The following is a 57671-nucleotide window of genomic DNA, read 5'->3' as shown; positions in this document are numbered from 1 at the left end:
TGCACTAAACGCTGTCGCAACGTCTCCAACCCCAGCTTCTGCGCAGCTGAAATAAACAATGCCTGGGGATACTCATCCTTAGCAACCGCAAGAGTATCACTATCCACTGCATCCAATTTGTTAAATACCAATAAAATTGGCCCTGGTGTTGTTGGCATTTGTCCCAAAATCCCCATCACCGAGCGAATATGATCTTGCCAAGCCGGATGAGACAAATCCACCACATGCATCAGCGCATCTGCTTCGGTAACTTCTTCTAATGTGGCTCGAAATGCATCCATAAGAGACGGTGGCAAATCTTGAATAAACCCCACGGTATCGGTCAGGACCATAGACCGTTTCTCATGGGTGTCACTATCCACCACGGATAATTTTTTTGTTGTTGGATCTAACGTTGCAAACAACTGATCTGCAGCATAAATATCCGCATTGGTCAGCGTATTCAACAACGTAGACTTACCTGCATTCGTATAGCCCACCACGGCAACAGAAGGCACCCGATGATGCTGTCGATTCTGTCGCAGCCGCGAACGATGAGCCTGTAACTGATTTACCTCTCGCTGTAGCCGCGTAATTCGTTTTTGAATGGCCCGTCGTTCAGTTTCTAATTTGGTTTCACCGGGACCACGGGTACCAATACCACCCCCCAGTCGAGACATGGCCTGACCGCGCCCCGTCAGCTTCGGCAACTGATACTCTAATTGAGCCAGCTCCACCTGCAACTTGCCCGCACCTGTCCGCGCCCGCTGGGCAAAGATATCTAAAATCAGCTCGGTACGATCCACTACTCGCACCCCAATTCGTTGCTCCAGGCTGCGTACCTGAGCTGGAGATAGATCCCGATCAAAGACCACTAAACTTGCACCAAAGGTTTGAGCCTTTAGGGCCACCTCATCGACCTTACCCGCCCCCAGCACAGTTTGAGGGTGAGGCTTAGCTCGCTTTTGTTTGAGGGTTTCTAAAACTTCGCCACCGGCAGTTTCCACGAGTCGAATGATTTCTTCCAGACCGCTTTGAAAGCGTCGGGTAGAGATCCGATCAGTTTGTAAACCCACTAACAGTACACGGTCGTGGCTCGCATCTACTTGCTGCGCCACAAACAGACGCCGAAATTCCTCCTCCAAACCTTCAGTCAAGTCAGTAAAATCTTCCAGACTGATGCTTTCCAAATCCATTGGCGCTGATACTGACCAGCGCTGGGTCTCATCGGGAACTAAATGGGCCAAGTAAGCCTCACGAATGTAACCTGTGGCACCACCGCCCTTACGCTGAAAACCACTGCCGGTTAGCGTCAGCAGCACTAGCGCATCCAACCGCTGTAGGGCCATGGCCGTCAACGCAGCATTTCCCGGTGGTTCCTGTTTCAGTTGAGTGGCAATGCAGCGAATACCACTCAGTCGCTCGGCACCATATCGTGGTAATTCCATGGCTGGAATTTGAGTTTGCCGTGGGGAGCCAACACCGACGCGGATGACATGCCCCCGCCGGTCAATATAACTACAAACTGGCTGATTGATATCAGTACTGATGGCAGCCAGACGCTGGGCAAATTCACGGTTAGTGATTTGACTACCCGGAATGCGCTGATGATATAGACGACGTAGTTGCTTGAGCTGACTAGGTTTAAGACCTTTCAGCTCGCCGTAGATGGTTTCGATAAGCCCTTGCAGAATTCGGTAGCTCTCATTTTAGTCATGACATCCACCTCAACGACAAAGCAGTCTCAAATTGAAATGTTTTGATAATGCATTGGGGCCAATGATTGAAATTGACTATATGTCGATGAACGATAATATTTTTCTATGAAGTCAGAATAAACTATTTTAAAGTGCATTGATTTGCACACAGCTATGCAAGATCTGGCATGTGCCTAATGCGCGGTTGGCAGCTTGCATTTGGACTAACTCTAGTTTAGTTTCAGAAGCTGATAACTAAGCTGGTTCATTAGCCGCATGGCAAATGAACGAGGGAAATCCGCTCCTAGGTTGTTAATACTCCATATAAAGATGAGCACCGATATCAATCCCCCTGAAGAGAACGTAACAACTCAAAGTACGACCGATACCACTGAACAGGCCAAAGAAATTTTGGCTAAGGTTGCAAGTGTACTTGGGGATTCACCGACTTACGTAGTTGAGACGTTTAATGAGTACAAACGGCCACTCACAGTTATTGGTCTAGTCTTCGGTGCCCTCATTGCCATCAAACTAACCTTTGCTGTCTTGGCGTCGATTAACGATATCCCAGTACTAGCTCCTACGATGGAGCTTATTGGTCTGATTTATACGGGCTGGTTTATCTATCGATTTTTGCTAAAAGCCAGCAATCGCAGCGAGTTACTGAGCAGTTTGGGGGATGTAAAGGATCAGATTACTGGCAATAAATAGTTGCTACTGATTGACTATAATTCCAAATATTTTGATGCACATTGCAAAATCTGGAAAGGCTGGATGCTAAGTCATTCAGCCTTTTTGGTGTTTGAGATCTGGCAGAGCGCTCCGCCTACATGACCTTCTAAGGTGGTGGATCATATGGATATGGAAACCCACACCTTTACCGTCATGGCAGATGATCGATAAGGCTTTCTATACTAAGAATCATCGCTACAATAAGGCCCCTAAAGGAACCTATGGAGCTAAATAAGGACATCATGAAAGCGGTCGAAACCCTGAAATATCGGGTAACCGTAGGTGATGTGGCTGCTAAAACTGGTCTCAATATTAGCCAGGCGGAAGCTGGGGTTTTGGCCTTAGCATCTGAAACCCAGGCCCACATGCAAGTGTCTGAGACGGGGGACATTGCCTATGAGTTTTCCCCTCAGTTTCGAGCAATTCTGCGTAATCAATATTGGCAACTGCGCTGGCAGGAAACCTGGGAAAAAATTTGGGCGGTTCTGTTTTACCTGATTCGCATTTCCTTTGGCCTCATGCTGATTCTGGCGGTGGTGCTGGTATTTGCGGCCATCATTGCGATTCAAATTAGTATGCAGTCCCAGCGGGAAGATGATAATCGCGGTGGCAGCTATAGTGGCGGTATAGGGTTTAATCCTTGGCTGTGGATTGGTCGGGATTGGTTTTACTGGTTTAGCTATGGCCCCCGTCGGCAGTATGGTCGGCAGTATGACTATTCGTCACGAGATCGCAATCGCCAGGGTAGTGAGCTGAATTTTTTGGAAGGTGTGTATTCGTTCTTGTTTGGCGATGGTGACCCGAATAAGGATTTGGATGAACGGCGGTGGGGTGCGATCGCAACCGTCATTCGCAACAATCGCGGTGCCGTCTCTGCTGAACAGCTAGCTCCCTATCTCGAAAACGCCAACCTCGACGACGACCTTGAAGACTACGTAATTCCTGCCCTCAGTCGTTTTAACGGTCGGCCTAACGTCAGTCCCCAAGGTGACCTCGTCTATTACTTCCCCGAGCTCCAGGTAACGGCTAAAAATCAGAAACCCCAGTCAGTACCTGCATTTCTTAAAGAAGCCAAACGTCGCTTTACCAGTGCCAGCTCCAATCAAGTCGCCATTGCCATCGGTCTTGGCACATTGCTAGTCGTTGGCTCCATCTATCTCAGTTTTATTGCGGCTGACTTTACCGACGGAGGCTTTGTTGATCTGGTCTATTCCCTCTGCGATCTCTTCCTAGCCTATGGCGTTGCTTTTCTTGGCATCCCTGCCATTCGCTACTTCAGAATGCAGCGGCAAAACCAGAAAATTGAAGACCGTAATACTCAGCGTAAGAACCTTGTGGGCAGAACGGTGCAACGCAAACTTGACTATGCCAAGCAGTTTGCGATGGAAACCATTGTTAGTAAAGACAACCTGGCTTACACCACTGAGACTGATCTGATTGACCAAGAGATCGAGAACCGAGACAAAATTGATGACGAATGGCGCAGACGCCTTGAATCCTCCTGACACTAAATTTAATGCCTTGGTTCAGTTCACAAATATCTCGTAAGGGTGGTGCCTTGTGCCCACCCTGCCTTATGTCTAGTCCGTTTGCTCCTGTCCTGACAATGTACAAAAAAGCCCCGCATCGGTAGGTAGATACGGGGCTTTTTCTATGTAGGGTTATATGACCCATTGTCTTGAAGCGTTAATAACTGTGCAAAAACTTAATCTGAAATCGCCTTGACCCTAGTCAAGAACATTAATCAGTGCGCCTGCAGCGCCCCCTTGAATGGCATTTTCAATGAAGGAATCGTCATTGGTGATAATGCCAACGACACCGCTAGCGGCAGCGCCCACAGCAGCATCCTGAACCAAACTGGAATCGTCATTGTTACCGCGTACGGCCTCAACAGCCGCTCCAGCCGCCGCCCCGTTAACAATGTCGTCGACACCTGCGTTGTCACCGACAACGGTACCGGTCACAATACCTGTACCAGCGCCAATGCCAATGCTTTCCAGAAGGTCAGCTGAACTGGGTGCTGCCAGAACTGAACCCAAGGTAACAGTAGTCAATCCAGTAACAAACAATGCAGTCAGTGCTTTTTTCATGGTAGTAACCCCCAAAGGGTCATGAACGATTGTTCTAACTATCTCAATTTTAGCTAACCGATATCTGATACGACCCTGAACTCTGCATAAGAGTGACTTAAGTCATACTGAATCTTGCATGTGATCGTGATCACTGCGATCGCAGACTCACGCCGTTCAGTTTTCTTTGCGCACTAGGGGATTAACCAAATCATTTAAGCCCTCACCGATGAGGGATAACCCGGTCACCATGCCCGTAATGGCTAGTCCTGGAAAGAGTGCGGTCCACCAAATACCCGTGGGGAGGGCGTCCAATGCCTGACGTAAGGAACTGCCCCATTCAGGTACTTCGTCTGGAAGTCCCAAGCCTAGGAACCCCAGCCCCCCCAAAATGAGTACCGCATCTGCTGTATTGAGGGTAAAGAGTACGGGCACACTCTGCACCACATTCAAAAATAGGTATCGAGACAGCACGGCCCAGGTCGAAGCTCCCATGGCCTGAGCCGCCTCGACAAACAACTCCGTTTTCAGGCTAACGGTGTGGTTACGCACTACCCGGTAGTACTGAGGCACATAGGCAATACTTAAGGCCGCAGCTGCATTCACCACACCCTTACCCAAAATAAAGGCCAGAGTGACGGCCAAAAGTAGCACTGGCAGCGTGTAGATCGTGTCCATGAAAAACAGCAGACCCCGGTCCAGCTTGCCACCGAGATAACCGCTGACCATGCCTAAGGGAACGCCCACCACCACACTCATGGCCGTTGCCAACAGCACCACCTGCCAGGCTGCCCGTGCTCCAAAGAGGGTACGAGCAAAGACATCATAGCCCTGGCGGCTGGTGCCAAACCAATGCTCACCAGACGGTGGTACATGAATGGGGTTTTCCAACGTCACCAATGGATCCTGGATCCATCCCCAGTTCTGCATCAGCGGTGCAAACAGGGCAACGATGACAAACAACAGGGTGATGGCGATGCCCATCCACATAAGTATTCGTGAAATTGTCCAGCGCTTTGCCCGCAGAATGTCTGCCATAGCTATGAGAATTGAGTCGAATCATATTGTCTAACGCTGCGGGGCAATGGAAAAGGAGAAATATGGAACCTATGTAGAGGCGTTCCATGGAACGCCTCTACATTCATCTCTAGATTCATCGATTGATTGCGTCGAATAGTTCTTCCACCAACTCACCAAATCCTGCGCCCTCTTCTGCCTGGGTGACAAACGAAGGGTGATGGGTCAGCGTATCTAAATAGTGACGAACATTGGCCACACCAACGGAATGGGGAAATTGTGCAGGATCAAACATACTTTCATCGTTGGGGCTATCACCAATGGTGAGTACTTGGTGATGGGCTAGATCTGGAAATTGCTGGGCGACGACCTGGGCTAGACCGCTAGCTTTGTCTTGGGGCAAGGGTTTGATGTGGCATTGCACGGTGCTGTAGGTGAATCCCCAACCGTTTTCATGACAGTTGCTAGTCATCCACTGCAGGTCTTCCAAGCTTAAACCGGTGACGTCAAAGGTCCAGTCCGTTAGACGAAAAGGGTTATCGCTGGATTCTTTGAGTTGAGGGTATTGTTGGCGTAACCGGTTAAATTGTTGTAATAGCAACTGTCTATGGTCGTTGGCGAGCGGTTGTAGGAATGTGGGATGTCTATTGGTTTTGGTGAAATAGAGTCCGCCGTTTTCTGCGATCGCAAGCTCCACAGGCAAATAATGCAGTAACCCATTGACCCAACCTGCTGAACGTCCAGTGGTGATTAATACAGGCATGCCTGATGCTTTGAGCTTTTCTAAGGTGATTAGCAAAGATGGAGCAAATTCACCTTGGTGGGTGAGGGTGCCATCCATATCTGTTGCCAATAGCCGAATTTGAGCCAGTGCTTGGCGACATGCCTGGGTTGTGAGTGCCTGTAACCGATTTGATGCCATCGTTGCTATACTGCTTCTGCCTATTTCTAAGGGCTATGGTGCCAGACAAGCACTAGATTTTGATTAAGTAATTCCCTTGTTATCAAGAAACTGATATACGTTAGAAGCGTTAGCAGCCAACTCTTAATTGCTCTACCGTAATTTGTGCAGATGGCAGACACCCAATAGTCACTTATCCTTGTCAAGGTAAAACGTTTGAGCCCATTAATCTATGGCAACACTCGTACCCGATCAGCGCAACTACTACTATCTCTTAGAGGCGGAACGAGCCGGTATTCATAAACCCATTCTGGCGGGTCTCTATACGGTACATCAGGCTCCCCGGCTGATGGATGGTGAAACGGGTCTGGGTATAGCACCTGCCAATAAGATTGCAGTGGCTCAGGTCAACACCTTTCCTGAGCAGGTACAGTATGCTGCCAATACATTACGAGGGCTAACCAATACCCTGACTGCCAATGGTTGGAGTGGCAGCGATTTATGGGATGCCCCCAAGGGGCGCTACAGCGATCGCTTCATCGAGCGGATTGCTGAAGGCTATATGCCATCAGGGGCTGAAGAAAACTCCGCGCGCCTAGAAAGCTGTAATGCTGAAAAGCTTTTAGCGGCCTATCTTGAAGACATTAGCTATGACTATGGTGCACAGGAGTTGCCCCATAATTTGGCCGAATTAGATGATGAGCTACTGGCATTAGCCGATCGCATCGCCCCCAACTACAGTCGTCTAGATTTTCAGCGAGAAGCACTACTGGAGGTTGCCCGCATCTGGCGCAAGCTGGACTCTCACCGGAGTACCATTGAAGCCATGAAAGTCCCCATCAACAATGATGTAGTGGATGAGGCAGCCCTGGATAAAGAGCTAACCAATTTTATCCGCCAGGTATCTCGCTTTTATTCTGGCTATCCCCATCAGCGAGAAGCACTGTTGCGCTTAACCCAACTATGGCGGCAGGTAGATTCCCGGGAAGAGGCGATCGAATGGCTGCGCTCCCATGATCCACGGGCCAATGAAACCAACCTGCAAATTGTAGATCCGGCCTTGATTGCTTTTGTGCAACGGCTTCCTGACCACTACAAAGGGGATGGCTATCATCGATTTGCACTGACGGAAACCTATCGGATGTGGAAGGAACTGGATTCACGCCCTACCGCTTTGAGCGAGCTAGGGGTAACGCCACAGTTTCTCAGTGCCAATAAGAATAATCCCCCTGCCCTAGCAAAAGCGGCTAAGCAAGTCGATCAGGCTTTACTGGCCTTTATCGACAATGTGCCCAATGTCTATAAAGAGACCGAAGAACAACGAGAGGCTTTGATCCGCCTGGTGCAAATCTGGCGAAAGCTAGACCGGCGTGTAGATTCGATTCAGTCGCTGTTCGATGATGTGCGGCGTATGACCCGTGCTAATCGTGATTCGGTCGAAGCACCGCCAGCTCCGAAACCTGCACCCCTGCCACCACGCCCCAGCCGTTGGACACCCCATAATCTTCAGTTAGGGGCTTCAATTATTCCCAATGGCAACTTTACCTGGGCTGAGGCTACCCGTGGCGGTACACGCATGCCTCCCAATCAGTCTACTGTAGATGCTATGGTGCGCCTTGCTAAGCTGGCTCAGCAAGCTCGCGATCGCATCGGTCGTCCCTTTCATATCACCAGCTGGTATCGTCCACCCGATATCAATCGGCAGGTGGGTGGAGCTTCCAACAGTCGTCACATTGTGGGTGATGCCATCGACTTCTATGTCGATGGTCTTTCTGGAGATCAGATCTACTGGGCATTGGATCCTTGGTGGCCCGGTGGATTAGGGCGCTATCGCCGTTTCCCTAGGCTGAGCCATTTGGATGCTCGGGGATATCGCGCACGATGGCGTCACTAATTGCACCTATGGCCATCGAAAATTCACAGAGGCTTTACATGTGTTTAGATATATCCTCTTAGTCCGGAAACCCTTGCCCAGGGCATGCTAAATGTAACCGGATAGCACTATTCCTTAGCTATGTCTCATTCTGTTAGTGAGCTCAATCCTTTGATAGCTCAGACTCCTGTAGCTGTCGCTCAACCAAAGAATCCATGGCTGTATACTTCGATCGGTTTAGCGGTGCTATTACTGATTCTGGGAATTGTTTCTCAGATACAGTTTTCGCGGGTACGCAAAAAGCTCAAATTTGAGGCTTACAAGAATAAAGAGCTTCAGAAGCGCGTTAAATTGGCGCTGACGACCATCAGCAAGATGGAGAAAAATCCTGATTTGGTGCATTCTCGAGATTTCAACCTCGATTACCTCAGGATGAGAATGGAAGAGAAGCAGTTCCATTTTTCGGTGCTCAACCAGCTTAAGGTGAAGGTCAAGCAGCGCATCACTGTGGCACTCCGTCCACAACAGGCACAGCAGGGAGTCGTCGGCATTGCCTCCAAACCACGGGCTGTAGACCAAATCTTTGATGTCGAGTATCAGACGGTTCAAGACAACCAAAAGAAAAAGCGAGTGCTCTTTCGAATTCAAATTAAGCTGGTCAAGCTACCCACTCAAGCAACGTCGATCACGGTTCAAGAAATTATCGACTGTATCGAGAACTTCCTAAGCCCTGATCGAGACGATAAATTTTGGCAGCCCACATTGTTAGGGCGCTTAGCCACCATGCATTGGGATCAAAAAGCAAAGCCTACTCCACTGTTAGTGCTGGAACAAACGAGCGAAGGTGTAAATGTCACCTTCCGCAGTTCTAGCAACCGAGTCGCGCTTTAACGACTGTGTGGGGTCGTTCCATGGAACGACGACCCCACACAGTCATAATTCATGAGGTGAAAACCAGATCTTCAGCACTTGAGTGGTTTTCGTGACCGTTATTCTCACCCAAATTGACAAAAGGGAGCACACGTTTGTCGATTACCTCCTGCATGTCATCAGCAACTGCCTGACCTAAAAGCTGACGCAGATCTGGCATGACAGCCAGGGCACGGGTCCAATCAGGAATTTCAGTCCCAGTGGGGTCCTCTAGATACTGATCACCGGCTTTGATAATCACTTCTTCGAACCGTTCAAGGGTGTTTTCCTCCTTATGACGGTCGTACTGTAACCCGTTGAACTTGGCATCGACAAAATACTGCCGTGCCAGGTCTTGCGCTTCACGGCGAAACTTGATGCGTAGCGATCGCAACTGATCTTTGCCAATGACGACCTGCTCTGTTTCCGTCAATGTGCGCAGTAGGGAGTGCAAAATGTCGCGACACATCTTTTGCAGTCCCTGGCTAGGTGATTGCCCCACATCCTGATGCTTATGGTCAAAGGTGCCCAAATCTACCTGGGCGATTCGCTTGAGGGCGACGTTCCGATAAACCTCGGCTAGCAACCCAACTTCTAAACCCCAGTTAGCTGGAATACGAGTAGTCAATGCTAAATCGCTGGTTAGGGCAAACTCACCGGAGAGGGGATATCGATAAGCCGATAAGTAAGAGATGTAATCCCGGTGCCCCCATACATCCATCAAAGAATGGAGTAATGGGGCAACAAACAGGCGCGTGACGCGACCATTGATTTTTCGGGGTTCGCTGCCGATGCGAGCGTAGTAGGCTTTGGTAAAGGCAAAACCAAACTCAGGCTCTAAGAGAGGAAAGAGAAGCTTGAGGGGATAGGCACGATCGTAGGTAATAATGTCTGCATCGTGGAGTGCGATCGCGCCAGCATGCAGCGTCGCCAATCCCAGACCTAGCCAGACGGCTCGACCCTTGCCACGGTGCATCAAAATATCAAGCCCCTTATCCTGGAGTTGCTTGAGCAACGCTATGACGCGGGGGCCATTCTCCCAAATGATATGAGTCTTCTGAGGTAGAGGGTCAAAAAACTCAACCGCTTTAGCATACTGCTCTGGCGTATCTGCATAGAGACTGACGACGACGGTATTCACGAATGCGCAATCCTTAAGGTGATCGCGAATACGGCTGAGAGCGGGTCTTTCTAGCTCGTCATAAAGGGATGGAATTAAAACAGCGGTTGGCGTATCGCGAGTCAGCTCCAGTGAACGCTCCTCCAATCGCGATATATCGCAACCAAAGTCATGAATCGTCGTGATTCGTTCCTGCTTATAGTCCATATAATCCCTTACACCCGTAGTGTTCAGACATATCATAAGAAAAATATTAAAAAAAATGTGTCCCCAACGCTACAGCGTAATTTGTAACAGTACATACCAATCCTGATCCCCTTGCACTGTTAAGGAATCGCTCGCTTACCCCCTGATACCAACCTGTATCAGGGGGTTTAGACGATTATTAAAGTAACTACATCAGCTGTCCTAGAGATGCCACATGCTATCGCAGCCAGTTTTTCAGGCGAGAGGCAACCTGAGGACGACGGAGCTTGCGCATTGCTTTGGTCTGGATTTGACGTACCCGCTCCCGAGAGAGATTAAAAATACCACCCACTTCTTCAAGGGTATGGGGTTCACCTGTGGTCAAACCATAGCGCAAAGAAATAATATCCTTTTCACGCTCTGTGAGTACCTCTGTCAAAACATCAGATATTTCCTGACGCATCATGGACTCATTCATCCGAGACTCAGGCGACAGAGTACTGCCATCTTCCAGCAGTTCCATTAGCTCCGTATCTTCGCCTTTTCCTACGCGATGATTCAGAGATAAAGATTTGCGCCGCACCTGCTGTAGACTGCGCAACTGTTCAGGAGTTAAATCTAATTCTGCCGCTAGTTCAGCCTCAGTAGGGGTGCGGTTCAGCTGTTTTCGAAGCTCTCGCTGAGTTTTCTTAAGTTTATTGAGCTTTTCTACAATATGAATCGGTAATCGAATGGTTCTTGCATCATTGGCAATCGTTCGGGTAATACCCTGGCGGATCCACCAGTAGGCATAGGTAGAAAACTTATAGCCTTTGTCTGGATCAAACTTTTCAGCTGCGCGATTTAGCCCCAGAGCACCCTCCTGAATCAAATCCAGAAATGGCACACCTCGATTGAGATAACGCTTGGCAATGGAAACGACAAGACGCAGATTAGAGCGAATCATCTTGCGCTTAGCACTGCGGGCATACTGTAGGCGATGTTGAAAATCAGCTTCGCTACAGTGCAAGGCACTGGCCATTTCCAGGCGAGTGGGAGTACGTTTCAGCTCCTCACCCATTTTCTTGGATAAAGCTTCTACATCAGCTAGAAACTTAACTTGACGAGCTAGCTCAATCTCCTCATCAGCCTTCAGCAGAGGGTAGCGCGCCATTTCTTTAAAGAACGCTCCGACAGCATCATCAGCCAGGGTCTTCTTATAGGCAGAGGCTACTTCTGCGGTCAGCTCAGCGGCTGGATCAGCATTGAGTTCCTCTTCTTGATCAGCACTCTCCGATCGATTCCAACCAGGGAGATTTGATTCTTCGTTAAACTGACTATCTTGACGATTCTCGCTCTCGGGTTTGGGCGCTTGGTCTACCTCAGCCCAAGGTTCAATTACTGCTGTTTCTGGGGAATTAACAGAAGGAGCCATAGTTCCGCAAGAAAAAATCTGTGCCTGAAGGGTTCTGAAAATGTAGCCGAAGGACGTCGTTAACTATCAATTCAGATGAGACTGTATGCAGCCCCAATTACACTATACCAATCTGATTCTGGAGCACTGTCCATTGTGATATTTTCTGAACGATGAAAACTCTTATTTATCAAGGTTTTTGTAGCTTTTGTAACGTTTGATTCCATTCGTTGCGCCATGTAAAGTTTTCATGACATTTAATCCGGAAATCATGCTTAAAAACCGCTTATTTTTGTTTTTTATTTAATAATTTAAGTCCTTTATTTTTTGTTTGTTAGACGTCTATAGACGTCTATGTTTATTATTAATTTAGATTGCATGCCTCAACCTGAACCCCCCTCTCCATATGCTGTTGAGCTTGTTGAAGTGCTGGTAGATTGCCCTGGGATACAGGGACTTTATACATATGGAATTTCTGGGAATTTATGCGTTGAACCTGGCGATATTGTCAGTGTGACCTTTGGGGGACGTCAGCTAGGTGCGATCGCAATTCGTTTGTCCTCAATGGCAACAATGCCAAACCTGGATTATCAGCTCCGTAATATCGACACAATTATCAGTCAGGGCTTTTTTTCTAAAGATTATTGGAAATTATTAGAACAAGTTGCTGATTATTATCAGACTCCCCTGATTCAGGTGATTCGAACAGCTTTGCCACCTGGTTTGTTAGGGCGTTCTCAACGCAGAATTCGCCTCAAATCTTTACCCCAAGATACGGCCTTTTTATCTGGGTTAGACGCCCTGAGTCCGCCTGCGCAGGCTCTGATAGAAAGCCTGCGTCGCTCGCCTCAAGGCGATTACACATGGCGCTATTTGCGACGTCAACATGAACGGGCCAAGGCGGGGTTAGATCAGCTACTGCATCAGGGGTGGGTAGAGAGTTATCTAGCGCTTCCCAAACCCCCCCGCCCCCAACAGCGCCAGGCCGTGAGTTTACTGGCTCCTAATGTTCCCACAGACGACCTAACTAACCGCCAGCAGGAAATTTTAATCACTCTGAAACGTCATGGGGGTGACCTATGGCTCAGTGATGCCCTACAGCGACTAAAAACGACCAGTGCCACTCTGCAGCGACTCGCAACTAAAGGCTATCTGCTGATTGAGCCAAGAGAGCGTTTGCGGGTGAGTCATCACTCGCAAGCTCCCGCAGACCGTCCCAAAAAACTCACAGATGAGCAGTTTCATGGGCTATCTACCCTCAATCAGCTGTCTGGTTATGCCCAGGTCTTACTGCATGGTGTAACGGGGTCTGGCAAAACGGAGGTATATCTACAGGCCATTGCGCCGCGTTTAAAGGCGGGGGATTCAGTATTAGTGTTGGTGCCTGAAATTGGACTTACCCCCCAGCTAACAGACCGATTTCGGGCGCGGTTTGGTGAGCAAGTGTGTGTTTACCACAGTGGTTTGTCCGAAGGTGAGCGCTATGACACCTGGCGACAGATGCTCGATGGCGAACCCCAGGTGGTAATTGGTACCCGTTCGGCCATTTTCCTGCCACTCCCCCGCCTTGGACTCATTGTGCTGGATGAAGAACACGACAGTAGTTTTAAGCAAGACCAGCCAGCACCCTGCTATCACACCCGCACCGTGGCCAGGTGGCGGGCAGAGATGGCGGATTGTCCGTTAGTGTTGGGTTCGGCAACGCCTGCGCTGGATACCTGGGTTGCGGTGACAGATCCAGATAATGCTGTGTGGGCATTCCATGGAACGCCCACACAGCATTATTTGACCATGCCCAATCGTGTGCATCAACGGCCGTTACCCCCCGTTAATGTGGTCGATATGCGTCTTGAACTTCAGGCTGGCAATCGTTCTGTCTTTAGTCGTTCGCTCACAACGGCCTTAGAACAGATGCAAGCTAAGGGTGAGCAAGGTTTACTTTTTATTCATCGTCGTGGCCATAGTCGCTTTGTTTCCTGTCGCAGCTGTGGCCATGTCATGCAGTGCCCAGACTGCGATGTCTCCCTGGCATATCATCAACCGCAGGATGGTGGTACCGCTTACCTGCGCTGTCATTATTGCGGCTATGGGCAACGACATCCTGACCTGTGCCCCAGTTGTGAATCGCCTTACCTCAAATATTTTGGCAGTGGTACCCAGAGGATTGTGCATGAGTTACAGAATCAGTTTCCAGGGTTGCGCTGTCTACGGTTTGATAGCGATACGACGCGGGCAAAGGGGGCTCATCGGGCTTTGTTACAGCGGTTTGCAGCCGGTGAGGCGGATGTCTTGGTAGGTACGCAAATGCTGACCAAAGGCATTGACCTGCCTCAAATTACGGTGGTGGGTATCGTTGCTGCCGATGGACTATTGCACATGCCGGACTACTGGTCGGGGGAACGCGCCTTCCAAACCTTGACCCAGGTGGCTGGGCGAGCCGGACGAGGTGAACGACCAGGACAAGTCATTTTGCAAACCTACACCCCAGATCATCCGGTAATTGGGGCTGCTAAGGACCATAACTATCATGACTTCATCAGTCAGGAAATTGAGCACCGGCAGCTGTTAGGCTATCCACCCTATGGTCGCTTAGTGCTGTTAAGGTTCACCAGCCCAGTGGAGACTGAGGCTGAAGCGGCTGCGCAACAATGTGCTCAGAAGCTACAGAAGTTGATTGCCCCCACTAAGGACCCATCGGCGTCATTGGACGATCTTGACCTGGCGGGACCTAGTGTATTGGGTCCGACGCCAGCACCTATCTTGCGGGTGGCGCGACGCTTCCGCTGGCATGTGTTATTAAAACTGCCATTGGAAAGGCCAGTGCCGGATTTGACATCATTGCGATCGCACTTACCCAAATCCGTCAGGCTCACCATCGATGTCGATCCGCTCAACCTCAGTTAATGGCCCATGTGCCTAGAACACCATATCGCGCCAATGCCATTCTGTAATGGTCGTATGGGACTGGGGACTATCGGTTTCGAGCTGTGGTGGAGAAACAGCAGCCATCGCATGCATCGGCATTGCCAGTGCTAATCCGGCTGCTAAGATCCCGCTCGAAAGCCTATTTGAAGCGTGCCAGCTTTTCATAGGGACCTCCTGGTATCAAATTAGACTGTTTCAGTTACCAGGATGAGCATTAAGTCTGAGATTTTACTGAGGTGGCCCTAAACCAATCTTAAATTTTTGTAGCCTAGACTACACGACTAGTCAGTGATGTTTCTAGGGTCAAATCTCACCAGTTAATACAGGTGGACCTTTCGGAACATGGGGATCGACGATGGCATCAACGGTAATGATCACTCTAAAAGGGGTGGCGTTGCAGAGGGTGTCCGGGACTGTCCACTGCACATTCCCCACTTCAGTGTTATTGAACTCGCCGCAAAACATGGGGTCTGACGTTTCTGTTGCCACTGACCAGAGACGATAGATCTGTCCTGCTGGTAATACCGGTAAATTGTGGGACACCAGCTGAACTTCTGAATGATCAGGTAGGGTCAATAAACTGCCCGATGACTTGACAGCATTACCGGTGCCTTGCAGAGAATACACCAGGGCATTGGGCTGGCGGAGAATATCGATCACTGGTTCAACGTTGGCCTCGTTTAGCTGGGCCTGGGATTCATCCAGTTTGGCTTGTAGAGTTCGCTGCTCAGCTTTTGCGGCTTGCTGTTCCATGCGAGCATTGTCTAACTGGGCTTGCAGGCTCGTCTGCTGCTGCCGCAACCGATAGTTGTCTGTCCCTATGATGGCAATCATTAGCGTCGCTGCCATGGCGACCGCGTACCAGCGGCGCTGCCATGCTCTGGGTTGCCTTGATAAGGGGGCTGGTTTTTGGGTTGCTGGTTTTCTGGGCTGTCTAGGCGACTGCTTGAGTTGTTGGGCTGAGGCGACGATAGTCTCTTCCAAACCGCCAGGTAGAGATTGGGGATCTAGGGCATAGGGCACCAGGGCCAAGGTTTCTTGGTATGCCAATACCTCGGCTTGCAGTTCAGGTCGCTGAGCCAAAAGTTGTTGAAGTGTGGCCTGCTCTTCCGGTGATAAATCGCCGAGGGCATAGCCTGCGAGTAAGTCATGCCAATCGGGATGCGGGTCTGTAGTGGGTGGCGAATCGAACGACATAGTGGTCTGGCAAAAGTGTGGTCTGGCAAAAGTGTGGTCTGGCAAAAGTTGGGATAGTACGTTAGACGGGGGCTAAAGGTGGTCTTGTAGTGTCTGGCGGAGCTTACGCAGAGCTTGTCGAGAACGGGACTTAACGGTGCCTAGGGGGATATCCAGGCGCTGGGCAATTTCTGACTGACTAAGTCCCTCGTAGTAAGCAATTTCGATGACCTGGCGTTCTTTGTCGGAGAGTCTGCTGAGGGCTTGGCGGGTGCGCTCTCCTCGCTCCGTCAGGGTGGCCATGTCTAGGGGGGTGGAGGCTACATCTGCCATCATGAGGTGCCATTTATACAAACGCTGGCGATGGGAAGTTTGCGATCGCAACCGATCAATTGAGCGTGATCGTGCCAGGACGACCAGATAACGGCTGAGGGAGCCTCGTGTTGCCTGATAGGCGTCCTTGCGCCATAGCGTCAGAAATACATCCTGGGTGATTTCTTCAGCTTCTTCATCACTGTGGAGAATGCGACGCGACAGGGTATAAACTAAGCGGCCATAGCGTTGATACAGCATCCGCAGAGCCTCTACTTGACCAGCTCGCAAGGATGCCAGCAGATCTGCATCGGAGGAAATGGCATCGGATGTAGCCGTTTCCTCCCAAGATTCAATTGGCCCCATAGGTTTAATCAGAGACTCCTAAGCTTGAACAGGCATATTAATAACATCGGCAAGGACCGAATGCTGTCAGCATACTATTGAGTTGTTCTATCAAACTCTACGGAGCCATGACACCGATTGAGTTGTTCTATCAAACTCTACGGAGCCATGACACCGGTGGATTGAAGTGGGATGACTTGGATTACAGATAAAACCCGGCATAAATCACCCACATTAATCCGTTGCTAACTAGCAACAGGCCTTTAACCCAGCGTGATTGCAATAGTTGCCAAACCCGTATGCTAGCCACCATCACCAAAAGAAATTCCACCAGGGCCACGATGCCCCCATGGTGATCAGGGTCCCAATAGGAAATTGAACTTTCATATCGAAAATTGCTGAAGGGCCAAAAATGCCGATGACCATCGTCTACGTGCACAGGTAAATCGCCCAGGCAGTGCAAAATGACGCTAGCGGCTAGAAAAATAACTCCGAGGCTCAAGGGCTGCCAGACTGGATAACGTCTTCCCACCCAGAGGGCGAGGGCAATGACTAACAGCGCCAGCGGAATCGAATTGCCCACATCAAAAATTGTTTGCCAGAACGGCTCATAGTAGGCCTCACGCCAAATGGTGGCTTCATCCATCTGGGCTATCAGTTTGGCCCATCCATAAAAGCCAAACATGGCTAGATCTGGCACCAGCGCTCCCCAAAAAATGGAGGGGTTGAGGTGCGATCGCGATCGATGGCCCAGCAGTGCAAGGTTAAGGATGACGTGGCTCGGGGTGTTCATGGGGGAATCGTAAGCAATGGTTGGCAAGGGATTAGAGAATGGGTTTGCAAGATACCCCCTTACTCCCTACCCTCTAATCCCCTGCCGCGATAAACCAATCAATGAGTTGTCTAGCAATACTGAGCTTGCCAGGCACAGGGGGCAGGGAGTCTTTGGTAAACCACCCTGCTGTTTCAATTTCATTTGGATCGACAACAATGTCACCGCTGGCATAGCGGGCTGTAAATCCAATCATAAGTGAATTGGGGAAAGGCCAGGGCTGAGAACCAAAATAGCGAATATCTTTGATCTCAACCCCCACTTCTTCTCGCACTTCACGCGCTACGGTTTCTTCTAAGGATTCTCCCGGCTCAACAAATCCGGCCAGCACACTGTACATGCCCTCCCGAAACCGGGGGGCACGGGCTAGTAGGACTTCAGATCCGCGAGATACCAGCATGATGACCGCAGGCGATAACCGGGGATATTGCCTGAAGCCACACTGGGGGCAGCACTTGACTCGTTCATGTTTTGACTGCTCCATGGGCGTAGCGCAGCAGCCACAGTACTGGTGGGTGCGATCCCATTCCACTAACTGGGTGGCGCGTCCTGCCAAGGCAAAGAATGGATCGCCTAATAGACCATATAGGTTTCGCAATGGTCTCAGGTCGAGCCCTGCCGGTAGCTCTAAATCTGAGGGTAGTTCTGCTCCGTAGCAGGGTGAGTTGACCAAGGTGCCCAGGTATTGCGATCGCACCACCCTAACCCCTAAGTCTTCTAACGTTTCCACCTGAGGAATCCCGATGGTTTCCTGCGTGCCCTCCACCTTAATGGTCACCAGCATCTGAGAGCCATTAAACCCAAACCACCAACCCAAACCGGCAGGGGCTGCCGTCGGATCAACGCCTGCCATAAAACCTGAGGGCATTGCAAAGGGGGTCGGCTCCTTCATATCAGGAGCTGCTAATTCATTCATGCTGCTTCGCCTGTGCAAACTGCCTGCGCTATCTTACGCTAATGCTCGATCACACCCCATCCCCATGTCATGACCGATCACCCTTTAATAAGTTCACCCTCTATTTTTGCGAGCATACGGTCAGGTCAGGCCTTGATTGTCGGTGGCAACCGGGGCATCGGCCTTGGCTTTGTCAAACACCTGCTGAAGGATCAGCGGTTTGATCAGGTGTTTGCCACCTACCGGACTAAGACTGCTGCGTCAGAACTTCTGGAACTTGCCCAAACCCATGACAGGCTGCATTGCATCGCCATGGACCTAACCGATGAAGCGGCGATTGAAAGCGGGATAGCTCAGATTAAAACGATGACCCCTGAGTTGCATTTTGTGGTTAACTGCGTGGGCTTTTTGCATGATGGTGCGATCGCGCCAGAAAAAGCCCTACGACAGCTACAGCCAGATCATCTGATGCGCTATTTCCAGGTCAACAGCATTGGGGCAGCCCTACTGGCAAAACATCTACTATCATTGCTCAATCACAAACAGCCCAATGTTTTTGCCACCATCTCTGCCAAAATCGGCAGCATTGAAGATAATCGCCTTGGTGGCTGGTATGGCTATCGAGCCTCTAAAGCGGCTTTGAACATGCTCCTCAAAACAGCTGCCATTGAATACAGTCGCCGGAGCCAGCAAACAGCGATTGTGCTGCTTCATCCTGGTACTACGGATACACGGCTGTCAGAGCCGTTTCAACGGGGGGTGCCTCCCGATAAACTGTTCCCAGTCCAAAAAACCGTAGGACTCCTCATGAATGTCTTAGGTAACGTCACCCTAGACGATAACGGCTCATTTTTCTCATGGGATGGCAGTCAATTGCCTTGGTAAACAACTAAGCTCCTATTTTTGAAGTTTTGCAAGAGACATTGGCGTTTTATTACTAAATAGCTGAATTCGTACGACTCCTTAGATAAACTGACTTCAGTCTTCAGAGTTTAGGACCCTCTGAAGTTCAATACCGAACCGGTTCATTTAAAAGCACCTATACTAAGGCCACTCCAGCAATGCTGCTCTGCTAGTTGGGGTGGCTTTGTTATGCGCAGATTTTTATTTTTTCTTAATCTTCTGCTGAAGTTATCTTATCCTGAGTGCAGTAATCTTGCTCCGTTATTATTAAAGTTAGCGTTAAGGATTCCTTGCATGGAGGCTTGTGATTTAGATGTTTCGTCCCAAGGCCAGTCACAAGCACGGTTTCGACACCTATTTCGAGGCAGGTCTGCACTTATAGCGACCCTGCTTGTTATTTGTAGTGGTGGCTTTTTATACGGTGCTAGTGAAGTAGATACCCATACAACGGCTGATTCTTCCATTGCCTTTAATCAAGAGCTGCTGGATGGCATTGAGCGAGTAAAGGCGAGTTTGCCCTCCCCTGCCATTGCTCCCATTGTTTTCAATACCTGGGTTGATGAAGACTTGGCCGATGATGTTCTTGAAACAACACCGTCACAGACATTCTCAGCTACTGACTATTATTGTTTGCCCGCTCCGCAATCTGCGGATTCTACCGAGAGTCTTGGGCACACATTGTCAGCTCTAGGCACTCAGGTAAATCAAGACAGTCAGAGCCAAATTTCGCAATGGGTGGCTAGTCTGACCGCACAGATCGAATCTGCACGCTGGCCACAGCTTCATGACCGTGCCCAATTATCCAAAGTACCTGTGATTATGTATCACGATGTACTCCCTGAAAAAGAAGTTTTCTTCGACATTACCCCTGGACGCTTAAACGAAGATTTTCGAGCAATTCGTGCTCAAAATCTAACACCCATTAGTCTCGATCAGTTGGTTAATCACCTTAGAACCGGGGTGCCTCTGCCTGAAAAACCTGTTGTTTTGACCTTTGATGATGGGTATGTAGGTCATTACGACTATGTTTACAAGTTAGCTAAGTATTACAACTATCCGGTAGCCCTCTCTATCTTTACAGACAAAGTTGACGGCAAGATTGTGGGACGCTCCACCCTTGACTGGGAACAAGTGGAAGAGATGGCCCAAGACCCATTAGTCACTGTTATCTCTCACAGCGTGACGCATCCACGGGATCTGCGAGAACTGTCAGATGAAGACTTACGCTATGAATTAGAGACATCTAAGGAACGCTTAGAGACAAAACTCGGCATCCCAATTCATTACTTTACCTATCCAGAAGGCAAACATGATGAGCGTGTTGTAGAGGCTGCCGAAGCAGCAGGCTATCAGGCTGCACTGATTATGCGTAATGATTCAGGTCGATTTGCAGGAGAGTCAGAAAATCTTTTGACCATTGAGCGATTTGGTGAATCTCGTTTTTATGAAGTTATTGAGTCAGCGTGGGGTGGTCCTCCGTTGTCAGGCTTTAAACCTACCCCAAACTTCAAATCTCCTATTCAACGATTGGAGATCGAGATCGATGAGATCCCGATGACCTTGATTAGCGGTGGTCAACCTACAACCATCCATGCTGATAGCCGTTACCCTCTGGCTGACATTGTTGCTGACTCCGATGCGATTGCTGCTGTGGATGGTACTTTCTTCTCTCTAGAATTCCTGGACTCTAACACTATGATTGGGCCGGTGCTCAGTCAAAACACAGGGGAATTTATTCCTGGAGATGAAGGTGATATTTACAAGCTCAAAGGTCGTCCCTTAGTTTTAATGAGCCCTCAGGAAGCCAAGTTTCTTCCTTTTGACCCAGCACAGCACAACACATTAACAGGCATTCAAGAGGAGATGCCGGACGTAACCGATGCGTTTGTTGGTGCAGGTTGGTTGGTGCGGGAACAAGAGCCCCAATCTGCAGCTACATTCAAGAATCTGTTTGCCTATGAGGAGCATCGATTCCGGGCATTTTGGGGCATAAACATGGAAGGACAACCTGTTGTCGGTGCCACCCACGCTCAAATTGATTCGGTAGGTCTAGGTGAATTGCTGATGCAAGCAGGTTTCCATCATGCAGTCATGCTAGATTCCGGTGCGAGCACTTCCCTGGTGTACCAAGGAGAATCTCTGATCGGGTTTGAGTCACGGACGGTACCCCATGCGGTGGCATTAGTACCCGCGGGTGGTAGTAGCTGTGGTGTTGCCCAGTAATCAAAAATAATTTTGCAGAGACGTTGCATGCAACATCTGTACGCCAATAAAGTTAAAGCTTGGGGAGTTGTGATGCCTAATTAGTGGAGACGATGATTGCATGGAGCGGACGCAAATTGTTGTGATTGGCAGTGGCATTGGTGGCCTCTGCTGTGCAGCGTTATTAGGGCGCTATGGCTACGATGTCATCGTGTGCGAAAGCCACAGCATCACGGGTGGTGCAGCCCATGGGTTTGAGCGAGGTGGCTTTTTATTTGATTCTGGTCCGTCTCTGTACTCAGGCCTATCCCATAGCCCGTCTCCCAATCCATTAAGACAGGTGCTAGATGCCATTGGCGAAGATGCAAATTGGCTTAATTATGATACTTGGGGATGCTGTTTGCCAGAAGGTGACTTTGACACCACGGTGGGTTCAGATCAGTTTTGTGATGTTCTACAACAGCTACGAGGAGAACAGGCGGTGCGCGAGTGGCGGCATTTACAACAGGTCATGCGGCCCTTAGGGACTGCCGCCATTGCTTTACCACCTGCCGCGATGCGATTTGACCTGGGAGCTTTTCAGACCGTTAGGCATTTTCTACCGTCGTTGCTCCAACAAGGCGTGCATGTAGCTAAACTCACTGGCCCCTTCAGCCGCATTATGGATGGCATAGTGCATGATGACTTTGCCCGTCATTGGTTAGATATGCTGTGCTTCCTGCTTTCTGGATTACCCGCTACGGGGACCATAGCAGCGGCAGTGGCCTTTATGTTTGCTGATTGGTATCGCCCCGGTGTGCAGCTTGACTATCCCCAAGGTGGCAGCGCTGCTGTAGTGGCTGCCCTAGAGCGTGGGCTAAAAAAGTATGGTGGTGACATCAGGTTAAATGCCCACGTTGAAGAGATCTTGTTAGAGGGGGATCAGGCGATTGGGGTGCGTTTGCGTAATGGACAGGAGATTCAAGCTACAAAGGCAGTCATTTCTAATGCATCGGTTTGGGACACTCTCAAGTTGTTACCGGCACTACCTGCAAAGTATAAGCGGTTTGAGCAAAAGCGCCAGGCCACCCCTGAGTGCGACAGCTTTATGCATCTACATCTGGGGATTGACGCCACTGGCCTGGATCAGTTGGCCTGTCACTACATTGTTGTTAATGACTGGAGTCAGGGGATAGATGCACCCCAAAATCTAGTACTAATTTCTATTCCGTCAGTGCTAGATCCAAACTTAGCGCCAGATGGCAAGCACACGATTCACGTATACACGCCTGGCAATGAACCCTATGGGGTATGGGCTGGTTGCGATCGCAAGAGTGCTGAGTATGCCCAGTTAAAACAGCAGCGAGCTGAGGTCATGTGGCAAGCGCTGGAACGTATTATTCCTGATATTCGCTCTCGATGTGCCGTTACCCTGGTGGGCACCCCCCTAACCCACGGACGTTTTCTCCGTCGCCACCACGGATCCTATGGTCCTGCCATTCGTGCTGGGCAAGGTGTTTTCCCTGGTCCACGCACACCAATCCAGCAACTTTGGTGCTGCGGTGATTCGACATTTCCAGGCATTGGCTTACCTGCCGTGGCTGCCAGCGGTATGGTGTTAGCCAATACTTTAGCTCCTGTTAAACAACATCTGGAGATGCTGCGAGAAATTAATGTGCTGAATTCCTAAAAATCTCTCTAGTTTCTACTCCCGATTCTCCCTCTCTTATGAAATACTCGGTGCAGTTACTGGAGCTCTACTGTGAATTTGCGTCTGTATCTAGATACGGCTGACACTGCTGTCTGGGAAACCTGGCTACCCATAGGTATCTTTTATGGGGTCACGTCTAACCCGCTGTTGTTAGAACGGGCACAGGTTGCCTGTACTGTTGACTCATTAACTCAGTTAGCTGCAAAAGCGTTTAGCCTAGGAGCTAAGGAAGTTCAGCTGCAAACCTGGGGTGATAACAAACAGGCTTTAATCACTACAGGGCAGGCTTTAGCTAAGATTGATCAGCGTGTGGTGGTGAAAGTTCCCATTACACACCTAGGGACAGCGGCGGCGGCCGCCTTGATTGCCGACGGCATTCGAGTAACCATGACGGCTGTGTATGAAGTGCCACAGATTCTGGTTGCTGCTGCCCTAGGTGCAGAGTACGCAGCTCCTTATCTAGGACGAATCAATGATTCAGGCCGTAATGGACGAGAGACACTGGCTCAAATGCAACAGGCGCTTGATGGCGTAGAAAGTTCAACGCGCATCTTAACGGCCAGTATTCGTGATATAGACGATATTGCCTATTTAGCAACCCAAGGCTTGAATACATTCACCTTTGCACCCCGGATTGCTGAAGCATTCTTTAACAGTGAGCAAACTGTAGAGGCAACAGCAGCCTTTGAGGCATGTGCGATCGCAATGGGTGCCAACAGTACACGCTAAAGCCCTTTGGCAAAAGGAAGACTCTAATGAAGACTCTATGGTGTCTCCACGGTAACTTGCAACAACCTGAGGTGTGGAGTGAGATCACTCAGGGATTACAGTCTAGGATGCCAGAGCTGAAGATACATCTGGTTAATCTATGGGATACCCTGGATGATGACTGTTGGGCTTGGGCGCATGCTTTCTGTAAAAAAGTTCAAGCAATAGCAACTGACCAGCCAGAGACTCAACAATATCTGTTGGGATATTCTCTGGGTGGGCGGCTAGCCTGGCATGCATTAATCGCTAGGCCCGCCCTTTGGTCTGCGGCTGTTATTGTTAGTGCTGATCCAGGCATAGTCAGTCTTCAACAGAAAGAACAATGTTTAAGGCGCGATCGCACCTGGGCCAATCGATTTCTCTCGGAACCCTGGGAAAAGCTATTGACCGAATGGGACCGGCTGCCGGTTTTTTGTAATCGGCCATGTGCGACACCTCGTCTGGAAGCAGACTTTGACCGGTCAAAAATTGCGCGGGCCTTTGAAGTGTATTCCAAAGGGCAGATGGATGATATGCGATCGCACCTGGCTGAGCTCTCCATCCCCATTACCTACATCACAGGCAGTGAGGATAAGCGTTATCACCAAATCGGTGTGGAGTTAGCTCATCAAGTACCTAGCCTCCGCCACATCAGCATTGAGCAAGCAGGGCATCGAGTCCCCTGGGAACAGCCCGCCACCTTTCTTGAAATACTGCATCGGATACTTGTGAAATCTGTGTAATCGCTTGGAGGCGTTATAGCTATGGGCACATACCAACCAGCCATTAATGACACCCATAAATGCCTAAGCCTTTATTTTTAAAGGTTCAGACCATCCATGGGTGAAATCTTCAATAAGTTACATTTACGTTTCTTAATTAACTGGTTACAATTTTTAATATATGAAAAACGCAGTTTGACACGCACCCTATAACCATGGCATTCAATTCTTTGCTCGTTTCTTTATTCAGGCCCAACGTCAAGTTAAATTTAGGTGCCCAGACTACCTTCGCTATAGTCAGGGTTGTAGTCGGCATCATGATGGTGCATAACGGCTTTGACAAGCTGGCCAACATTGAGAGTTTTGCGGCTGCTTACGTAGAGTATTTAGGATTGCCATTCCCTATTTTTCTTAGCTATGTGGCGGCCTACACTGAGTTGATTGGTGCTCCACTGGTTGCCTTTGGTTTGCTCACAAGACCTGCGGCTTTTGGTCTTTTGGGCACCATGTGTGTAGCCATGTATCACCACATTAAAGTGGCTGGCCTTAGTCTGCCTTATTTAGAGCTATCGGCCATTTATGCGGCTATTTTCTTGTTTTTTACGGTCAACGGAGCAGGCTTGTTCTCGATTGATGGTCTGCTGACCTACTGGTTGAATAAGAACGCTCTGTCGGAGAAGGCTAAGCAGGTGATGAAGCTGGAAAAGAGCTTTGAGGCATCATCTGCTGAAAAAACTACTGTGGCCTCCTAGGAGTACGCCAAGGTTAAAAATTTAAAATGCTGATGGATAGAGGACTGCTCTTTTTTAGGGCAGTCCTTCAATTGTGGGCGTTGTTGATCCTCGACAGACTTTAATCTAAAAAATACGGAGGCAAGGAGCAAGCCATCAATAAATTCCAAAAGTAAAGGTTGAAGAGACGTTCCATGGAACGTCTGTACACCCAAAATTTGGCAGCTAATTGATTTTATTTCCTAAGCTCATGCTGCCAGTTAGATGCCGTGCCTCTATTCGCAACAGCTAATTTTTCTCCGTAGTCAACCCCTTGAAGTCAAACAATTCGCTGTCAGCCAGCTGTGATGGAGAAACATTTTGAATACTGCGGAATAAGCTGTCAGTACGCCCCGGAAATTCTGTTTCCCATTGCTGTAACATCTGTTTAATGTTGGCGCGCTGAAGATTCTCTTGGGAGCCGCAGAGATTGCAAGGAATGATAGGAAATTCTCGATAGCGTGCATAACGCGCGATGTCGTTTTCTGGGCAATAGGTCAGAGGGCGAATAACAATGTGCTTGCCATCATCTGTACGGAGCTTAGGCGGCATCGCCTTGATACGTCCACCATGAAACATGTTTAAGAACAACGTCTCGACAATGTCATCGCGGTGATGGCCCAGGGCAATTTTTGTTGCACCTTCTTCAGTGGCAACCCGATAGAGAATTCCGCGCCGCAGACGAGAACATAGACCACACATGGTCTTGCCTTCAGGAATAATGCGGGTCACCGTGCTGTAGGTGTCTTCCTCCACGATGCGATAAGGCACGCCGACAGATTTTAAATACTCAGGTAGTATGTGCTCTGGGAAATCGGGCTGCTTTTGATCAAGGTTGACGGCTAACAAGTCAAACTTGACTGGAGCACTACGCTGCAACGACATTAACAGAGACAGCATCGTATAGGAGTCTTTACCTCCGGACAGACACACCATGACCTTGTCACCGGCTTCGATCATGGTGTAATCATGAATAGCTTTACCCACTAACCCCCGCAGGCGGGCTTCCAATTTCTTTGCATTTTTGGAGGGTAAGGTGGCAACCATAAAGTCTGTGTCACGATGGGATTTTTGCTATTTTACGCCATGACCCCAAGGGAAGATATGTTCAAAGTCTGCAATGTTGATCAGGAACCTCGCTCCTAAATTTAGCTTCATCACAAAGGGGAATAGAGGCTGAAGCACCCATATGGCCACTGTCCATGCCATGGCAGCAGCAGATCTGCACGTTCATTACCAAAATTTAACTCTAGAGGGCTAAGTCGTCTAATCTTCAAATAATCTTCGTTAATTCTTGATTCGCAACCGTATTGAGAACAACAAGTACCTGGACAGATGGCAGCCAAAATCGTATTACCGTTGGCGGAAAATTGGATTTGGGTTTAGATAGTCCAGTAACCCAGCAGCATTCATTATTGGTCAATGCTAAACCAGCAGATTATAAGCGTTGGATTCACAGCTAAAGGAGACATCATATGTGCGGAATTGTCGGTTATATAGGCACTCGGGCCGCTAGCAATATTTTGATTGAAGGCTTACGTAAGCTGGAGTATCGCGGCTATGATTCAGCCGGTGTTGCAACTATTAGCGAAGGTCAACTCAACCGAGTGCGGGCTAAGGGTAAACTCCAGAACTTACAGGACAAACTAGACGGTTTGGAGGACCCGGCTCGTTTAGGCATTGGCCATACCCGCTGGGCCACCCACGGCAAGCCCGAAGAGCATAATGCCCATCCTCACACGGATGGCAGTGGTCGCATAGCAGTGGTGCAAAATGGCATTGTTGAAAACTACCGGGAACTGCGGGAAGCGCTGATTGCTAAAGGGTATGAGTTCCAGTCTGAAACCGATACCGAAGTGATTCCCCATTTGATTGCCGACTACCTTGCTAAGGGTGTGGAGGGGCCGCTAGCTCACGAATCCGACTTGCTAGAGGCTGTACGCCAAGCGGTGAATGACCTGGATGGAGCCTTTGCCCTGGCTGTGGTGAGTGCCGATTTCTCCGACGAGCTAATTGTGGTGCGGCAACAGGCTCCGCTGGCCATTGGTTTTGGCCAGGGTGAGTTTTTCTGTGCATCCGATACGCCAGCAATTGTGCCCCACACCCGTGCAGTGCTGCCTTTAGATAATGGCGAGTTGGCGATGCTCACGCCGTTGGGGGCGGCTATTTATGACTTCACCGGGCGACGTCTGAAAAAGCACCCTATCACCCTCAGCATTAGCCCCACCATGGTGGAAAAGCAGGGTTTCAAGCACTTTATGCTGAAGGAAATCCATGAACAGCCGGGGGTGGTGCGTACCAGTCTAGAAACGTATTTAGCCAGTGATTGGACCCCTGAAAGTGACACGTCTCCGGTGAATTTGGGGCTGGATGCAAGTTTGCTAGCAGGATTAGATCAGGTACAAATCTTGGCCTGTGGTACTAGCTGGCACGCTAGTTTAGTTGGTAAGCATTTGCTGGAACGGTTAGCGGGCATTCCAACCGTGGTGCACTATGCTTCAGAATTTCGTTATTCCCCCACGCCACTGATTGCTAATGCCCTGACCATTGGTGTGACCCAGTCTGGCGAAACGGCAGATACGCTAGCGGCGTTGGATATGGAACAAACTCGACGGGTTGAAAAAGGTGATGCGGCCTTTGCCCCACGCATGTTAGGGATCACGAACCGCCCAGAAAGTTCACTGGGACGTCTGGTGCCCAATGTTGTGGCGACCCATGCGGGCATTGAAATTGGGGTGGCGGCGACTAAAACCTTTGTGGCGCAGTTGATGGCGTTTTACTTCCTGGCGTTGGAATTGGGTTATCAGCGGAAGACTCTATCTGGCCAGGAGCTGGCGGAAATTATTGAGGCGATGCGTCAACTGCCCACCCAGATGGAGCATGTGATTGAAAAGCAGGAGGGCTATACCGAAGAGCTGGCCCATAGCTTTACGGAAACTCAAGACTTTATCTTTATTGGCCGTGGTGTTAACTATCCTATTGCGTTGGAAGGGGCGCTGAAGCTGAAGGAAATCAGCTATATCCATGCGGAGGGATATCCAGCGGGTGAAATGAAGCATGGTCCGATTGCGCTGTTGGATGCGAAGGTACCGGTGGTTGCGATCGCAGTCCCTGGCACTGTCTACGATAAAGTTCTTTCCAACGCTCAAGAAGCTAAAGCCCGCGACGCCCAGCTAATTGGTGTTGCCCCAGCCAATGACCCTGAGGCTGAGCACACCTTCGATACTTTATTGCCTGTGCCGACGGTAGATGAACTGCTCTCACCCATGTTGACGGTGCTACCTTTACAGTTGTTGTCTTATCACATTGCAGCACGACGAGGCCTGGATGTGGATCAGCCCCGCAACTTAGCCAAGTCAGTCACGGTTGAATAAGCATTGAGTATGAGTTAAACACTTGTATAACGACAATAAAGTTGTTTACCTGAAAATAAAGTTTTATGCCAGCATCGGTCCATAGCGATCAGGTGCTGGTAGTTTTTGTATTGGTTAGAGATAGCTCTTGAGTTTTTATAACTTTCAGGTGCCCCATCTATTGCCAGGGATTCTCCTATGGCCAAGCGTCAGCGCAAGACAGATCAAGTAATACGAAATCCTGCCTGATAGCACCCGGTATCGCAGGGCATCCACAAGGGAGTGCCCCTACAGGATGGTCTATTTTTAATCGGGTTTAATAAATTCGGATTTGGTATAACTATAGAAGAACGTCTAGAAGAAACACTTACAATCGCTGATCAGGTGGGAATTGAACACCCCAAAGAACCTCGTAGCAAAAATTCTGTGTCTTGAGAGAGTGTTGCTATCGGACATTGCTCAAGTCTCGGCCTCCCTTGTTAATGTAGCTACCAGATGAATTTTAATTCAAGTTCTTTCCTATACTCTGCGCTGCTTACGTGTATTAGTTTGAAGCCACATCATCAATCCTGTAATGACCAACGTCAGTAAACCTATTGCATTTAGGATTGGATAGATCAGCTCTAGATTGATGCTGCCGAATTTGCCTCGATGTAACTCTAGCAGCCATAGAAATTCATCGGTGCGACCAATAACCACAGCAAATTGGAAAAACATGCCAGTTATCAGCGTGAGTAGCAAAGGGATGGTCATAAAAGGCACTAATCTTCTATGTATCTGGCGTAGTCGAGCTTGCTTAATAAGCATAATCACTTCTCTAAAGTCTCTTTTTCAAAGACATTAGCAAAAAGGGGCCTACTAGAATCAGACCTAATAAAGCTTCACCTAAGCCAATAGAAAATCCATATTTATCTTGTTATAGCTGCCTGGCTTTAGCAACAACTATGAGTGCTCAGCAAAAGTGGCAATTAAACCGTCTTTCTCAAACGAAAATACAGTGTAAGGCTCAACATAATTTCCTGATTCCATGCCAGGAGAACCAATGGGCATCCCCGGTACAGCAATACCGGCAATATCCGGTTTTTCTGTGAGTAGTTGAGCGACATCTTCTGCGGGGATATGGCCTTCAACAATATAACCGTCCACAACAGTGGTATGGCATGACTTGAGGTTTTCAGGTACACCGTACTGCTCTTTAATCGCCGCCATGTCCTCTGTAATTTGATCATTCACCTCAAAGCCCGCGTCACGCATATGTTCGATCCACAAACCACAACAACCACAGGTAGGACTTCGAAATACGTTAATTTCGCTAGCTAAGGCTGCTTGAGAAATAGGAGCGGGTCCCTGGGCTAGGCTACAGCCAGTGACGATCAATCCTATGGTGATCAGTCCTATGCTCCCAAGTCTTTTAATGCGATTGATCATGGTCGTTTACGTGTAAACGCTAAAGCTGGGCAGATTTTCTGGCCTGGATAGCCTGGATAGTCCCAGTCTGGCACTAAGGTAGTCGGCAATCATGAAATAGAAATGAAATTGTGGCTAGACACCCTCTTGAAGTTGCACAACGGCGGAACGGGGTGTGGGTTCTGGCACATTAGCTTCGACATTGCGGGCAGCTGATACGATCAAGGCAGCTCCCATGAAGGTCATAATGGCATTTTCAGCAAAGCTAACAATTCCCAAGGGTGCTTTAGAATTGCCCCCGACACAGGCACAGTTGAGGGCCAATTTATCGATATACACGGCTTTTACTACCGAGGCGACACCGCTGAGACCCACCGCTAGAGAGCCAATACCTGTGGCTAAGGGAGCAATACCCGAGAGGAAGCCTAACCCAATGGCTAATTCAGCAAAGGGATACACCCTGGCATAGGGTTTCAATCGCTGAGTAATGAGATCGTACTTAGCAAAGCTTTCGGTAAAGGCGTCTAAATCCATCAGCTTCAGAGAAGCCAGCATACTGAGAGAAATGCCCATAAAGCCGCTCAGCCCTAGAGAAGTGGCCAGGGCCATTAGTCCTGCGGTGGAAAAGAGGGCAATGACGGGCGTGTAGGAATAATCAGCCGTTTCGGCTTCTATCTTAAAATAATTGGCCAAGTCGGTATACCCACCAATGCGTTTGTCTCCAAAGAAGATTTGCGGTGTGGTAGGGACTGCATGCTGCGCCTTAAAGTCGGCTACAGATTCAGCAGACGTTAGATGAATGTCTTCAAAATCAATCTTTTCCTGCTGCAATAAAGTAACCGCTCGCTGTCCCCAGGGGCATGAGTGTTCTGGGGTGACCATGCGGTAGAGGCGCACGGGCTGGGCTATAGACTGTGCTATGGATATGTTAGAAACGGTTGTCGTCATGGTAATTGATCCTGAAATTAAGGTTCGTAGCGGTTCCAGGCTATTTGATACGCCTACGATAAACTCTATAGTGAACTGTAGGGTCAAGGGTGCAGGAGTTATGTCAAACAGATAGTCCCTGGCTGGAACCTATACATTTCATTGCCATTTCATATTCTTAAGTTAGTTTCGAAAATACTCTCTGGTTATCTAATGTTGATTGATGCGCATTCTGCTCGTTGAAGATGAACCGGATCTTGGTAAGGCGATTAAACGTACCCTTAGCCAAGAAGCGTATGTGGTGGACTGGGTGCAGTCTGGCAACGATGCACTCACCTATTTAGAGCACGATATTTCCCTCTATACATTAGGTGTCTTTGACTGGATGGTGCCGGGACATTCCGGTATTGAGCTATGTGCATGGTTACGTCAGCACTGCTACAGTTTACCGGTGCTGATGCTAACTGCTAAGGACCGTGTCGAAGATCGGATTACGGGCCTGGATGCTGGGGCTGACGATTATTTAGTTAAACCCTTTAGTATGGCGGAGCTATTAGCAAGGCTGCGAGCGCTGCGGCGCAGACCTTCGGCGTTTCAGACAGCCCAGCTACAGCATGGACCATTGTTGCTAGATTACGATCGCAGACTCGCCTTTCTGCATCCAAGAACATCCGCCGAACAACAAATTGAACTCACCCAAAAAGAGTTTCAACTGTTGCAGTACTTTATGGAGCATCCCAATCAAATTCTCACCCGCGATCAGGTGTTGACTCAGCTATGGGAAATCGGCGCTGAACCCAGCAGTAATGTGGTGGCTGCTCAAATGCGTTTGCTACGGCGTAAGCTGGGACCGTATGACCACACGATTGAAACTGTATATGGCATGGGATATCGATTTACCCCGCCGCCGAGCGAGTAAACCCCAAAATCAACTATTCCGACGATCACGCCTCCAATTAGCAGCTTGGTATGCCGGTGTTATGGGGGTAATTCTGACATTATTAGGGTTTGGGATGTATCGTGCCATTGCCCATGCCCATGAAGTCACGATTGATCGGGAAATTAAATCTGTTGCCGATGCGCTTAAGAATGCCTTGAAAGTGACTCTTGCCGATGAGCAACAGCTGGAACAGCTACCGCCCCAACTACTCCCTGATTTATGTCTTGCTGACCAGCATTGCCTGGAACCTACGCAACAAACACCCGGTAGTCCCTATCTTCAAAGCTATTACATTCGCATCATCAGCCCGACAGGTAAACTGTTAGCAACAGCTGGAGATCGACCTCAAGGCATACCCGTTGCCGTGCCGACAGCAACCTGGCAAACCGTATGGGATGCTAATGATCAACACTACCACCAAGTTGCCTTAGAACTCTTTCCTAATGTCTCTCCAACTGTAAGTCTAACGGCTGTTGAATCAGAAAGTTGGGCCTATTTAGTCGTGGGACGCTCATTTCAAGATTTTGACGAATACCTGGCGTCAGTCCGCTGGAGAATTTTGCTAGGATTATTAGTGGCGTTGTTTCTGGTAGCTCCAGCCAGTTGGTGGCTAGCTACTCTGGCCATGCGCCCCATTTACCGTTCCTACAGCCAGATTCAACAATTTACGGCGGATGCCGCCCATGAATTACGTACGCCCTTAGCCGCGATTCGGGCTACTGTAGAGTCCGTCTTGCGATTACCCCATTTATCAGAAGCGGAAGCTCAAGATACGTTGGGGGTAATTCATCGCCAAAACCAGAGGCTTTCCAACCTGGTCAGTAATTTACTATTGCTCTCGAAGCTGGATATTCAGTCCTATCCCACTAAGCAGGCCTATTGTAATTTGGTGGATTTAATCCATGATATTGCCGAAGAGATGGCCGCATTTGCCTTGCAGAAGCAGATTACCTTAGATATTGCTGTGCAAACCGACTCTGTAGTCACTATTTTAGGTGATGAAGAAAATCTCTATCGGTTGTTACTCAATCTAGTCAACAACGCCCTAACCTACACGCCAGAAGGCGGACGTGTGACTCTCACGCTTCAGCAACAACAACAGCAGGCACTCATTTTAGTGACAGACACAGGTGTAGGTATTGCGCCAGGCGATCAGGCAAAAATCTTTGATCGGTTTTATCGGGTGGATACGGCCAGATCTCGACAGACGGGAAATTCGGGTTTGGGGCTTGCGATCGCAACCGCCATTGCCCAAGCCCATAGAGGCACCATTACAGTCTCTAGTCAGCTCGGTAAAGGCAGCACGTTTACAGTTTCCCTGCCAATTTCATCATGATTTCATTGCACACATTTATCGTGAGAAACGCGTTGATATAAAAGGTGTGTGTTATGGAAGCCCATAGTATTTTACTAGTCTCTAAGATGTGTTGTATGTGTGTATGCGCAGTCTCAGAAACAAATTAGAAGCTACTGGAGAACCACGCCTGATAAAGACTGTACGAGGGATTGGTTATGTTCTCCGGGCTCCCGTAGGTGAGTATGAGGAAAATGCCAATGAGGATGAAGATTCAAATTTGCCTGAGTTGACCTTGACCACATCCAGACCTGGAATTTTGTCGTAGAGGAAACTCCAGGTCTAGACGTGGTTTAGCTGGCACTTATCGATAACATTTCATTCTGATTTCACAATTGACCGATATAGTCTGAACTGCGCACACTGAAGTCGCATCGCAGTGTAATGAATTATCCCCCTGAATCTACTGAAGAACCCATATCAGAAGAAGATTACAAGCCTGAACATGTAGCACCTCCCCAACCCTGGTGGAAGTCATCGGGTAAAGCCCTACTGGGGTTAGGCGTTTTTGCTGTTTTGAGTACAGGCATTGTCGGTGCCACCCATATTCTCTCCTCGTCTGCTATGGAAGACCACGACATGGGCGGCCATGATATGGAGGGCATGTCCCATGATGAGATGATGCGGGTGGATGGAGCCTTCAACCCAACACCAGTTACCGTAGAGGTAGTAAAGGCGGCTCCGCTGGATGTCAGTGTTAATTATACCGGAGCAATTTTGCCTTACACAGAGGTTACTGTTTATCCCCGTGTGGCGGGTCAGCTCTCAAACTATGCTATTTATCCCGGTGACTGGGTCGATGCGGGGCAGCTGTTGGCTAACTTGGATGCCCTTGAGCGGGTCAGCCAGACGAGTGAAGCCCAGGCGTCGGCCACGGCATTCCTTGCGGCGGCTGACGCTAGCCAGTTTGAGCTAGAAGAACAACAACAGGAAATTGTCCAAATTCAGGCGGATCTGGACTATCTCATGCTCGAACGAGATCGCTTTAAGACCCTCACGGCAGAAGGGGCCACATCTCAATCTCAGTATGATTTGGCGGCATCCCAGGTAAATGCCAAACAAGCCATGTTAGAGGGCGCTAAGGCCAAACTCACACGTCTGCAATCCAAGGTGGCCAGCGATCAGGCTCAGGTAGAACGTGCCCGTGCTCAGATAGAGACGGCATCTGCATTTGAGGGCTACACCCAAATTACAGCCCCGATTAGCGGCATTGTGCAAGCCCGCATGGCCGATCCAGGTGTTGTGGTGCAGCCTGGAATGGGGATTTTCAAGATTGGCGACTATCAGCAGGTGAGACTTCAGGCCAATGTGGCTCAACAGGATGCCAATCAAATCCGAGTGGGAACGCCAATTTTGGCGAAGATCCAGGGCACGGATACAGGCGTTATTCAAGGGGAGATTACCAGCATTTTTCCCCAAGCGGATTTAGAGACCCGAACAGTTACTGTGGAAGCTGTGGTGGATAACCCGGAGCGACGACTACTCTCCGGGCAGTTTGTGGATATGGAGATTATCACTCAGCGACGCACCGAGGCGCTCTCGGTACCGAAAAAAGCTGTGGTGGACTTTAACGGTGAGGCGGCGCTCTGGGTCGCGAATGGCAGTAACGCCCAGCGACGACGGGTGACAACGGGGATGATGAGTCGCGATCGCATCGAGATTACCGACGGTCTGCAACCCGGCGATCGGATCATTACCTCGGGAAACAGTCGATTGATCGAAGGGGGAGCCGTGACCGTTGTTGATGCCCTGGGTAACCCCACCGATGATTTTGTAAGTCCCACAGGCAGTGCATTAGAACTCTCCCTGGTAAGTCCTGACACGGTAAAAGCTGGAAAAAATGAACTCACCCTTGTCTTAAATAATACGGAGACTGAAGAACGGGTAACCGTGTCTACCGATGACATAGCCTTCGACATCACCATGCCCATGAAAAACATGGCACCGATGATGGCCAAAGTGGAGTTGGCGGCCACAGACAACCCCGGAGAATTCAAAGTTAACACCCATTTAGGCATGAGAGGTGACTGGATTATAGAAGCCACCGTGACCGATGCCGAACAGGCTGGCAAAGCCCGCCTCACCGTGCCAGTGAAATAGGTTTTGCTGCTCACACACTTCTCTCAGTTACACATACCCCCATTCGAATCAATAAGACCATGAAAAACCTGTTATTGAGTCTAATTGCAGTCAGCGCGTTGGTCACTGGCTGTGCAGGAGCATCCACTCCTGACGCCACTACATCAGAGGCACCGGATACTGCTGAAACCGTCACTGATGATAAAGCGGCAATGGACACCATGGAGGGAATGGAAGCCACCAGCGAAGGTAATGTAGAGATTACCCTGGTGAGCCCTGATGCGGTACCCATAGGAGATGCAGAACTTCTGGTTGCCGTGAAAGATACCGCCACAGGTGAACCTGTCACCACTGAAAACCTGAAAGTGGAGATCTTTATGCCCATGGAGGATATGGAGGATATGACCACTGAAGCGGAAGTTTCACCGGATGCTGAACCGGGTCAGTATAAGGTCACGACTTACCTTGGTATGGCGGGCATGTGGGCCGTTAACACCACTGTTAATGAAGGGGAGCAAGAGGGCAAAGCTTACTTTATGTTTGAAGTACAATAGCTGGATTCAGCCATCAGAAAATGAACTGCCTTTGTCAATGTCCCCTTCGACTCCGCTCAGGGGACGCTGGCTGTAAGAGTTGGCTGAGCGAATAAGAGTTGGCTGAGCGAAGCCGAAGCCAACGGTATTTGATCACTAATTAGGGCAATCTCTTCGTTTTTTAGCGTCCCTAGTCATTCCCAACACTTTCTATGAAAGAATTTCTCACCCACTGGTCTATCAAAAATCCAGTTGTTGTCACCGCTCTTTACATTACGGTGATTATGCTGTCGTTACTGACGCTATTTCTCTTGCCAGTGCGGATGATGCCCTATGTGGAAAGCCCGCTGGTGTCGGTGGTATCCATGGCTCCTGGTGCATCTCCAGAGGAAATTGAAACCTATATCACCAAACCTATCGAGCAGCGGCTCAGCGTACTGGACGGGGTGCGATTTATCCGGTCTAGTTCCCAAAAGGACAATTCCATCGTCACCATTCAGTTTGCCTGGGGAGGCAATGTCGATAAGGCTGTGCAGTCAGTGCAAAACATCATGACGGCAGCCGAAGGCGATCTGTTATTTGATGGCATTAACTTTAGATCTTACTGGGTGCTGCCCATTGACCCGCTAAACAGACCCGTGCTGACGTTAGCACTCAAGGGTGAGAACTGGGATCCTCTGCAGCTGAGGGAATTTGCTGACAATGCGTTAGTGGATCGCCTGACACAGGTGGAAGATGTGCAGGCCGTGTCCATCTTTGGAGGCTATCGTCGTCAACTGCAGATCATTGTAGACCGCGAGAAGCTGACAGCCTATGGTCTTTCCATTGTGCAAGTGCGAGATGCCATTGATGCCAATAACATTAGCCAGAGTGCAGGTACCCTAACCCAGGGAGATAGCGAAATTTTGGTTCGCACCGACGAGCGAACCCTGGGGGCAGCTGAGGTGATGGATTACCCCGTTTTAGAACAAAATGGTCGGGTGGTGTATGTGCGGGATGTGGCGACGGTCAAAGACACCTATGAAGAGCGCCGCAGCGGCTACCGCTATAATGGAGAATCGGCCCTCGCGGTCAATGTGATTCAGCGGCCAGACTCTAGCTCACCCCAGGTGATCAAGCGGGTCAGGATGGAACTGGAGGCTATCCAAAACGAGTATCCTGGCATCGAATTCCAGGAAGCCTATGACAACTCTTACCTGGTCAACCTGATTGTCAGCAGCACGTTCCAGGAGCTGTTGGTAAGCGTCGTGTTAGCAGGGCTGGTCATGTTAGTCTTTCTCGAAGACTTTCGGTCCACGGCTATCATCATGATCTCCATTCCCACCAGCCTGGCCCTTTCCACCCTGCCGTTTATCCCCATCGGCATGTCCCTCAATTCCTCCACGCTGATTGGCATGATGATGGCCATTGGTAAGCTGGTGGATGACTCCATTATTGTGCTCGACTCCATTGACCAAAAGTTACGGGCAGGGTTGATGCCCGTGCAAGCGGCGATTAAGGGGACTGGAGACGTCTTTTTAGCCAGTGCTGCGGCGAGCTGTGTGATGATTGCGGCCCTGGTGCCCACTATTCTCTCGGGTGGTCTCACAGGTCTGATGTTTGTGGGCATTGTGTGGCCGATGGTGTTTGCCTTTGTGGCCTCGTTGCTGGTGTCGATTACGCTGATTCCTCTGGTGGCAGCCTTTACCCTCAAGCCCCACAGCGACAAACCGAAGCGACAAACCTGGCTACAGGTGCTAACGACACCTGTTCGTTTTGGCTTTAACAGATTGGAAAGGGGCTACGCCTGGCTGCTAGACCTGTGTATGCGAAACCGAGAGATTACCCTGGCCATCGCTGGGGCTTCGGTGGTGCTGGCGATCATGCTGTACGGTCTTATTCCCCAGGAGATGATGCCCCTGGGGGATTCGGGACAGTTTGTCGCCACCTTAGAAATGGAGGCAGGTACCTCGTTTGCAGCCACCAATGCGGCGGCAGGTCGGTTTGAGGAAATTATCTTGCAACAGCCGGAGGTGGAGAAAGTCTCTTCCCAGATAGGCTTTGAGCTAACGCGGAACAGCACCTACTTTACGGGTTACAGCATGGGCGGTGTGAATACCGCATCAATGACGGTTACCATTACTCCCCTGGATGAACGTCAGCGCGACATCTGGGAGATTATGGACGGCATTGAAGCCGAAGCGAAACGGACGATTCCCGGTACCCGCCGCATTGCCATTAAAGAAATGGGCGTGGATGTGATGGCCACCTCTGCGGCTCCCATTCAGCTGGCGGTATATGGCGATGACTTAGAGACACTGCATCGCCTGGCTCAGGGGGTCTTAGACATTGCAGAGGCCAACCCCAACATTATGATGCCGTTTACAAGCTCAGCCCTCTCCCAGCCCGAATATCGGCTCAATATTGATCGCCGTCGTGCCCAGGAGCTAGGGTTAACGGTACAGGCGGTGTCTCAGCAGGCGTACTACGCTCTCAATGGCGGCATGACGCGCCGCTACTACAATCGTCCCAACCTGCGACAGAATTCCATTCTGGTGCGGTACGACGAAGATGCTCGCGGCACGATGCAGGATCTGTCAAATACCTACATCACGACAACAACAGGCCAACAGGTGCCGCTGAGCGTGGTGGCGACGATCGAACCGCAACAGGGTCCGACATTGATTGAGCGGGTGAATGGTAAACGGGTGGTGTATGTAAATGGCTATTACCGCAAGAATGGACCTGCGTCTATGGATTTATCCATGGCGATCGCAATGCAGGCCGGTCAAGAACTGAGCTTTCCACCGGGCTATGGCATCGACTCCATGGGCGATATGACCGACATGATGATCGAATTTGCCCGGTTGCTGAAAGGATTACTGGTGTCGCTGGTGCTGCTTTATATCATTTTGGTGATTCAGTTTGGCTCGTTTATACATCCCCTGGTGATGATGTTGTCCGTGCCACTGCAGCTGGTGGGGGTATTTGGTGCGTTGTTGCTGTTTAATCACACCCTGTCTACCGTATCGATTCTAGGAATTGTGATTCTTTCGGGGATTTCACTGTCGGCGGCAATTTTGTTGTTGGAGCTGATTTTAGCCAAACGGAAGGAGGGGGTGCCACGTGCGATCGCAATCCGCCAGGCCGGACCTATCCGCCTCAAAGCCATTATCATGACCACTGTCACCACCCTGATTGTGATTGTCCGGCTGGCCTTTTTCCCAGAAACCGGTATGGATGCCTATTCTCCCATTGCCACTGTCATCTTAGGGGGTCTAGTGATGTCCACAATTTTGACCCTTGTGGTTGTGCCAGTCGTTTATTCCTTGGTAGACGATGTAACAGAAACTGTTAAGCGAATGCGACGTAGAACAAAGCGGGCAGAAGCCTCTCAAGTCAGATTATTGCAATGAGGTGAACGCATTTGGCTCAGTTGAGATCCTGAACCGAAGTGAGCCGCTAATTTTTATAACAACCACTGGAGCCTTTAGTCAGCTAGAGGCTTTATACTAGAACCGTAAGCAATATTAGAGCTTAAGGGAGAGCGTATTATGAAACGCCGCATTGCCTACGTTACTCTTCCCGCCTTAGCTGGAGCTGGTTTAACTTATCTCGCTCTGATCGCCACACCCCTAAGAGCACAAATGGTAAACAGACCGATGTTTGACTCTTCAAATGCTCAGTCTGATTGGGTGGTGCCCAGACATGCACAACGAGGCCAAGGTCATGGCTGGAGACATGGCCATAGACATGGGCATAGACATGGTGGTAGGCACTGGGGTGGCGTAGGCCCCTGCCCAATGTACAACGGAGCCTATGATGCCAGTAAGTTGGAAACAATCAGTGGCCGCGTGACTAATATTGAGCAGGTAGGTTCAAGACAAGGCATATGGCTACAGGTTGAAACAGACCAAGAGACTTTTAGAGTTCACCTGGGTCCAGCCTGGTATTTAGAAAACCAAGAGGTCAACATCACCACGGATGACACGATTGAAGTGACGGGCATTCGGGGTGCCTGGGGTGGAGAAACAACCTTTGCGGCCTCAGCCATCAACCATGCCAACCGCACCATTGAACTGCGAGATAGCAATGGATACCCATTGTGGATGACTTGGCAAACAGACCAAAACTCAGAAGTTTACTAGGATTAAGTTTCACACCTGAGCACTATTCTCCTTGGCGATATCCTCAGGGACTGTCTTGGCTACAGCCTCAGCATCCCCTGCAATCATCACGACCTACAGACCCATTTGCTGTAATCGATCAACAGCTTGGCGCACTTGTTCTCGAACCTTGTCAGCCAAACCAAACAGGGCGATTAGACGGGTCTCTTCCATAAAATGGAAAGATTTCATCCAAACTGCACATGTACGCGGCGAACTTTGATCACCTGTTGGTAAACGGCCTCCTTGTAGTCAGCAGGTGGCACCATCGAATCCAGTTCAGACATCAGCTGATCGCTAGATTGAATCTGGGTTCTCAGTAACCCCATCACATCCATATCAAACGTAAACTCAATCGATGTCAGTCCCCGAAAACGTTCGTTTAACACCGATTGCCATGTCGGCTCATAGACTAACCAGTGATATCCCTGGACGTTAATAGCATTGGGGGCCGTGAGGGGACGGGGGGCATACTCAAAGACCTTGCGATATCCCTCTTTATCCGCCACCGCTTCATCACCACTCACTGACTCAATAATAATTTGAGTGGCACCTAAATCACTTAATAGCGTGATCAGTTCTTGCTCTCGTTCCTCAAACAACATTGAAAAATAGTTGTTTACAGGGTAGTAAAGGTGCCCCTTATCCTTAATGTTGTAGGGATAATGTCGATACATTTGTCCTGGGATCGGATGTTCAGGGGGAAAATGCACCTCAGCAGGTAAGTTATCAGGCGCAACCTGAATGACCGATTGTGCATACCAGGGCGATAGATCCAGCTGGGCTAGCTGCTTAAACAGCAGTCGAGCATCGTGATTACGACGATTAATACGATTATCTAAACCAGGTTTCTCATACTGATGTTGAAGAAACGTATGAATTGTCCAAAATAGTGGAATGGCCGCCCCTGGTAGTGACAACGCGGTTAGTGTCGGCAATGAATTAATACTGGTCTCAGTGATAAAGGCCAAGGATTGGATCGCCTTTCTTAATTCAAGCTCCCCACGGGCAATCGATACATCTGTTTGTCCATTAAAAACAGCTTGATTAATCTGGCCAGGATCACCGGAAGCTTCACCATGGGCCAGTACGTATAGCAGAGGTTTAGACAACGACTGGTTCAAGGCTGCCTGGGCATTGACACCTGCTTTTTGATGTTTGTTTCGAAACATAGCCTACTACCACTAGCCTGACCATTGTACATTTAGAGTCAAACGATGGTTCTAGATCAAAGGACTGTTCAACAACAGAATCTTAATTAAGACTTTTTTGAAGATTACTTGCCATATTGACAGTCTGACTATCCTCAGTGTGAGGCTCCCATTCAAAGGTTTGGTCCGTTCCATCAATGTACTGGGTTTTCATTCTGATCGTTTGACCCATGAATTTAACCCTTGTAAAGAATCAGGCTTGAAATGTAAAAATCATCGTTTTCCCGAGGATTCGGTGGAGAAGACATGGTTTACACTTCTCAAGTTAGGAAAAAGTGGAACAATACTGACCCTATTAACGGCTGAGGTAACTACCCTTATGCAAGGCATTAAGCATCTATGGAGCCATTCTATAAATCGTAAGCTCAGATTTCTGGCCATTGCTCTTTTGGTGGCAGGCCTGTTTTCTGTCTCAAGTACGTTGGGCGCTTCACAAATATCATTGGCCCAGACACCTACTGACATCGTGGCTAGCCCATGGCAGCCTAAAGTCGGTACCTGGCAACCAGTGCCATCCCACCGAGAAGATTACGGCAAAATCAAGGTGGTTTGGCTCCAGGGAACGCCCTACGAGATGGGTTACCAACAAGGCAGTTTACTCAAGGATGAGATTGCTTCTATGGGGCGTGAAGTGATTTCCTCCCTAAATTTTTTGGGTCGTGGATTGGCCCTTTCTCGGCTGGCTCGAAAACGGTCGTTTCCCGGTGTGGCAGAGGAATGTCGCGGTCTTGCTGACGGTGCAGAAGGGAGTGACCTCAATTATCACGGTTGCATGGTTCTGGCCCTTGGGGATGTGTATCAGGATTATTTCACACACTTGATCCCCAATGTTTTGTTTAATGTTGGCTGTGCTCACTTTATTACCTCTGGTAGCGCCACAGTAGATGGGAAAATGTACCACGGTTGGACTCTGGACAATGGAGAAGAGCCGATTCCCTACTGGATTGATCACCCGACGATTATGATCCGTCAGCCCAATGAGGGAATTCCCCATGCGTTTATTGCGATTCCCGGTGTGGTGTGGCCCAATGCGGGGCTGAATGCAGAGGGCATCGTTGTATCTAACAACACGTCTCGCCCAGCGGATTATGAAGAGGTTTCACTGCAGGGGCGTAGTACGGTGCAGCTGATGGCCCAGGTGGCGCAGTATGCCAGCACCTACGACGAAGCTAAAGCGATCATGACTTCCCATGAGCGGATGCGGTCGAACCTGGTGATTATTTCCGACTATAAATCTAAGCAGGCGGGAGTGTTTGAACTGCTGGGGGATGAGATGGGGCTGCGGGAACTCAGTGATGATGGTGTGTTGTATATGACCAACCATTTTGCTGACCCAGATTATGTAGGTCGCGATCGCACCTATGGCGAGTCTAGTTTTAGTCGTTTCAAAAGTTTTCAGCAGCTGTTAGAGCCCGGTGGCTCCCGGTCGCTCTATGGCCAGATGAACCCTGAGAAAGTGGTACAGGTACTGCGCGATCGCACCAATCCCAATACAGGTGAAGTCAGTGATCTATCGATCTATGACGACAACACCAGCATCGGCGGCAATGGCTCCCTCCGCCAGGTGGTATTTGACCCTGAAAGCTTACGGTTCTGGGTGGCCGCCGGAGACATCCCCATTCCTGAAAATCCCTTTACCTGTTTCTCGTTGGGCGAAATGCTCGGTCTGCCAAATGCTCAAGCCTGTAATGCCCCTGCCATTAATTAAGGAAGTTGACTATGGAACCTGACAAGTCAGGATTTGCGAGATTGTACCCTGATCTGCTTATTGTCAAAACGTTAGTGGCAGGTCTCATTACGGGCATTACCCTGGGCATTTCTCCCCTGTTTGGTGGAGTCGCCCAGGCCGCCGACACCGTTACTATGCAATTTCTTGATTTACGGGCTAGTTTGCCCGTCAGCGATCTCGAAAAATTTGCTGATGATGGCACCTTATCGCCAGCACTACAGAACTTTTTGGGGCGCACACCTATTCCAGTAGACGCCCTATCTGTTCTACTGGATGCTGCCATTCCTGACACGGGTATTCCCCTGGGGGATAGCGATATTCAGTTTCTCTTATATCAGCTCAACAAAATAGTAGGAAACCCTTCTATCCGGGCAGATTTGACCCCATTGGCCCAGGCGCTTAATTCTGCCTATTTGGACGATAATATGTCAATTCTGGAATTAATCAAGCGCTATCCCGAGGATGAAGTTCGCTTTGATATCCGAGAGCTAGGGATTGTTTATCGAGATGTCAACCTTTTTGTTGAAACGCTGACTCCTCTCTTTAACTTTTTTAGTGAGCTGCTGCCCGACTTGGTTTGTGACTGTGATGTTACAGACGTGGCTTATGCAGATTCTGTCCTGGCAACTCACTCTTGTAGTCCCTCAGAACATACTATCTCCGTGGCAAGAACTAAAGCCCTAGCCACGGTGGCTCAAGGATCTAGAACACCCGAGTCGGAGAGCCAGTTCCTTAGCCAGCAAACCAGCAATAGCGTCAATGAAACCTCACCCCAGCCACGACATCCCGTGGAAGTCACCACCACCCTGGGGCCTTTGCTGATATCGATCTCGACGGATGAGTTGGTCACGTTTGTAGAAACCGGGGAACTGCCACCTAGCTGGCCCCTCTACATGAAGATAGCTGGTGTGGACAAAGAGAATTTTCGTAAGATTCTCACGTCTGAATTTGAACTAGATCTACTGTCATTGGATCAGTTTCTCAACCAGTTATTGGGAGAATATATCTTGTTTCAGCTGGGACGGATTATTCATACCCCGTCTCGACAGGGCAATATCCAGGCATTGCGGGGGACAATTTTGCTATCGGCGGCGGATGACAACAAAGCATCACTACTGGAAATTTTGCAAAAATACCCAGCCCGAGAGTTGTTTGTCGATATTGCCACCCTCAGTCGGTTTGGTCGAAACCTTGATGCGAGGGGTGGCGTGGGCACGGCCACAGCGAGTCTTGAGGATCTCTTAGTAGAGATACAGGTTGCAGTGGCAGCCGATATTTGCGACTGCGATCGGCCAAGTGATCCCACTTTTGTCAGTGCCCATCATCAGTTAGTGCCCAATAGCTATCGAGTCGCGAACTTAACCGATCCAACCACAATCGTGCCGCCCACGGCTATTGGAGATCTGGTTTATCTTCATGGGGGCGAGCCCTGGGAATTTGTCACCTCAAAGCATGATGTTGGCCCCCACCATTACATCAGTACCTATCGAGAGGCCATCGAGCAAGAAGTTGAGACAAATCAGCCGCGAAATTTCCCAGTTTCTGGGGTTAATTGAGTTGGTCGGCACACGTTCTCAAGTCTTCTTTCTCTATCTGCTAGTTGATCAAGGGGCTATTCCAGTTGGCATCAACTTGATCCCGGCAGCAATGCCTTGGCTCAGTGTAAAACTGGATTCCCAGCTTACACGAACGTCTAGAAGTTCAAGGCTAGGGAAACTTAGCTTTGGACTTTGCCCATTTCACCTAAGGTATATACAGTTGTTTGAGCCGTGCGTCCCCGCAGTTGAATTTGGGCTTTCTCAGCAATAACAGTGTACTGATCCGCCACATGTTGATAAGTGGCCTCGCTCATCAAAATTGGATAAGGAGAGTTTTTAGTAAGCTGCTTGGTCATATCTTGCAACCTTGCTGCAATATTGACAGTGTCACCAAAGAGAGAATAGTTAGCTCGATAGCGACTGCCGACGGTCCCAGCCACTAAGTCACCTGTATGTAACCCGATGCCAAATCTCACGGTGGGTAATCCTTGAGCCGTAAACTCTTGATTTAAATCTTTTAATCTTTCTACCATGGCCATACTTGCACCAACGGCGGCTAGAGCATCTTGCTGAACAGCATCCTTACCTGATCGCGATACTGGTGCGCCGAATGCTGCCATAATAGCATCACCAATATACTTATCGACGACACCACCATGGGCCATAATGCACTCAGTCATCACCTCAAAATAACGATTTAACCACGAGAGTAATTGATCAGATGGCAATGTCTCAGCAATTGTTGTAAAACCACGAATATCAGTAAATAATAAGGTGGCAGTCAATTCTTGGGAGTGAATTTGCCCTTTAGTCAATAGTTCTTCTTTATGCTGCCAGATGAAGTTGGCCATCTCTGGAGATAAACTAATGGCAAAGAGATCGGTTAATGCTTGACGCTCTCGTTGTTCTGCCACTTGGAGGAACATCATACCTAAAAGTGTTGTACCGATGGGGGCAGCCATCGGTAGCCACAAACCGGCTATAAAGCCAAGGTAAGTGATGACAAACCACGCAGGAATCAAGGCTATTACAAAGATGAGACGTCCCCAAAGCCGCATAGGTTTTAATATCAGGCTGCTGCCCATGGCACTCAGCATGATTAAGGCGAGGGTCCAGCCTTGGGGAAGTCGATTGAGAAAACGATTGTTTAATAAGTTGTCTAAAAGAGCTGCATGTAAATATACTCCAGACGTGGGAATATCTTGTTCAAAGGGAGTTCTAATAGGATCTTCCACTGTGCCCACCACTCCAGTAGCCGTGTAGCCTACTAAAACAATTTTATTTTGAAGTTGATCAATAACAGCACTACCATTTAAGATCTCTGAGAAAGAGAGTGTTTTTAGCCCTTGGTGAGATTTCTGGCCTTTGCCAGGACGTGTCAGTCCTGGCCAGTTGATCAGCATGGATTGAGTTTGATCAAACTGCTCAGGATGCTCTAAAAACTGAACTGATTGTTCTGATAATGTGGTGGGGGTCTCTGTGATGAGTTGTGTCAAATTCTGTTGGTAGACGTCCAGCAGGGCAATGGCAAAGCTGGGGGCAAATGATGTTTGATGTCTCTCGTAGAGAAACCCTTGACGACTGAGTCCATCTAGATCTGGTGTATGTTTGACGTGCCCTAATTGGAAGAACCCTTGGGCAGGTGTCGTCAGGGTAGGCGTAACCTGGATGCTGTTACCTTTGCCATCTCCGCCAACGGCCAGAACAACATTGCTACTAAAGCTGATGCTCTCTGCTAGCTGTGCATCTTCAGGGGTGGCTTCTGGCATGAGGATATCGAACCCCACAGCCGCTGGTTGCGCTATCATTAAATGATCTAGCAAGGTGGCGTAGAGGTCGCGAGACCAGGGGTATGGACCATAGGCTGCCAAACTGTCATTATCAATGGCAACCACGACAATCCGATCATCCCACTGGAGTGCTCCAATGCGATCGCGTGTTAGGAAAAGGCCAGTATAGGCCATTTGCTCTAGGGGCTCCCACAGACCTAAGCCAAAGAGGCTTACGCCTAGGCCTGCTGCTGCCAAACTTGGGCCTAAGAACATATTGACCCAGTGCGATCGCGCCTGACCGAACCCGTTGCGAATGTTATCCTGAACCTGCTGCAAAAACTGCCTCATAGTCCATCATTCAGAGAACTGTTCCCATCGGTGCTGGATGTCTTTGTTTCAATCATTGGATAACCAGGGCAGCATTCGATGTGTGCGAGATTCACCAACCGCGTTTTGAACTGTCAAAATAACAGGCTGGTTACGACTAGATAACTCCAGTTTTTGCTCAAAATGTCCAGTACGACTCACCGATAGTGCTTCTCCCAGGGCCAAGAGAGTATTGGCTGCATCAATCCGACCAGCCATATAAAAGTGATCATCTCTCCACTCATAAAGTTCCCATTGAATATCCAATTTACGATCTAGGGAACGGGCAGGTGTGGGGGGCTCCCCTGGATGAATGATTGAAACCATGCCTGCATCGACTGGTACAGCTACATTTTGAGCACTGGCCTCCACTTGCCCTTCTAGGGTAGCCACATTAGTCTGTCCCGCATCATCGACTGAAACTCCAAATTCTGTGCCTCGTACTGCCGCCACACCACTAGGCGTATGTAGTTCTAGGCGTGAGTTTGGGTGAGTAAATCGTCGGACCTGTAGTCTTGCCTGACCCTGAGGGACATCGATAACAGTTGTTTTGCTACCGTCCGATAAAACAGCTAGCTGTCGGATAGTAAGCCGTGTATTTTGAGCGACGGCAATCGTGCCAATACCATCATCGGCTGATAGGTGCGCGCTGGAGCGATTGCCTGTAATTAACCCATGCCCTACAGCGGTTAAATGATCGCCTATCTGGGCATTCTTACGACCACCTGCTAATGTGGTCACGTTACCGGAGATGCGCTCTACTCGTAACCATCGTTCTGCTGCCGACTGAGCTTCCCATGCGGGTATGAGGGTGATGCTAATGGCCGTTGTCGCCACTAGAGAGCCTAAAATGACCTGCTTCAATCGTTTGGGTCGCAGCATAAGACGCACGTTCATATTTGTATATCTGCTTGTACTCATAAGCAAGAAATAGCAAGAGAGCTCGCTAAGGCTCTCCACTATTATTTATGCCCCACCGTTATTTCTAAAGCCCCGTGGGTAGTCTAGAATCCGGACTATTTTTTTACTTTTATGTTCTAAGAGTTTTTGTATGGACCTAATTCAAAGGCATACAGGCTGTTTGCGTAAATAAATAAATAGGGATGAGGAATCAGCCATATGCCTTTCTGAAATCTGTACTTTGGCGCTTATCAGATGCTCAAGCAGTTTTCCAATAGGATGTAATCTGGCTAGTCCAATCACTTTAAATCAGTATTAGCAGTATTAGCAGTATTCGTTGAACCCGTTATTGAGATTGAGCCATGCCTTCATGAATTGCTAGTTGTTTCCAGCTGCCAGGGCCAACTTCTTTTTCAAACTCATAGGCAACCCAATCGTCTCGTCTACCTAAACGACGAGCGCTTTTTCTGAGATAGTCGAGAATAGTGAGTTGTTGTTCCCAACTGGGGCGATGGCCATAGATAGACCCACGACACCATTCTGCTTGGGCTTTACGCCCCGTATGTTCAAAAAAAGAACGCTCAGCCCAGGTAGGTGCATAGTTACTTTTAAAGGCTCGTCGACGATGGCCGTGAAACAGTTGCACCAGGGTGGGAATGTCGTTGATTTGATGGGCTTGCTGAGATGAATATATCTGCACCATGTCTTCTAGCATAATGGGCCGATCGTTGACCCACTGGTGACCACACTCAGGGCATTTAACAATAAAGGAATAGACAATCAGACCACAGGCAGGACAGGGTTTAGTGGGGGCAGGACCACCCTGACCAGAGGACTGACTGCGGGTGGGTAGGGTATACTCACGAATGTCTTCGGGAAAGCCCAGACGCTCTAAATTACCGGCCTGGTCCAGAATAATGCCATAACGTTTGCCGGTTTGTGGGGAAATCCGCATCACCCGTCCCAACTGCTGAAAGTGCAGTGCACTGGATTTGGTAGGGCGTAGCATTAAACCGACTTCCACACTGGGCTCGTCAAAGCCGATGCTAATAACGTTGCAAGAGGTCAAAACGAGTAGTTCTGCCTGGCCCAGGGCATCGTAGAGGCGCTTGCGTTCTTTTATGGGTGTGTTGCCATCGACCGTATCCGCTGAAATGCCTGCCTTGCGAAACTCTTTGGCTACGTTGCGAGCATGTTCCACATCAACACAGAAGGCAATGGTGCGTTTGCCGGGCACCAGACGCTGCCATTCTTCAATGATACGTTCTACCAATTCGGGGCGATCGCACGCGGTCTTGAGATCTTTCTCATCATAGTCACCGCCCTTGGTACTGACCTTTTCCAGGTTAGCCATGCTGTCCATGGGCATACTGAAATACTTGAGGGGAGCCAGGTAGTTCATTTGCTGTAGCTCGCTGGGCACAGGCGATGCCACTAACGTGTCAAGCACATCCCCTAACTGCTCTCTGCCCAGGCGTAGAGGGGTGGCTGTCATCACCAAATGCACGGCATCAGGGTGGGTTTTGTGCATCACCTGTTTACCAATTTGGCTAAACATGGTGATGTGTCCCTCATCGTAAAACACGACATCGGCAGGCCAGTTCTTCCACCAACGCCGCTTGGCCATGGTTTGAATACTGGCAATTTGAATGGGAGCCTCTGGATTTTCTGGCCAGCCTGCTTTGATAAACCCGCAGTCCAATCCAAAGGACTGCATTTTCTCGTAGGTTTGCCCCACAAGTACATCCAGGTGCACCAAAAACATCAGTTTACGACCGGCTGACTCAGCATGGGCACAAATTTGCCCACTGATCACGGTTTTGCCTGCGCCTGTGCCAGCAATAATGGCAATGCGGCTGTAGCCCTCATTCAGTTTTCGATAAAGGTCGTTAACCAGGTCTACCTGATAGGGACGTAGCTTAGGTGGGGCAGCCTGGATTTTAGCTGGTGGGGCGTCATCCGCAGTGGGATCAGCGGTAGGTTGATTTTTGGGTGGCACCTCGGCCATAGGCATTATTGACTGATTTGTTCGCTCTTCACAGGGTAATGCATCTTGTGAGAGACGGGAGCATGATGGGCCTGAAATCGTTGGATCAAAGCTGATCGATAAATGTAAGTAAGACTTTTTGATGGGGGGCACCCAGGGGTCTGTCTTCGCCTAGCTTCGGGGCGTATTTATAGCCGCGTTGCACATCTTCAATGGTGCACAAACCCAGGTCTTGGCCTTCATTCAGCGTCAGGTCTGCAACGGACACGGTTAATTCGGTGTGGTAAAAGTGACGAACAACGCGCTCATCTTCACTCCTTTCAAATAACGTGATTGTTGTGGGCGTATAGTCAATCTCTTCTTGGAGCTCTCTTAGCACACCAGTCTCAGGATCTTCGCCGGGGTCTAGATGCCCACCAAAAAAGCCCCAGTGACCAGGAAATAGAATCGTTGGTAGATCGTCCCGTAGTTGCATCAGAAACCTATCGTTTTGATAGATGATTGCCATCGCAACCTCAACTTTACCACCAGTCATCGAGTGCTTTCTCCCTTGAAGTCAGCCTTTAGAGTACCTCGATTTACCTAAAACTATAGGCCTAGAACTATAGGCCTCAAACTATAGGATGGCCACAGGGCAATCAGCTCAGTTTGGTGGATATCTGGCAACCGGAGTTATCTTAATTTCTCATAGGCCATGCGTGTACCCTGAACACGGGCTGTAATTTTTGCAAAGGCGGTCTCTCGACTGGTAACGACGTCATCACTAAAGGGAGAAAAACCACAATCATCGGTCGTACCGAGCTGATGGATGGGAATGTATTTTGCGGCCAATAAGATGCGATCGCACACCGTTTCCACAGACTCAATCTCTTCATTCACCACATCAATAACCCCCACATAGACCCGTTGATTAGGACGTAAATTCTCCCCGATAATCTGCAAAGACTTTTCAGGGTTCGCTTCGCTGGCCATCTGCATGTAAAAATTACCTGCATTTAGCCTCAATAACAGGGGAATCAACTCACCATAATCCACATCAGCACTATGGGTTGAATCATGGTCACCCCCCGGACAGGTATGTACCCCAATGCGTTGACGCTCATCTTCATCAAAATGGGAAAGCACCTGATTATTCAGCTCAATAAATTGTTGCAATAACTGCTTTGATGGATCCAGTTTGACCGCCAGACGCCCCTCGGTAAAGTCAATTTGTACCTGGTGTGCGCCGTTGTCAAAACAGCTACGGATATCGGCAACAGCCTCCTGGATCAAATCAGACAAAAACTGCTCCCGTGGATAATCAGGAAGACCAGCCTCTGGGTAAAGCAGACTCATCGCTGAGGCAGCAATAACAGCCTGTTTCACTGGACGAGTGGCAAACTTCCTGACACGGGGCAAATAGGAGCCTGCATAGTTGGCATATTTGAAAGGTCCCTGCGTTAAGCGGGGCAGTTGCCGAATATGGCCATCCTCAAAGGGGATAATCATGCCATCGGTGGCCAGGTTATTCAGCCCTTCAAGGGGATAGGTAACAAAGCTAGATTTTGTCTGTTCACCATCACTGACCACAGGAGAACCAGTGGCTTCAAACTGTTCAATGGTGTCACGCACTGCCTGGTCGAATAAGGTATCCAAGTCTTCGGGGGTCATAGTCCCTTGCTGGCAAGCGACCATAGCATCTTGTAACTCGCGAGGGCGAGGGATACTACCGACGGGTTCGGTAGGAATTCCTGCTAACGGGAAGTCGTTACTAGGGGGTCGGGGGCTCATGGACCAGTCTCCTGAGTAGATGGCAATATTATTCTGAGCCGTTAAATATTAGCTAACTTTACAAGTGTTGGCAGTCTCTTTAGGGAGTAAATCTCAAATCTCTCTGAATTTTTCACCTTCAGTTCGACGCAGGTCTAATGATACTGTGCCGGGTGTGAAATAATATTCACCGGCCAATCTCAGTTCAAAGTCAAGCCCAGCCATTAAACGGGCCTCCATAGTTTGATTATCTAGATCAACATCTTAGTCTTGCCTACTATGGGTGTGCTTGAAAAAGCAGTTGCTCTCATGAACGATACTTTTGTTGCTAATGATTAAGCTTAGCTGACAGCATAAATGCAACCGTTTGCCCTGTGGATACCATAGAAAAGTCTATCTCCCCCCATGGCCACAGTTTATGGCAGACTTCAAAGATGTATTCATCTCCTACGGGCGTCCTGACAGTAAGGGATTTGCAATTAAGCTAAAAGCCCGTTTAGTAGAAGAAGGCTTTAATGTTTGGCTAGACTTAAACGATATTCCCCTGGGCGTTGACTTTCAAAAATACATTGATCAAAGTCTGCATAAGGCGCACAATGTTATCTTTATCATTTCTCCCCACGCCGTTAACTCGAAATATTGTGGCTTAGAACTTGAACGGGCACTCCAGTTTAAAAAACGGATTCTTCCACTGCTACATATCGATGAAATATCACGCGAGACCTGGCAACAAAGAAATCCCCAGGGAACAGAACAGGATTGGTTGCAGTATCAAGCCGAGGGACGACACTCTTGCTATCCCAATATGCATCCAGCGATTAAAAAGCTTAATTGGGCATTTTTTCAAGACGACAAAAATGATTTTGAACTGGCACTACAAGATTTGGTAGCCTTACTCAAAACAGAAATTGACTATGTGCAACAGCATACTCAATTGCTCAATCAGGCATTGACATGGTTGGAACACCAGAACCAGACACGCTATCTCCTTACCGGAAAAACCTGCCAAACGGCCACAGAGTGGTTAACTCGTAATAATGAATTAGTGTCTTGTGAACCGTCAGAATTGCATTGTGAATTTATTACCCAGAGCATCAAAAACACCCAAAATTTGATGTGTCAGGTTTTCCTCTCCTATGCAGAGGAAGATGGGGAAAATGCCATCAAAATTCGTCGTAGTCTCACTCAAAGAGCATTTACAGTGTGGACTAGTCGTACCGATATTGTTACCGGGGAAGACTTTCTATCGGCGATCCACCGTGGCATTGAGCAAGCGGATAATCTCATTTATATGATTTCACCTGAGGCAATGGTGTCTAAATACTGCCAAGATGAGCTGAACTATGCGCTATCGTTACATAAGCGCATTATTCCAATTCTGGCTTGCCCCACAGATATTGCGCAGATTCCAGAGGTAATACGCGCCATACAATACATTGATCTGACGGATAATTTTAGAGAAGAAGATTACTTGTTAGATGAGAGTCAGCTCTTACAGGTGCTTAAACATGAGGCTACCTACCATGAAGAGCATAAGACTTTATTAGTAAAAGCACTGAAGTGGCAACGTCAAGAAGATAATCCCAGTATTTTGTTAAAGGGCCATAGCATTAGCCACTATGTGACCTGGCTTAAGCTGGCTAACCAGCGGCCACTATATGGCCCAACTGAGTTGCAGAGAGATTTTGTGGGGGCGAGTGCGCAACAGTCACCGGATGTGACTTTGGATGTTTTTATTGCGTCGGCTGCAGCCGATCTGGACTTTGCCCGAAAATTAAATGAAACGCTACAGGTGCAAGGGCAGTCCACCTGGTTTGAGCAAGAAAGTGTAGTGCCTGAGTCAGACTTTGCAGAAGAACTCAAGGCCGGGATTACGGCGTCTGAAAATATTGTCTATATTCTGTCGCCAGATGCAGTTGCTTCAGCAAAATGTAAGAGCATTATTGATTATGCACTGGCTTTCAATAAACGACTTTTAGTGATTCTTTATGGAGAAACCCAAGATACCAAATTGCCTGCATCCCTAAAAGAGTTTCCACGGTTTGATTTTAGACAGCAGGATGGGGATTTTCTAAGTAACTTTGGTCGCCTCTATCGTGCCCTTGAAAGGAATCCCCAGCATACTCGTGAGCACACGCGTCTGCTGATTAAGGCGACAGAGTGGGAACAGGAAAATCAAGATGATGACTTTTTGTTGCGGGGACGACGGCTCACGGCTGCTGAAGCCTGGTTGAGCCAGGCACATCAAAATATGCCTCAACCAACAGAACTACAATGCCGCTATATCAAGGCCAGTCGGGAATTGCCATTACGAAGAATTCGGCCTATTTCTGTTGCTTTATGGAGTATAGCGACTGGTTTATTGGTGGCGTTTGCCCGTATGGTCGGTCTGTTTCAACCTATTGATTTAGCGGTCTATGATCATTTGCTACGGCAGCGACCTGATGAACATCTAGATGACCGATTTACATTAATTGAAGTGGATACCAGTAGTGGTAAATATTTGCGAGATAAGCTAGTTAATAAAGACTATCAGCCTGGGATCGGTACGATTCCAGATCAAGCATTATTAGATGTCTTAGACAAATTAGAAGTCTATTCTCCCAGGTTAATTGGCTTGGATTTTTATCGAGATTTTCAAACTGATCTGCCTCGACTTGCCCAGAAACTACGCAACACTGAAAACTTGATCGGTATTTGTAAAGCCCAAGCAGGGGAGGCCGATGCGTTAGCAGCAGCAGGACAACCTGACGATCCTAATTTACAGGGTTTCCATCCCATTTATGAGGTTTTACCTCAAGATTATCCGAATCGCATTGGGTTTAACGATTTGCTTGATGATGGGGATCTGCGGGTGCGGCGTCATTATCTATGGAAAACAGAAGATGCTGAATTTTGTGATGTGCAACAGGCTTTTAGCTTAACCCTGGTCCGTCGCTATTTAGAAGGTGAAGGGGTGGCGTTTACCGCCCCTGCGTCCTATGGGCAGCATGGCAGTATATTTCTGCAACCTCACAGCATGCGGGTTGGTAATGTCGGGGTGCCACAACTGAGGCCAGGAGGTCGTGCAGCTGGCTTATATTTTGACTCTACGAACCTCAAGGGGTACCAGACACTGCTTAACTTTCGTACAGTGGATGGTCACCCTGAAAAGTTTGCTGTGTCAATACCCTTGCAGGATGTTTTAGAGGGAGATCTTGAGCCTGACCTGATTCGCGATCGCATTGTTCTGATCGGCATTACTGATCTCTCAGAAAACGCGGATGTTTGGAATACGGCCTATCAGGATATGCCTGGTGTCATTATCCATGGACAAATGGCGAGTCAGTTGATTAGCGCGGCCTTAGATGGTCGACCGTTAATTTGGTGGCTGCCGTTGGATAGAGAAGTGCTGTGGATTGTTGCTTGGTCAGCCTTAGGTGGCTTAATCGCATGGGGGTTTTATCGTCCGCTACCCCTGGTGTTAGCCATGGGGGGGGGTGTTTTAGTCATCTATGTGCTCAGCTGGGGAGTGATGATTACCTTCGCGGGATTTTTACCCATGGTGCCTGCGATTTCAGCTTTATTAGGTACCGGTAGCATCATTCTTTATTGCAACTATCGCTTGCGGAAAGTCTGATTGATCAACTGTAATTAATGGTGCTCTAGCCTTAATTAGCATTGATTAGACAGTGGCTTCATCAGTGCAGGGAGACATCTAGATGAATCGACCACCATCGCAATATACGCAAAAGCTTAAAGGTCTGCTCAGCATAGGGTTAAGCCTAACGCTACCATTGACAATGGTGTCGCCAGCCCAAGCAGGTTTAATTGACCGAATCACCTCCATTTTTCGGCCTAATTCTGAGTTGGGTAATGCAACAGGTACCCGTCGAGGTGGGGGCACTCGGGATATTTGTGAGGTGCCAACGCCGAGTGTTGGTCAGGCTAGGGTCAATACTCCATCGATAGATGATCTGTTTGAAGATGATGCCGTCACGTCTGCAGACACTGAGACTAGCGAGGAGACGATGGCACAATCTCCTGAGTCCTCAGCGAACCCTGAAGAGCCTCCGGTTCTAGTGGCATTTGTACCCGCAACAACGGCTCCTGATCCAACATCGTCTGCCCAAGAGCTATTGTTGGAGGGGAAAACCTTAAATGCCCATCCCCGCTTGGGCTTATATGTTCCTTTTTCCAAAATAGAAGATACAGCTATCCTGGAACTCTCGATTGCAGATAATGACGATGAGAATCGACAATTCTTAGTGGAACGTCTATCCCTAGAACTTCCGCAAAATCCTGGCCTAGTGACCATTGCGTTGCCTGAGTCGCAACCGGGTCTACAACCCAACCGTGTGTATTACTGGACGGTTGCCTTGCGCTGTCGTGGTGAAGGTGCGGATGATGCCAGAACATTGCAGGAGGTGAGCGGACTGATTTCGCTGACCTCTGATGCTGCAATCTCGTCGTCCTCTGACGATTATTCTGTTTATCTAGAGCATGGTATCTGGTACGACATGGTGGCCCAGTTAATTGCCCACCGCGATCAGTATCCAGACGAGTGGTCTGAGTTTTTAGAGTATTTTGGCCTGACAGATGAAACGGTTAATCCTCAGATAATTCCAGGGCTGGCTCCCTTAGCTGAGTAAATAATCCCTCAGGAGATTGTACCTAACGCCAACTGCCTACCAGCACATAGGGAGCCCAATATCTAGGTGTCGTGTACTCCTCTTTTAACGTTAGCTGAGCCTGTTGCAGAGCAACGGCACGACTGGTATCGGGTTGTTCTAGATGCTGATAAAAGGCCTCAGCGAAGGGGACGCTGGCGGCATCATCTACACTCCATAGGGCAGCGATCGCACTACGGGCACCAGACTGCACCGTGGCTCCAGCCAACCCCAGCACGGCTCGATTATCACCAGTGGCCGTACGACAAGCGCTAAAGATAATCAACTCAATGGGGTTTTGAATGGCTTGGGTATTGCGAAATAGGGCATTTAATTCATCGACTGGAAGGCGTTCATCATCGGCCAAAATATAGGTGTCTTCTCGATTTGAGGCAAATTGACCATGGGTGGCGAGATGCACAATCTGATAGTTGGCATCATTTAACTGCTGGTTAAAGGTCTCTCGGGTAAAGTCCTCTTCTTGCAATAGCTTGACAGAGGCTCCACTCGTTTGGATTTTTTCTAATTCAGCAGTGACATTGGGGAGGACATAGTCTTCAAATGGGATGGGTGGGTTTCTTACACCAGCGGCTAGAACTTTTAAGTCGGCACCGTTGGGTAACGTGGTTGACTCTCGTACTTCAATGCCTAGATTGAGTGCGATCGCATATTTCTCAAGCAAATAGTTCTCACCATCGTACAAAGTCCCGAGGGGAATGGCTCGAAACGGACCGTCTAAAACAAAAACCAGTGTTTTAGATGAGCTGTTAGCTAAAGCATTTTCCAAGGCGATTGCCAGGGTTTGAGGCTTTGTCTGGGGGCCAATCTCAGTGGCTTCAAATAGGTAGGTGTACAGCCGTTCACTAGCACGTTCAAATTGTCGCACTGCTCCCGGATTAGAGGAATCTAAATTTCTGCGAATTTGACTTAGTAATTGTTCAATATCTGCCTTCTCTACATTGCTGGAGAAACGTTGAAGGGTATAATCCTCGGTTAGTTCTGATGTCGTGTTGGCCTGCTGGACCGTTTTATCGACCATGGGCAGCTGCAAGACCACTTCTAACCGGTGGTCGAGCAAAATTGGGTATATGCCTGCATCTCCTGGCTGTAGGGTTTTACCTAGTTCAGTTGTGGTGTCGACACAGGCAGCTTGGAAAAAGTTCTCCAGTTCTGCCACCTGTAGGGCATCCATGACCTTTCGCACCAGGTCCAAATCTTGTTGAGACTGAACCCCATCAGCATTAGCTTTGCTTTGCTGAGACCTGGTAGGGGGTAAAAGCAGCGCTACCAATTCACGATAGATGGGTTCAATGTTGTCCCTAAAGTAAAAGCGCTGATCGGAATTGACGGCGATCAAATCAGAGCGGAGAGTTTGCAGCGTGTCAAAGGCACCTTTGTAAGCTGCGATCGCACCGTCTCTATCCCCTTGTGCCGTTAACAATCGCCCCAGCTGATGCTGCCACTGATAGCTAATATCCCGAGCCCCGATGGCTTGGGCTTGGGATAGGGCCTGCCGTGTCAGAATGGTGGCGGTTTCTAGATAGGCGTTTTGCCAAGGCTCTTGAGAATCTTTACTATACAGTCCATAAAGCTGGCCTTGATGACCCAAAACAGAGGATAGGGCACGTTTATCGTCT

At 49.0% G+C, this 57671-nt stretch carries 45 protein-coding genes and 1 pseudogene (2 of these 46 only partly in view); 24 read left to right on the top strand and 22 right to left on the bottom strand.

What is annotated here, in order from left to right:
• Positions 1–1658, bottom strand: the 5' portion of a protein-coding gene (gene hflX, locus QGP82_RS15780) for a GTPase HflX (protein ID WP_499060187.1). Its footprint begins 28 nt before the window's first position; only the first 1658 of its 1686 coding nucleotides appear in the window; its start codon is at positions 1656–1658; the stop codon falls past the left edge of the window.
• 348 nt (positions 1659–2006) lie between these two features.
• On the opposite strand from hflX, the gene QGP82_RS15775 reads away from it, so the two are divergent.
• Both QGP82_RS15775 and QGP82_RS15770 read left to right on the top strand, forming a co-directional pair.
• The gene (locus QGP82_RS15775) at positions 2007–2387 is read left to right on the top strand and encodes a CAAD domain-containing protein (RefSeq protein WP_250564912.1); all 381 of its coding nucleotides are present in this window, start codon (positions 2007–2009) and stop codon (positions 2385–2387) included.
• A 242-nt stretch (positions 2388–2629) separates the two neighbouring features.
• Positions 2630–3913: a hypothetical protein gene (locus tag QGP82_RS15770; protein ID WP_163663819.1), complete on the top strand. Its 1284-nt coding sequence runs from the start codon at positions 2630–2632 to the stop codon at positions 3911–3913.
• 222 nt (positions 3914–4135) lie between these two features.
• On the opposite strand, the gene QGP82_RS15765 is transcribed toward QGP82_RS15770, so the two are convergent.
• The 3 genes from QGP82_RS15765 to QGP82_RS15755 all read right to left on the bottom strand — a co-directional run bounded on the left by QGP82_RS15765 (position 4136) and on the right by QGP82_RS15755 (position 6416).
• Positions 4136–4498, bottom strand: a complete 363-nt coding sequence (locus QGP82_RS15765) for a hypothetical protein (RefSeq protein ID WP_006517529.1) — start codon at positions 4496–4498, stop codon at positions 4136–4138.
• Between the two features lie 156 nt (positions 4499–4654).
• Positions 4655–5515: an ABC transporter permease gene (locus QGP82_RS15760; protein WP_006517528.1), complete on the bottom strand. Its 861-nt coding sequence runs from the start codon at positions 5513–5515 to the stop codon at positions 4655–4657.
• A 115-nt stretch (positions 5516–5630) separates the two neighbouring features.
• On the bottom strand, positions 5631–6416 hold the full coding sequence (locus QGP82_RS15755) for an HAD family hydrolase (RefSeq protein ID WP_163702514.1): 786 nt from the start codon (positions 6414–6416) through the stop codon (positions 5631–5633).
• A gap of 211 nt (positions 6417–6627) precedes the next feature.
• On the opposite strand from QGP82_RS15755, the gene QGP82_RS15750 reads away from it, so the two are divergent.
• Both QGP82_RS15750 and QGP82_RS15745 read left to right on the top strand, forming a co-directional pair.
• Entirely contained in the window at positions 6628–8289 is a 1662-nt protein-coding gene (locus tag QGP82_RS15750) for a D-Ala-D-Ala carboxypeptidase family metallohydrolase (protein ID WP_499060170.1), read from the top strand.
• Between the two features lie 120 nt (positions 8290–8409).
• Positions 8410–9159 carry a hypothetical protein gene (locus QGP82_RS15745; RefSeq protein ID WP_163663825.1) on the top strand — a complete coding sequence of 250 codons (750 nt, stop codon included), beginning with the start codon at positions 8410–8412 and terminating at the stop codon, positions 9157–9159.
• A gap of 49 nt (positions 9160–9208) precedes the next feature.
• Here QGP82_RS15745 and QGP82_RS15740 read toward each other — a convergent pair whose 3' ends face one another.
• Both QGP82_RS15740 and QGP82_RS15735 read right to left on the bottom strand, forming a co-directional pair.
• Entirely contained in the window at positions 9209–10504 is a 1296-nt protein-coding gene (locus QGP82_RS15740; RefSeq protein WP_163663827.1) for a glycosyltransferase family protein, read from the bottom strand.
• A gap of 217 nt (positions 10505–10721) precedes the next feature.
• A complete protein-coding gene (locus tag QGP82_RS15735; RefSeq protein WP_499060168.1) occupies positions 10722–11897 on the bottom strand; it encodes an RNA polymerase sigma factor, RpoD/SigA family in 1176 nt (391 codons plus the stop codon).
• A gap of 357 nt (positions 11898–12254) precedes the next feature.
• Between QGP82_RS15735 and priA the strand changes: the two genes are divergently transcribed.
• Complete coding sequence (gene priA / locus QGP82_RS15730) at positions 12255–14780, top strand: primosomal protein N' (protein WP_499060167.1); 2526 nt, start codon at positions 12255–12257, stop codon at positions 14778–14780.
• Between the two features lie 12 nt (positions 14781–14792).
• On the opposite strand, the gene QGP82_RS15725 is transcribed toward priA, so the two are convergent.
• The 5 genes from QGP82_RS15725 to nudC all read right to left on the bottom strand — a co-directional run bounded on the left by QGP82_RS15725 (position 14793) and on the right by nudC (position 18382).
• Positions 14793–14966 carry a hypothetical protein gene (locus QGP82_RS15725; protein ID WP_499060165.1) on the bottom strand — a complete coding sequence of 58 codons (174 nt, stop codon included), beginning with the start codon at positions 14964–14966 and terminating at the stop codon, positions 14793–14795.
• Between the two features lie 138 nt (positions 14967–15104).
• Entirely contained in the window at positions 15105–15998 is an 894-nt protein-coding gene (locus QGP82_RS15720) for an anti-sigma factor domain-containing protein (RefSeq protein WP_499060163.1), read from the bottom strand.
• Between the two features lie 72 nt (positions 15999–16070).
• The gene (locus QGP82_RS15715) at positions 16071–16655 is read right to left on the bottom strand and encodes a sigma-70 family RNA polymerase sigma factor (RefSeq protein WP_163663837.1); all 585 of its coding nucleotides are present in this window, start codon (positions 16653–16655) and stop codon (positions 16071–16073) included.
• Positions 16656–16836: 181 nt separating this feature from the next.
• A complete protein-coding gene (locus tag QGP82_RS15710) occupies positions 16837–17427 on the bottom strand; it encodes a metal-dependent hydrolase (protein ID WP_499060161.1) in 591 nt (196 codons plus the stop codon).
• A gap of 73 nt (positions 17428–17500) precedes the next feature.
• The gene (gene nudC, locus QGP82_RS15705; RefSeq protein WP_499060159.1) at positions 17501–18382 is read right to left on the bottom strand and encodes an NAD(+) diphosphatase; all 882 of its coding nucleotides are present in this window, start codon (positions 18380–18382) and stop codon (positions 17501–17503) included.
• A gap of 69 nt (positions 18383–18451) precedes the next feature.
• Between nudC and QGP82_RS15700 the strand changes: the two genes are divergently transcribed.
• The 6 genes from QGP82_RS15700 to QGP82_RS15675 all read left to right on the top strand — a co-directional run bounded on the left by QGP82_RS15700 (position 18452) and on the right by QGP82_RS15675 (position 25377).
• The gene (locus QGP82_RS15700; protein ID WP_499060157.1) at positions 18452–19246 is read left to right on the top strand and encodes an SDR family NAD(P)-dependent oxidoreductase; all 795 of its coding nucleotides are present in this window, start codon (positions 18452–18454) and stop codon (positions 19244–19246) included.
• Between the two features lie 312 nt (positions 19247–19558).
• Positions 19559–21487, top strand: coding sequence for a polysaccharide deacetylase family protein (locus QGP82_RS15695; protein ID WP_499060155.1), 1929 nt, complete (start codon positions 19559–19561; stop codon positions 21485–21487).
• Positions 21488–21587: 100 nt separating this feature from the next.
• The gene (locus tag QGP82_RS15690) at positions 21588–23135 is read left to right on the top strand and encodes a phytoene desaturase family protein (protein WP_499060153.1); all 1548 of its coding nucleotides are present in this window, start codon (positions 21588–21590) and stop codon (positions 23133–23135) included.
• 72 nt (positions 23136–23207) lie between these two features.
• Complete coding sequence (locus QGP82_RS15685; protein ID WP_499060151.1) at positions 23208–23885, top strand: transaldolase family protein; 678 nt, start codon at positions 23208–23210, stop codon at positions 23883–23885.
• A 26-nt stretch (positions 23886–23911) separates the two neighbouring features.
• Positions 23912–24646, top strand: a complete 735-nt coding sequence (locus QGP82_RS15680) for an alpha/beta fold hydrolase (RefSeq protein WP_499060149.1) — start codon at positions 23912–23914, stop codon at positions 24644–24646.
• 194 nt (positions 24647–24840) lie between these two features.
• The gene (locus QGP82_RS15675) at positions 24841–25377 is read left to right on the top strand and encodes a DoxX family protein (RefSeq protein WP_163663853.1); all 537 of its coding nucleotides are present in this window, start codon (positions 24841–24843) and stop codon (positions 25375–25377) included.
• A gap of 267 nt (positions 25378–25644) precedes the next feature.
• On the opposite strand, the gene ttcA is transcribed toward QGP82_RS15675, so the two are convergent.
• Entirely contained in the window at positions 25645–26442 is a 798-nt protein-coding gene (gene ttcA, locus QGP82_RS15670; RefSeq protein WP_163663855.1) for a tRNA 2-thiocytidine(32) synthetase TtcA, read from the bottom strand.
• Between the two features lie 263 nt (positions 26443–26705).
• On the opposite strand from ttcA, the gene QGP82_RS15665 reads away from it, so the two are divergent.
• Together QGP82_RS15665 and glmS are read left to right on the top strand one after the other, a co-directional pair.
• Positions 26706–26858 (top strand): hypothetical protein, encoded by a 153-nt coding sequence (locus QGP82_RS15665; protein ID WP_499060146.1) that lies wholly within the window; start codon positions 26706–26708, stop codon positions 26856–26858.
• A gap of 12 nt (positions 26859–26870) precedes the next feature.
• Positions 26871–28769: a glutamine--fructose-6-phosphate transaminase (isomerizing) gene (glmS, locus tag QGP82_RS15660; RefSeq protein WP_499060144.1), complete on the top strand. Its 1899-nt coding sequence runs from the start codon at positions 26871–26873 to the stop codon at positions 28767–28769.
• A gap of 498 nt (positions 28770–29267) precedes the next feature.
• On the opposite strand, the gene QGP82_RS15655 is transcribed toward glmS, so the two are convergent.
• From QGP82_RS15655 to QGP82_RS15645, 3 genes are all read right to left on the bottom strand, one after another.
• Positions 29268–29555 carry a PepSY domain-containing protein gene (locus tag QGP82_RS15655; protein WP_163663859.1) on the bottom strand — a complete coding sequence of 96 codons (288 nt, stop codon included), beginning with the start codon at positions 29553–29555 and terminating at the stop codon, positions 29268–29270.
• A 135-nt stretch (positions 29556–29690) separates the two neighbouring features.
• Complete coding sequence (locus QGP82_RS15650) at positions 29691–30176, bottom strand: DUF411 domain-containing protein (protein ID WP_163668422.1); 486 nt, start codon at positions 30174–30176, stop codon at positions 29691–29693.
• Between the two features lie 114 nt (positions 30177–30290).
• Entirely contained in the window at positions 30291–31103 is an 813-nt protein-coding gene (locus QGP82_RS15645; protein ID WP_499060141.1) for a glutaredoxin, read from the bottom strand.
• Positions 31104–31305: 202 nt separating this feature from the next.
• Between QGP82_RS15645 and rppA the strand changes: the two genes are divergently transcribed.
• From rppA to QGP82_RS15610, 7 genes and pseudogenes are all read left to right on the top strand, one after another.
• Positions 31306–32001 carry a two-component system response regulator RppA gene (rppA, locus tag QGP82_RS15640; protein WP_499060140.1) on the top strand — a complete coding sequence of 232 codons (696 nt, stop codon included), beginning with the start codon at positions 31306–31308 and terminating at the stop codon, positions 31999–32001.
• The gene (rppB, locus tag QGP82_RS15635) at positions 31937–33358 is read left to right on the top strand and encodes a two-component system sensor histidine kinase RppB (RefSeq protein ID WP_499060138.1); all 1422 of its coding nucleotides are present in this window, start codon (positions 31937–31939) and stop codon (positions 33356–33358) included. Before rppA ends, rppB begins: the two co-directional genes overlap by 65 nt.
• Positions 33359–33446: 88 nt before the next feature.
• Positions 33447–33545 (top strand): annotated as a pseudogene (locus QGP82_RS15630) (helix-turn-helix domain-containing protein); the annotation flags it as partial.
• 215 nt (positions 33546–33760) lie between these two features.
• A complete protein-coding gene (locus QGP82_RS15625; RefSeq protein ID WP_163668431.1) occupies positions 33761–35476 on the top strand; it encodes an efflux RND transporter periplasmic adaptor subunit in 1716 nt (571 codons plus the stop codon).
• Between the two features lie 59 nt (positions 35477–35535).
• The gene (locus QGP82_RS15620; protein ID WP_499060136.1) at positions 35536–36009 is read left to right on the top strand and encodes a FixH family protein; all 474 of its coding nucleotides are present in this window, start codon (positions 35536–35538) and stop codon (positions 36007–36009) included.
• A gap of 191 nt (positions 36010–36200) precedes the next feature.
• On the top strand, positions 36201–39383 hold the full coding sequence (locus tag QGP82_RS15615) for an efflux RND transporter permease subunit (protein ID WP_499060133.1): 3183 nt from the start codon (positions 36201–36203) through the stop codon (positions 39381–39383).
• A 138-nt stretch (positions 39384–39521) separates the two neighbouring features.
• A complete protein-coding gene (locus QGP82_RS15610) occupies positions 39522–40115 on the top strand; it encodes a MamS/MamX family magnetosome protein (protein ID WP_499060131.1) in 594 nt (197 codons plus the stop codon).
• A 206-nt stretch (positions 40116–40321) separates the two neighbouring features.
• On the opposite strand, the gene QGP82_RS15605 is transcribed toward QGP82_RS15610, so the two are convergent.
• Positions 40322–41305: a hypothetical protein gene (locus tag QGP82_RS15605; protein ID WP_499060129.1), complete on the bottom strand. Its 984-nt coding sequence runs from the start codon at positions 41303–41305 to the stop codon at positions 40322–40324.
• 274 nt (positions 41306–41579) lie between these two features.
• On the opposite strand from QGP82_RS15605, the gene QGP82_RS15600 reads away from it, so the two are divergent.
• Both QGP82_RS15600 and QGP82_RS15595 read left to right on the top strand, forming a co-directional pair.
• A complete protein-coding gene (locus QGP82_RS15600; protein WP_499060127.1) occupies positions 41580–43052 on the top strand; it encodes a C45 family autoproteolytic acyltransferase/hydrolase in 1473 nt (490 codons plus the stop codon).
• A gap of 11 nt (positions 43053–43063) precedes the next feature.
• Complete coding sequence (locus QGP82_RS15595) at positions 43064–44629, top strand: alpha/beta hydrolase (protein WP_499060125.1); 1566 nt, start codon at positions 43064–43066, stop codon at positions 44627–44629.
• Positions 44630–44790: 161 nt separating this feature from the next.
• Here the strand turns inward: QGP82_RS15595 and QGP82_RS15590 are convergent, their stop codons facing one another.
• The 5 genes from QGP82_RS15590 to QGP82_RS15570 form a co-directional block, all read right to left on the bottom strand.
• Positions 44791–46731 carry a CHASE2 domain-containing protein gene (locus tag QGP82_RS15590; protein WP_499060123.1) on the bottom strand — a complete coding sequence of 647 codons (1941 nt, stop codon included), beginning with the start codon at positions 46729–46731 and terminating at the stop codon, positions 44791–44793.
• Between the two features lie 48 nt (positions 46732–46779).
• Positions 46780–47646 carry a FecR family protein gene (locus QGP82_RS15585; protein ID WP_163668446.1) on the bottom strand — a complete coding sequence of 289 codons (867 nt, stop codon included), beginning with the start codon at positions 47644–47646 and terminating at the stop codon, positions 46780–46782.
• 349 nt (positions 47647–47995) lie between these two features.
• A complete protein-coding gene (locus tag QGP82_RS15580; protein WP_163702084.1) occupies positions 47996–49657 on the bottom strand; it encodes a DEAD/DEAH box helicase in 1662 nt (553 codons plus the stop codon).
• 85 nt (positions 49658–49742) lie between these two features.
• Entirely contained in the window at positions 49743–50171 is a 429-nt protein-coding gene (locus tag QGP82_RS15575) for an NUDIX hydrolase (RefSeq protein WP_163668450.1), read from the bottom strand.
• 137 nt (positions 50172–50308) lie between these two features.
• Entirely contained in the window at positions 50309–51406 is a 1098-nt protein-coding gene (locus QGP82_RS15570) for a cobalamin-independent methionine synthase II family protein (RefSeq protein ID WP_499060120.1), read from the bottom strand.
• Positions 51407–51803: 397 nt separating this feature from the next.
• On the opposite strand from QGP82_RS15570, the gene QGP82_RS15565 reads away from it, so the two are divergent.
• Positions 51804–55004: a TIR domain-containing protein gene (locus QGP82_RS15565; protein WP_499060118.1), complete on the top strand. Its 3201-nt coding sequence runs from the start codon at positions 51804–51806 to the stop codon at positions 55002–55004.
• An 82-nt stretch (positions 55005–55086) separates the two neighbouring features.
• Positions 55087–56016 (top strand): DUF928 domain-containing protein, encoded by a 930-nt coding sequence (locus tag QGP82_RS15560; protein WP_163702090.1) that lies wholly within the window; start codon positions 55087–55089, stop codon positions 56014–56016.
• Between the two features lie 22 nt (positions 56017–56038).
• Here the strand turns inward: QGP82_RS15560 and QGP82_RS15555 are convergent, their stop codons facing one another.
• Positions 56039–57671 carry the 3' portion of a CHAT domain-containing protein gene (locus QGP82_RS15555; protein ID WP_499060115.1) on the bottom strand. Its footprint extends 1265 nt past the window's final position, so the window shows 1633 of its 2898 coding nt (coding positions 1266–2898); the start codon falls outside the window, past its right edge; it ends in the stop codon at positions 56039–56041.

The organism is Leptothoe sp. LEGE 181152 (assembly GCF_032906605.1).
Classification (GTDB): Bacteria; Cyanobacteriota; Cyanobacteriia; order Phormidesmidales; family Phormidesmidaceae; genus Leptothoe; species Leptothoe turfae.
This window is presented reverse-complemented; position numbering and strand designations above follow the sequence as displayed.

What these genes read in the sequence shown, in the direction of transcription:
- QGP82_RS15755 (WP_163702514.1), bottom strand. Translation starts at nt 6,416, where the DNA reads ATGGCATCAAATCGGTTACAGGCACTCACAACCCAGGCATGTCGCCAA.
- QGP82_RS15565 (WP_499060118.1), top strand. Translation starts at nt 51,804, where the DNA reads ATGGCAGACTTCAAAGATGTATTCATCTCCTACGGGCGTCCTGACAGT.
- QGP82_RS15570 (WP_499060120.1), bottom strand. Translation starts at nt 51,406, where the DNA reads ATGAGCCCCCGACCCCCTAGTAACGACTTCCCGTTAGCAGGAATTCCT.
- QGP82_RS15560 (WP_163702090.1), top strand. Translation starts at nt 55,087, where the DNA reads ATGAATCGACCACCATCGCAATATACGCAAAAGCTTAAAGGTCTGCTC.
- QGP82_RS15615 (WP_499060133.1), top strand. Translation starts at nt 36,201, where the DNA reads ATGAAAGAATTTCTCACCCACTGGTCTATCAAAAATCCAGTTGTTGTC.
- QGP82_RS15735 (WP_499060168.1), bottom strand. Translation starts at nt 11,897, where the DNA reads ATGGCTCCTTCTGTTAATTCCCCAGAAACAGCAGTAATTGAACCTTGG.
- QGP82_RS15605 (WP_499060129.1), bottom strand. Translation starts at nt 41,305, where the DNA reads ATGTTTCGAAACAAACATCAAAAAGCAGGTGTCAATGCCCAGGCAGCC.
- QGP82_RS15700 (WP_499060157.1), top strand. Translation starts at nt 18,452, where the DNA reads ATGACCGATCACCCTTTAATAAGTTCACCCTCTATTTTTGCGAGCATA.
- QGP82_RS15655 (WP_163663859.1), bottom strand. Translation starts at nt 29,555, where the DNA reads ATGCTTATTAAGCAAGCTCGACTACGCCAGATACATAGAAGATTAGTG.
- priA (WP_499060167.1), top strand. Translation starts at nt 12,255, where the DNA reads ATGCCTCAACCTGAACCCCCCTCTCCATATGCTGTTGAGCTTGTTGAA.
- QGP82_RS15720 (WP_499060163.1), bottom strand. Translation starts at nt 15,998, where the DNA reads ATGTCGTTCGATTCGCCACCCACTACAGACCCGCATCCCGATTGGCAT.
- glmS (WP_499060144.1), top strand. Translation starts at nt 26,871, where the DNA reads ATGTGCGGAATTGTCGGTTATATAGGCACTCGGGCCGCTAGCAATATT.
- rppB (WP_499060138.1), top strand. Translation starts at nt 31,937, where the DNA reads ATGACCACACGATTGAAACTGTATATGGCATGGGATATCGATTTACCC.
- QGP82_RS15745 (WP_163663825.1), top strand. Translation starts at nt 8,410, where the DNA reads ATGTCTCATTCTGTTAGTGAGCTCAATCCTTTGATAGCTCAGACTCCT.
- rppA (WP_499060140.1), top strand. Translation starts at nt 31,306, where the DNA reads ATGCGCATTCTGCTCGTTGAAGATGAACCGGATCTTGGTAAGGCGATT.
- QGP82_RS15725 (WP_499060165.1), bottom strand. Translation starts at nt 14,966, where the DNA reads ATGAAAAGCTGGCACGCTTCAAATAGGCTTTCGAGCGGGATCTTAGCA.
- QGP82_RS15710 (WP_499060161.1), bottom strand. Translation starts at nt 17,427, where the DNA reads ATGAACACCCCGAGCCACGTCATCCTTAACCTTGCACTGCTGGGCCAT.
- QGP82_RS15645 (WP_499060141.1), bottom strand. Translation starts at nt 31,103, where the DNA reads ATGACGACAACCGTTTCTAACATATCCATAGCACAGTCTATAGCCCAG.
- QGP82_RS15620 (WP_499060136.1), top strand. Translation starts at nt 35,536, where the DNA reads ATGAAAAACCTGTTATTGAGTCTAATTGCAGTCAGCGCGTTGGTCACT.
- QGP82_RS15650 (WP_163668422.1), bottom strand. Translation starts at nt 30,176, where the DNA reads ATGATCAATCGCATTAAAAGACTTGGGAGCATAGGACTGATCACCATA.
- QGP82_RS15575 (WP_163668450.1), bottom strand. Translation starts at nt 50,171, where the DNA reads ATGACTGGTGGTAAAGTTGAGGTTGCGATGGCAATCATCTATCAAAAC.
- QGP82_RS15695 (WP_499060155.1), top strand. Translation starts at nt 19,559, where the DNA reads ATGGAGGCTTGTGATTTAGATGTTTCGTCCCAAGGCCAGTCACAAGCA.
- QGP82_RS15760 (WP_006517528.1), bottom strand. Translation starts at nt 5,515, where the DNA reads ATGGCAGACATTCTGCGGGCAAAGCGCTGGACAATTTCACGAATACTT.
- ttcA (WP_163663855.1), bottom strand. Translation starts at nt 26,442, where the DNA reads ATGGTTGCCACCTTACCCTCCAAAAATGCAAAGAAATTGGAAGCCCGC.
- QGP82_RS15625 (WP_163668431.1), top strand. Translation starts at nt 33,761, where the DNA reads ATGAATTATCCCCCTGAATCTACTGAAGAACCCATATCAGAAGAAGAT.
- QGP82_RS15585 (WP_163668446.1), bottom strand. Translation starts at nt 47,646, where the DNA reads ATGAACGTGCGTCTTATGCTGCGACCCAAACGATTGAAGCAGGTCATT.
- QGP82_RS15690 (WP_499060153.1), top strand. Translation starts at nt 21,588, where the DNA reads ATGGAGCGGACGCAAATTGTTGTGATTGGCAGTGGCATTGGTGGCCTC.
- QGP82_RS15590 (WP_499060123.1), bottom strand. Translation starts at nt 46,731, where the DNA reads ATGAGGCAGTTTTTGCAGCAGGTTCAGGATAACATTCGCAACGGGTTC.
- nudC (WP_499060159.1), bottom strand. Translation starts at nt 18,382, where the DNA reads ATGAATGAATTAGCAGCTCCTGATATGAAGGAGCCGACCCCCTTTGCA.
- QGP82_RS15675 (WP_163663853.1), top strand. Translation starts at nt 24,841, where the DNA reads ATGGCATTCAATTCTTTGCTCGTTTCTTTATTCAGGCCCAACGTCAAG.
- QGP82_RS15595 (WP_499060125.1), top strand. Translation starts at nt 43,064, where the DNA reads ATGGAACCTGACAAGTCAGGATTTGCGAGATTGTACCCTGATCTGCTT.
- QGP82_RS15680 (WP_499060149.1), top strand. Translation starts at nt 23,912, where the DNA reads ATGAAGACTCTATGGTGTCTCCACGGTAACTTGCAACAACCTGAGGTG.
- QGP82_RS15740 (WP_163663827.1), bottom strand. Translation starts at nt 10,504, where the DNA reads ATGGACTATAAGCAGGAACGAATCACGACGATTCATGACTTTGGTTGC.
- QGP82_RS15775 (WP_250564912.1), top strand. Translation starts at nt 2,007, where the DNA reads ATGAGCACCGATATCAATCCCCCTGAAGAGAACGTAACAACTCAAAGT.
- QGP82_RS15610 (WP_499060131.1), top strand. Translation starts at nt 39,522, where the DNA reads ATGAAACGCCGCATTGCCTACGTTACTCTTCCCGCCTTAGCTGGAGCT.
- QGP82_RS15770 (WP_163663819.1), top strand. Translation starts at nt 2,630, where the DNA reads ATGGAGCTAAATAAGGACATCATGAAAGCGGTCGAAACCCTGAAATAT.
- QGP82_RS15750 (WP_499060170.1), top strand. Translation starts at nt 6,628, where the DNA reads ATGGCAACACTCGTACCCGATCAGCGCAACTACTACTATCTCTTAGAG.
- QGP82_RS15580 (WP_163702084.1), bottom strand. Translation starts at nt 49,657, where the DNA reads ATGGCCGAGGTGCCACCCAAAAATCAACCTACCGCTGATCCCACTGCG.
- QGP82_RS15715 (WP_163663837.1), bottom strand. Translation starts at nt 16,655, where the DNA reads ATGGGGCCAATTGAATCTTGGGAGGAAACGGCTACATCCGATGCCATT.
- QGP82_RS15765 (WP_006517529.1), bottom strand. Translation starts at nt 4,498, where the DNA reads ATGAAAAAAGCACTGACTGCATTGTTTGTTACTGGATTGACTACTGTT.